General features: G+C 53.0%; 55 protein-coding genes and 2 pseudogenes (1 of these 57 running past the window's edge). 41 read left to right on the forward strand and 16 right to left on the reverse strand.

Annotated elements, in window-relative coordinates:
* The 4 genes from M2108_RS14020 to M2108_RS14035 form a co-directional block, all read left to right on the forward strand.
* Window positions 1-109: the end of an N-acetylmannosamine-6-phosphate 2-epimerase gene (locus M2108_RS14020; RefSeq protein ID WP_277470115.1), read on the forward strand. It extends 599 nt beyond the left edge of the window; the window shows 109 of its 708 coding nt (coding positions 600-708); its start codon lies off the left edge, out of view; the stop codon is at window positions 107-109.
* Window positions 106-1035: an ROK family protein gene (locus tag M2108_RS14025; protein WP_277470114.1), complete on the forward strand. Its 930-nt coding sequence runs from the start codon at window positions 106-108 to the stop codon at window positions 1033-1035. Before M2108_RS14020 ends, M2108_RS14025 begins: the two co-directional genes overlap by 4 nt.
* A gap of 201 nt (window positions 1036-1236) precedes the next feature.
* A complete protein-coding gene (locus M2108_RS14030) occupies window positions 1237-1935 on the forward strand; it encodes a copper homeostasis protein CutC (protein ID WP_277470113.1) in 699 nt (232 codons plus the stop codon).
* Window positions 1932-3446, forward strand: coding sequence for an alpha-L-fucosidase (locus tag M2108_RS14035; protein WP_277470173.1), 1515 nt, complete (start codon window positions 1932-1934; stop codon window positions 3444-3446). The genes M2108_RS14030 and M2108_RS14035 overlap by 4 nt, the downstream gene beginning before the upstream one ends.
* A gap of 233 nt (window positions 3447-3679) precedes the next feature.
* Here M2108_RS14035 and M2108_RS14040 read toward each other — a convergent pair whose 3' ends face one another.
* Window positions 3680-5350: a helix-turn-helix domain-containing protein gene (locus M2108_RS14040; protein ID WP_277470112.1), complete on the reverse strand. Its 1671-nt coding sequence runs from the start codon at window positions 5348-5350 to the stop codon at window positions 3680-3682.
* Window positions 5351-5488: 138 nt separating this feature from the next.
* Window positions 5489-6505, reverse strand: a complete 1017-nt coding sequence (locus tag M2108_RS14045) for an ABC transporter substrate-binding protein (protein ID WP_277470111.1) — start codon at window positions 6503-6505, stop codon at window positions 5489-5491.
* Between the two features lie 347 nt (window positions 6506-6852).
* On the opposite strand from M2108_RS14045, the gene M2108_RS14050 reads away from it, so the two are divergent.
* The 3 genes from M2108_RS14050 (at window position 6853) to M2108_RS14060 (ending at window position 12779) form a co-directional block, all read left to right on the forward strand.
* On the forward strand, window positions 6853-10212 hold the full coding sequence (locus tag M2108_RS14050) for an Ig-like domain-containing protein (protein WP_277470110.1): 3360 nt from the start codon (window positions 6853-6855) through the stop codon (window positions 10210-10212).
* Between the two features lie 188 nt (window positions 10213-10400).
* Entirely contained in the window at window positions 10401-11453 is a 1053-nt protein-coding gene (locus M2108_RS14055) for an SPFH domain-containing protein (protein WP_277470109.1), read from the forward strand.
* Window positions 11454-11672: 219 nt separating this feature from the next.
* Window positions 11673-12779: a diacylglycerol kinase catalytic domain-containing protein gene (locus M2108_RS14060; RefSeq protein ID WP_481857210.1), complete on the forward strand. Its 1107-nt coding sequence runs from the start codon at window positions 11673-11675 to the stop codon at window positions 12777-12779.
* 438 nt (window positions 12780-13217) lie between these two features.
* Here the strand turns inward: M2108_RS14060 and M2108_RS31430 are convergent, their stop codons facing one another.
* The gene (locus tag M2108_RS31430) at window positions 13218-13832 is read right to left on the reverse strand and encodes a hypothetical protein (protein WP_346780563.1); all 615 of its coding nucleotides are present in this window, start codon (window positions 13830-13832) and stop codon (window positions 13218-13220) included.
* 198 nt (window positions 13833-14030) lie between these two features.
* Between M2108_RS31430 and M2108_RS14070 the strand changes: the two genes are divergently transcribed.
* Window positions 14031-14948 (forward strand): L,D-transpeptidase family protein, encoded by a 918-nt coding sequence (locus M2108_RS14070; protein ID WP_277470107.1) that lies wholly within the window; start codon window positions 14031-14033, stop codon window positions 14946-14948.
* A 143-nt stretch (window positions 14949-15091) separates the two neighbouring features.
* On the opposite strand, the gene M2108_RS14075 is transcribed toward M2108_RS14070, so the two are convergent.
* Complete coding sequence (locus tag M2108_RS14075; protein WP_277547275.1) at window positions 15092-16114, reverse strand: BadF/BadG/BcrA/BcrD ATPase family protein; 1023 nt, start codon at window positions 16112-16114, stop codon at window positions 15092-15094.
* 179 nt (window positions 16115-16293) lie between these two features.
* On the opposite strand from M2108_RS14075, the gene M2108_RS14080 reads away from it, so the two are divergent.
* The 10 genes from M2108_RS14080 (at window position 16294) to M2108_RS14125 (ending at window position 23749) form a co-directional block, all read left to right on the forward strand.
* On the forward strand, window positions 16294-17223 hold the full coding sequence (locus M2108_RS14080) for an SMI1/KNR4 family protein (RefSeq protein ID WP_277470105.1): 930 nt from the start codon (window positions 16294-16296) through the stop codon (window positions 17221-17223).
* Between the two features lie 186 nt (window positions 17224-17409).
* Window positions 17410-17895 (forward strand): GNAT family N-acetyltransferase, encoded by a 486-nt coding sequence (locus M2108_RS14085; protein WP_277470104.1) that lies wholly within the window; start codon window positions 17410-17412, stop codon window positions 17893-17895.
* A gap of 12 nt (window positions 17896-17907) precedes the next feature.
* A complete protein-coding gene (locus tag M2108_RS14090; RefSeq protein ID WP_277470103.1) occupies window positions 17908-18687 on the forward strand; it encodes a class I SAM-dependent methyltransferase in 780 nt (259 codons plus the stop codon).
* Window positions 18688-18800: 113 nt separating this feature from the next.
* Window positions 18801-19115, forward strand: coding sequence for an ArsR/SmtB family transcription factor (locus tag M2108_RS14095; RefSeq protein WP_277470102.1), 315 nt, complete (start codon window positions 18801-18803; stop codon window positions 19113-19115).
* 88 nt (window positions 19116-19203) lie between these two features.
* Window positions 19204-19635: a DMT family transporter gene (locus tag M2108_RS14100; RefSeq protein WP_277470100.1), complete on the forward strand. Its 432-nt coding sequence runs from the start codon at window positions 19204-19206 to the stop codon at window positions 19633-19635.
* 11 nt (window positions 19636-19646) lie between these two features.
* A complete protein-coding gene (locus tag M2108_RS14105) occupies window positions 19647-20120 on the forward strand; it encodes a DMT family transporter (RefSeq protein WP_277470099.1) in 474 nt (157 codons plus the stop codon).
* A 472-nt stretch (window positions 20121-20592) separates the two neighbouring features.
* Window positions 20593-22437: a ribosomal protection-like ABC-F family protein gene (gene abc-f / locus M2108_RS14110; protein WP_277470098.1), complete on the forward strand. Its 1845-nt coding sequence runs from the start codon at window positions 20593-20595 to the stop codon at window positions 22435-22437.
* Window positions 22438-22497: 60 nt separating this feature from the next.
* Window positions 22498-22926, forward strand: coding sequence for a hypothetical protein (locus tag M2108_RS14115; RefSeq protein ID WP_277470097.1), 429 nt, complete (start codon window positions 22498-22500; stop codon window positions 22924-22926).
* Window positions 22927-22997: 71 nt separating this feature from the next.
* Entirely contained in the window at window positions 22998-23123 is a 126-nt protein-coding gene (locus M2108_RS14120; protein ID WP_277470096.1) for a hypothetical protein, read from the forward strand.
* Between the two features lie 65 nt (window positions 23124-23188).
* Window positions 23189-23749, forward strand: a complete 561-nt coding sequence (locus M2108_RS14125) for an RDD family protein (protein WP_277470095.1) — start codon at window positions 23189-23191, stop codon at window positions 23747-23749.
* 164 nt (window positions 23750-23913) lie between these two features.
* Here the strand turns inward: M2108_RS14125 and M2108_RS14130 are convergent, their stop codons facing one another.
* The 3 genes from M2108_RS14130 to M2108_RS14140 are packed head-to-tail and all read right to left on the reverse strand — an operon-like array spanning window position 23914 to window position 27266.
* On the reverse strand, window positions 23914-26313 hold the full coding sequence (locus tag M2108_RS14130) for a hypothetical protein (protein ID WP_277470094.1): 2400 nt from the start codon (window positions 26311-26313) through the stop codon (window positions 23914-23916).
* Window positions 26303-26641 carry a hypothetical protein gene (locus M2108_RS14135; protein WP_277470093.1) on the reverse strand — a complete coding sequence of 113 codons (339 nt, stop codon included), beginning with the start codon at window positions 26639-26641 and terminating at the stop codon, window positions 26303-26305. Before M2108_RS14135 ends, M2108_RS14130 begins: the two co-directional genes overlap by 11 nt.
* Window positions 26634-27266, reverse strand: coding sequence for an RNA polymerase sigma factor (locus M2108_RS14140; protein ID WP_277470092.1), 633 nt, complete (start codon window positions 27264-27266; stop codon window positions 26634-26636). Before M2108_RS14140 ends, M2108_RS14135 begins: the two co-directional genes overlap by 8 nt.
* Window positions 27267-27489: 223 nt before the next feature.
* Here M2108_RS14140 and M2108_RS14145 point away from each other — a divergent pair, with 223 nt between their 5' ends.
* From M2108_RS14145 to M2108_RS14155, 3 genes are all read left to right on the forward strand, one after another.
* Window positions 27490-28173, forward strand: coding sequence for a YjgB family protein (locus M2108_RS14145; RefSeq protein WP_277470091.1), 684 nt, complete (start codon window positions 27490-27492; stop codon window positions 28171-28173).
* Between the two features lie 162 nt (window positions 28174-28335).
* Window positions 28336-29487: a winged helix-turn-helix domain-containing protein gene (locus M2108_RS14150; RefSeq protein ID WP_277470090.1), complete on the forward strand. Its 1152-nt coding sequence runs from the start codon at window positions 28336-28338 to the stop codon at window positions 29485-29487.
* A gap of 109 nt (window positions 29488-29596) precedes the next feature.
* Window positions 29597-30868 (forward strand): MFS transporter, encoded by a 1272-nt coding sequence (locus tag M2108_RS14155; RefSeq protein ID WP_277470089.1) that lies wholly within the window; start codon window positions 29597-29599, stop codon window positions 30866-30868.
* Between the two features lie 548 nt (window positions 30869-31416).
* Here the strand turns inward: M2108_RS14155 and M2108_RS14160 are convergent.
* From M2108_RS14160 to M2108_RS14170, 3 genes are all read right to left on the reverse strand, one after another.
* The gene (locus tag M2108_RS14160; RefSeq protein ID WP_277470088.1) at window positions 31417-32220 is read right to left on the reverse strand and encodes a TatD family hydrolase; all 804 of its coding nucleotides are present in this window, start codon (window positions 32218-32220) and stop codon (window positions 31417-31419) included.
* Window positions 32213-33331 (reverse strand): copper amine oxidase N-terminal domain-containing protein, encoded by a 1119-nt coding sequence (locus M2108_RS14165; protein ID WP_277470087.1) that lies wholly within the window; start codon window positions 33329-33331, stop codon window positions 32213-32215. Before M2108_RS14165 ends, M2108_RS14160 begins: the two co-directional genes overlap by 8 nt.
* A 247-nt stretch (window positions 33332-33578) precedes the next feature.
* Window positions 33579-34115: a DoxX family protein gene (locus tag M2108_RS14170; protein ID WP_277470086.1), complete on the reverse strand. Its 537-nt coding sequence runs from the start codon at window positions 34113-34115 to the stop codon at window positions 33579-33581.
* 268 nt (window positions 34116-34383) lie between these two features.
* Here M2108_RS14170 and M2108_RS14175 point away from each other — a divergent pair, with 268 nt between their 5' ends.
* From M2108_RS14175 to M2108_RS14190, 4 genes are all read left to right on the forward strand, one after another.
* The gene (locus M2108_RS14175) at window positions 34384-34800 is read left to right on the forward strand and encodes a MarR family winged helix-turn-helix transcriptional regulator (protein ID WP_277470085.1); all 417 of its coding nucleotides are present in this window, start codon (window positions 34384-34386) and stop codon (window positions 34798-34800) included.
* Between the two features lie 135 nt (window positions 34801-34935).
* Entirely contained in the window at window positions 34936-35520 is a 585-nt protein-coding gene (locus M2108_RS14180; RefSeq protein WP_277470084.1) for a sigma-70 family RNA polymerase sigma factor, read from the forward strand.
* A complete protein-coding gene (locus M2108_RS14185; protein WP_277470083.1) occupies window positions 35510-36274 on the forward strand; it encodes a DUF3600 domain-containing protein in 765 nt (254 codons plus the stop codon). Before M2108_RS14180 ends, M2108_RS14185 begins: the two co-directional genes overlap by 11 nt.
* 168 nt (window positions 36275-36442) lie before the next feature.
* A complete protein-coding gene (locus tag M2108_RS14190; protein ID WP_090715444.1) occupies window positions 36443-36610 on the forward strand; it encodes an aspartyl-phosphate phosphatase Spo0E family protein in 168 nt (55 codons plus the stop codon).
* Between the two features lie 31 nt (window positions 36611-36641).
* Here the strand turns inward: M2108_RS14190 and M2108_RS14195 are convergent, their stop codons facing one another.
* On the reverse strand, window positions 36642-37217 hold the full coding sequence (locus M2108_RS14195; protein WP_277470082.1) for a TetR/AcrR family transcriptional regulator: 576 nt from the start codon (window positions 37215-37217) through the stop codon (window positions 36642-36644).
* Window positions 37218-37456: 239 nt separating this feature from the next.
* Here M2108_RS14195 and M2108_RS14200 point away from each other — a divergent pair, with 239 nt between their 5' ends.
* The 3 genes from M2108_RS14200 (at window position 37457) to M2108_RS14210 (ending at window position 40494) form a co-directional block, all read left to right on the forward strand.
* Window positions 37457-38680, forward strand: a complete 1224-nt coding sequence (locus M2108_RS14200; protein WP_481856910.1) for an MFS transporter — start codon at window positions 37457-37459, stop codon at window positions 38678-38680.
* A gap of 267 nt (window positions 38681-38947) precedes the next feature.
* The gene (locus M2108_RS14205) at window positions 38948-39538 is read left to right on the forward strand and encodes a sigma-70 family RNA polymerase sigma factor (protein WP_277470081.1); all 591 of its coding nucleotides are present in this window, start codon (window positions 38948-38950) and stop codon (window positions 39536-39538) included.
* On the forward strand, window positions 39535-40494 hold the full coding sequence (locus M2108_RS14210; RefSeq protein ID WP_277470080.1) for a DUF4367 domain-containing protein: 960 nt from the start codon (window positions 39535-39537) through the stop codon (window positions 40492-40494). Before M2108_RS14205 ends, M2108_RS14210 begins: the two co-directional genes overlap by 4 nt.
* Window positions 40495-40505: 11 nt before the next feature.
* Here M2108_RS14210 and M2108_RS14215 read toward each other — a convergent pair whose 3' ends face one another.
* The 4 genes from M2108_RS14215 to M2108_RS14230 form a co-directional block, all read right to left on the reverse strand.
* Window positions 40506-40814 (reverse strand): hypothetical protein, encoded by a 309-nt coding sequence (locus tag M2108_RS14215; protein WP_277470079.1) that lies wholly within the window; start codon window positions 40812-40814, stop codon window positions 40506-40508.
* The gene (locus M2108_RS14220; RefSeq protein ID WP_277470078.1) at window positions 40807-41466 is read right to left on the reverse strand and encodes a hypothetical protein; all 660 of its coding nucleotides are present in this window, start codon (window positions 41464-41466) and stop codon (window positions 40807-40809) included. The genes M2108_RS14215 and M2108_RS14220 overlap by 8 nt, the downstream gene beginning before the upstream one ends.
* A 139-nt stretch (window positions 41467-41605) precedes the next feature.
* A complete protein-coding gene (locus tag M2108_RS14225; protein ID WP_277470077.1) occupies window positions 41606-42025 on the reverse strand; it encodes a MarR family transcriptional regulator in 420 nt (139 codons plus the stop codon).
* A 183-nt stretch (window positions 42026-42208) separates the two neighbouring features.
* Entirely contained in the window at window positions 42209-44272 is a 2064-nt protein-coding gene (locus tag M2108_RS14230; RefSeq protein ID WP_277470076.1) for a methyl-accepting chemotaxis protein, read from the reverse strand.
* 271 nt (window positions 44273-44543) lie between these two features.
* On the opposite strand from M2108_RS14230, the gene M2108_RS14235 reads away from it, so the two are divergent.
* The 10 genes and pseudogenes from M2108_RS14235 to M2108_RS14280 all read left to right on the forward strand — a co-directional run bounded on the left by M2108_RS14235 (window position 44544) and on the right by M2108_RS14280 (window position 55226).
* Window positions 44544-45626 (forward strand): outer membrane lipoprotein-sorting protein, encoded by a 1083-nt coding sequence (locus tag M2108_RS14235; RefSeq protein ID WP_277470075.1) that lies wholly within the window; start codon window positions 44544-44546, stop codon window positions 45624-45626.
* A gap of 226 nt (window positions 45627-45852) precedes the next feature.
* A complete protein-coding gene (gene alr, locus M2108_RS14240; protein ID WP_277470074.1) occupies window positions 45853-47034 on the forward strand; it encodes an alanine racemase in 1182 nt (393 codons plus the stop codon).
* Window positions 47035-47245: 211 nt separating this feature from the next.
* Entirely contained in the window at window positions 47246-47527 is a 282-nt protein-coding gene (locus M2108_RS14245; protein ID WP_039878289.1) for a CopG family ribbon-helix-helix protein, read from the forward strand.
* A 3-nt stretch (window positions 47528-47530) separates the two neighbouring features.
* Window positions 47531-47881: a type II toxin-antitoxin system PemK/MazF family toxin gene (locus M2108_RS14250; protein ID WP_039870351.1), complete on the forward strand. Its 351-nt coding sequence runs from the start codon at window positions 47531-47533 to the stop codon at window positions 47879-47881.
* A 204-nt stretch (window positions 47882-48085) separates the two neighbouring features.
* Window positions 48086-48640 (forward strand): TetR/AcrR family transcriptional regulator, encoded by a 555-nt coding sequence (locus M2108_RS14255; RefSeq protein WP_277470073.1) that lies wholly within the window; start codon window positions 48086-48088, stop codon window positions 48638-48640.
* A 193-nt stretch (window positions 48641-48833) separates the two neighbouring features.
* Window positions 48834-50042 (forward strand): MFS transporter, encoded by a 1209-nt coding sequence (locus tag M2108_RS14260; protein ID WP_346780564.1) that lies wholly within the window; start codon window positions 48834-48836, stop codon window positions 50040-50042.
* 149 nt (window positions 50043-50191) lie between these two features.
* Window positions 50192-52390, forward strand: coding sequence for a Tex family protein (locus tag M2108_RS14265; protein ID WP_277470171.1), 2199 nt, complete (start codon window positions 50192-50194; stop codon window positions 52388-52390).
* Between the two features lie 257 nt (window positions 52391-52647).
* A complete protein-coding gene (locus M2108_RS14270) occupies window positions 52648-53265 on the forward strand; it encodes a hypothetical protein (protein ID WP_277470071.1) in 618 nt (205 codons plus the stop codon).
* 576 nt (window positions 53266-53841) lie between these two features.
* A pseudogene (locus M2108_RS14275) lies at window positions 53842-54063 on the forward strand (GntP family permease); the annotation flags it as partial.
* Window positions 54064-54083: 20 nt separating this feature from the next.
* Window positions 54084-55226: a glycerate kinase gene (locus tag M2108_RS14280; protein WP_277470070.1), complete on the forward strand. Its 1143-nt coding sequence runs from the start codon at window positions 54084-54086 to the stop codon at window positions 55224-55226.
* 170 nt (window positions 55227-55396) lie between these two features.
* On the opposite strand, the pseudogene M2108_RS14285 reads toward M2108_RS14280, so the two are convergent.
* Window positions 55397-55651 (reverse strand): annotated as a pseudogene (locus M2108_RS14285) (PucR family transcriptional regulator); the annotation flags it as partial.
* A gap of 165 nt (window positions 55652-55816) precedes the next feature.
* Between M2108_RS14285 and M2108_RS14290 the strand changes: the two are divergent.
* From M2108_RS14290 to M2108_RS14295, 3 genes are all read left to right on the forward strand, one after another.
* Window positions 55817-56545 carry a hypothetical protein gene (locus tag M2108_RS14290; RefSeq protein WP_277470069.1) on the forward strand — a complete coding sequence of 243 codons (729 nt, stop codon included), beginning with the start codon at window positions 55817-55819 and terminating at the stop codon, window positions 56543-56545.
* 137 nt (window positions 56546-56682) lie between these two features.
* Window positions 56683-56829, forward strand: a complete 147-nt coding sequence (locus M2108_RS31615; RefSeq protein ID WP_481856909.1) for a glycine zipper domain-containing protein — start codon at window positions 56683-56685, stop codon at window positions 56827-56829.
* Window positions 56830-57184: 355 nt separating this feature from the next.
* Window positions 57185-57433, forward strand: coding sequence for a DUF3951 domain-containing protein (locus M2108_RS14295; protein WP_277470068.1), 249 nt, complete (start codon window positions 57185-57187; stop codon window positions 57431-57433).
* The last annotated feature ends 238 nt before the right edge of the window (window positions 57434-57671 follow it).

A 57671-nucleotide genomic window follows, 5' to 3' on the forward strand; every position in this document is an offset into this window, starting at 1 on the left:
CGGGGCGGCCTTCGTCGTGGTCGGCTCGGCCATTACCCGCCCGCAGTGGATCGCCGGGCGGTATGTGGAGGCGCTGCGCGGCGCTTCGCCTTCCGGTGGCGAGCCGTGAGCCGGTATTACATCGGCGCCGACCTCGGGGGCACGGGCATCAAGGCTGCGCTGATTGATGCCCAGGGCGTCATTGCCGCCCGAAGCAAGGCGGCAACTCCGGTCACTGAAGGCGCGGCAGGCATTCTGCGCGCGCTGAAGGACGTGATCCGCGCCCTCCTGAGCGAAGGCGCGGAGGTGGGGGGCATCGGCGTCGGCAGCGCAGGGCGGATCGACGCCGCGGAAGGGATTGTCCGCTATGCGACGGACAATCTGCCGGGCTGGACCGGCATGCGGCTGGCGGAGGCGCTGACAGCCGAATTTGCCCTGCCGGCCGCGGTGGAGAACGATGCCAACGCCGCGGCCGTCGGCGAGGGCTGGCTCGGCGCAGCCGCCGGGCTCGGCAGCTTCGCGATGCTGACGCTGGGCACCGGCGTCGGCGGAGCGTTCCTGCACCGCGGCGCGCCGGTGTCCGGCAGCCAGGGGGCCGCCGGGGAGTTCGGCCACGCCGTACTCTACCCCGGCGGGTTGCCCTGCAACTGCGGGCAGCGCGGCTGCGCCGAGCAGTATCTGTCCGGCACGGCGCTGAGCCGCCGGGCGGGGGAGGCCGATGCCCGCTGGGATGGGCGGCTGCTGCTGGAGGCTTTTGCTGCCGGGCATCCGCTGGCGGCGGACGTGGTGGAGAGGTATCTGGATGATCTTAGCTATGCGGTGCATAACATCCAGTCCTATTTGGATCCCGCCGCCGTTATTATCGGCGGCGGGGTTGCTGAATCCCACTCTATCTGGTGGGAGGCGTGGCTAAGCAGGCTGGCGGTGTTATCCCCGCTGTCCATCAAGGTGCTGCCGGCCAAGCTTGGGAATGAGGCCGGGCTGCTCGGGGCGGCCAGGCTGATTATGGATAGGGAGCAGGGCCTGGAGTGCCGTTTTGCCGGAGTGCCGGATTAATTTTGGCAGAAGAGGAAATGAGATGGGGATGCTGCGGATAGCCGGGCTGGTCTGCGAATGACAATGACGGGAGGCTGTACCGGGTGTAGTATGGAAGGAAAACGGGGATTTTGCCGCCAGCCGGATAGAACAGGTAAGGAGAGAGAATGGACATACCTGACTGGCCCGCCGGACTGCCTCTGAATAAGGAGCGGACTTAAAATGCTGTTAGAGGTTATTGCTACCACGGTGAATGATGCGGTTACCGCCGAACGACACGGTGCTGACCGGATTGAGCTGATTACGGGGATTCTTGAGGGAGGCCTGACGCCAAGCCTGGGGCTGATTGAAGCTGTGAGAGAGGCGGTTACTATCCCTGTCCGGGTGATGGTGCGGCCGCATGCTCGTTCCTTTTGCTATGACGGGGAGGATGTTGCCGTGATGCTGCGGGACATCCGCCATATCCGGGCTGCCGGCGGCCTTTCGCTGGTCACAGGTGTGCTCCGGGCAGACCACTCGGTGGATGTGGAGCTGCTTGAGCGGCTGCTAGAAGCTGCAGACGGAATGGATGTGACGTTTCACCGGGCGTTTGATGAAATTCCGGATCAGTTGGCGGCGTTGAACGTGTTGTGCCGCTATAAGCAGATTACGGATTTGCTGACCTCGGGCGGCAAGGCGACTGCTCCGGAGGGGGCGGAGCGGATTGCTGTCCTTCAGCGGCTGTCCTCCACCCGGCAGCAGCCCTCGATTCTGGCCGGAAGCGGGCTGACCGCGGAGGGGCTTAAAGATTTTCTGGAAAAAACGGCAGTAAGGAGCGTGCATTTCGGCTCTGCAGTAAGAGTGGACGGGAACCCGCTTGGACCGGTTGATCCCGGGCGGCTTAAGGCTGTCCGGCAGATTTTGAATACATGGAAGAGGTGAGCTGCTTGTCAAAGTCAACGCTACACGAACTGCGCAAAGCCAAAAAGCTGGAGATTAACGCCACCGTTGAGGCCGGCCCTTTTCAGGCAGACTGGTCCTCCCTTGATGCCTATTCGGTTCCGCGCTGGTATGAGGATGCGAAGTTCGGCATTTTCATACACTGGGGGGTGTATGCTGTGCCGGCTTTCGGGACGGAATGGTATGCCCGCAACATGTACAGGGAAGGGACCGAGGTGTATGAGCATCACCTTGCTACATACGGTCCACCTGATACTTTTGGCTATAAGGATTTCATTCCGCAGTTCACAGCAGAGAAATTTAATGCCGAGGAATGGGCAGCCTTGTTCAAGCGGGCAGGTGCCGCGTTTGTTGTTCCGGTGGCTGAGCATCATGACGGCTTCGCGATGTATGACTGTCCTTACTCCGGGTGGACCGCCGCCAAAATGGGCCCGAAACGCGATATCATCGGAGAACTTGCGGCGGCGGTACGCCGGCATTATATGACCTTTGGCGTATCCAGCCACCGGGCAGAGAACTGGTGGTATTACAACGGCGGACGCGATATTCCTTCCGATGTACAGGACCCGGCCTATGCGGAGCTCTACGGTCCGGCGCAGCCTACCTACGGCGATCCGGCTTATCCGCTGCCGATTCTGCCGCCGAATGAGGAGTTTCTCGACGACTGGCTGGTGCGCACCTGTGATCTGATTGACCGCTACGGCCCGCAGCTGCTCTACTTTGACTGGTGGATTGAGCAGCCTGTCTTTAAGCCCTATTTGCAAAAGATGGCTGCCTACTATTACAACAAAGCTGCCGAGTGGGGACAGGGAACGGTCATCAATTATAAATTTGATGCTTTTGCCGAAGGGACAGCCGTTTATGATATGGAGCGCGGCCAGCTGGCTGATATTAATCCGGATGTGTGGCAGACTTGTACCTCAGTTGGGGAGACGGCCTGGTGCCATATTGCCGACCATAAGTACAAAACCTCGGGGGCCATCCTTGGTGACCTGGTCGATATCGTCAGCAAAAACGGTGTCATGCTGCTCAATGTCGGCCCCCGCGCGGACGGCACGATTCCGGAGGAGGAGCAGGCGCTGCTGTGCGAAGTGGGCGACTGGCTGGCCGTTAACGGCGAGGCCATTTACGGCACCCGGCCATGGAAGGTGTACGGCGAGGGGCCGACGCAAATCGTCAGCGGCACCTTCAACGATACGAAGCGCAGCCCGTTCACCGCGCAGGATGTGCGCTTCACAGCAAGAGGTGATAAGCTGCTGTATGCTTCCGTCATGGGCTGGCCCGAAGACGGAATAGCTGTCGTCGAGACTCTGGGCAGCGGTTGCAAGCTGCTGGCCGGTGAGATCGGCAAGGTGGATCTGCTTGGCTGGAAGGAGCCGCTGGAGTGGAGCCGCGAAGTGAAGGGGCTGACAGTGCAGCTGCCTGATGCTGTCCGCGTGCAGGGGATTGTTGTGCTGAGGATCGAGTATACCTCTGCAGAGATGGCTAGATAGTTAAACGACCATGGACAGGGGGCTGCGCGTGGGGCAGGGACAGGTGCGGGGTGGGAGTCAGAGGGGAAATGCCTCTGAAATCGCCGCAAGCTGGCCTGTGGCGTAAATGAGAGGCAAAAATGCCTCTGAAATCGCCGCAAGCTGAGCCCAACAAACGGTAAAACTCCGTTTGTTGTCGGACCCTCGCGCAGCTGCAACAAGCCCCCGCCATCCAAGTGGCGGGGGCTTACGCATTACTGGGCGGCTCCATGCCCGCCCAGCATCTTCGGCAGCAGCGTAAGCAGCCGCTCGCGTGTGAGCGCGTCGCTGAAGTTCCATTTGCTGCTGTCCAGCAAATAGGCATGGCCCTGCTGCACAGCCGGCAGGCTGCGCCAGGCCGGGCTTTCGAGCAGCGCATCCATCGCTGCGCGGGAGTCTTCACGCTCCGGAACGAGCATGAAGACGCGGTCTCCCGCGTAGGCATGCAGCCGCTGCGGATCGAGCTCGGCGAAGCCGAGCTCGGCGTCCAGCACCGCCTGGATCTCCGCAGCCGGCCGCAGGCCGCCCGGAGCATACAGCGCGCTGGACAGTCCGCTAAGCCCCATGGCATACAGATGATTGCCATGGTCAAAGATCAGCGCCGAGGCGGTTTCGCCGGGTGAGAGCACGCCGCTGCCGTACAGCCGTTGCCACATGGCGGCGTTCCTGTCCGCGAAGCCGGCAAGCCAGGCCTCGGCCTCGCGCTGCTTGCCGAGCCAGCCGCCCAGCGTCCGCATGCGGTGCTCCAGCGGAGCGAACGAATCGAAGGTGAGGGCGGGGGCGATGCCCGCGACCCGCTTGTACACCTTCTCATCGGAGTTGGCGATGATGATCAGGTCCGGGCGGAGTGAGGCCGTAAGCTGGGGATTCAGCGGGAATCCGACATTGGCCAGACTTTTCAGCCGGTGCTTATAGACGCTGTTCCGGGCAAATTCCTCGCCGCCGCCGACCGGCTTCACGCCGAGCGCCAGCAGGTCACCGAGCGTCTCGCCGTGGTAGATGACCCGTCTGGGCCGCTCTGGAATGTCCACGGTATGGCCGGTCCAATCCTGGACGGAGACCTTCCCGCGCTGCGTCATAGCATATTGGCCGGGTGTAACTCCGGTCATCTGGCGGAAGCGGCGGCTGAAATAATATTCATCGGAGAAGCCGGTCAGCCGGGCGATTTCACGCAGCGGCTCTGCCGACTCCAGCAGCAACTGCTGCGAGCGGCCGATGCGCAGCCCGGTCAGATATTCGAGCGGCTTTTGGCCGGTAAGCTTTTGAAAGAGCGGTGTGTACTGCCATAGCGATACTCCGGCCTGTTCAGCCAGCTGTTTGACTGTGATGCTCTCCATATAGTGCTCCTGCATATACCGGATGGTTCCTTCCACGGACTCGGCCGGACTCGGCGCCTCACCGGAAGGATAGTTATGCTCAAGCAGCAGGAGCAGCAACTCCTGGAATTTCAGCTGTTGCCTGTACAGCTGGACTTCACTGCTGTCATCCGGGCTGGCGGTCAATTCTTCAGCCAGCCTGATGACCCGTGTGAACGGATGAACAAGCAGCTCCTGCCTGCCGGGCAGCAGATCCTCCGTATAAATCCCCGGCCGGCCGGCAGTCTGGTAGATATTGAATGAGAGCTGATAATAATACAGCGTCGTTTCCGGGTTAGCTGCCGTATATGTAGTTCCGGGAGACAGGAGAAAGCATCGGTCTGCACTCAGAGGAGCGGTCCCGTCCGGGATCGTGAGCATGCCGCTGCCTCCAGTACAGATGAGCAGCAGATGGGAATGTGTTGTCTGCGGCTCCGCAGGGGACCAGGCAGGTTGAACGGCCAGCGCGGCACCTGTCAGCTGAAACAGCAGGGAATGCAGCGGGGCGGGCGGCGTAGATGATGGCAGCATGAGCGGACCTCCCTTTATGAGTGAGAATGATTATCAAATAAACTCATTGTAGCCAAAACAAAGGAGCTTATCAACGGTTGTTGATAAGCTCCTTGCATTTAGAAGGCCAGGGCGTAGCCCGGCCTGATTAATATATGCTTAGTTTCCGCCCATCAGGCGCGGCAATTCTGTAAGCAGCCACTCCCTGGTCGAGGCGTCGGCAGAGGTTTTCATAATGTCCTGCGTGTAGACGTAGCCGTTTTTGACGGCCGGGAGGCTCTTCCAGATCTCACTCCGTATCATGGCATCGGTGGATTGCTTGGCTTCATCAGCTACAGGAGTCAGGATAAAAATCCGGTCGCCCGCATACTGGCTGATGACCTCCATCGAGATTTCCAGGAAGCCGGTGCCTTCATCCAGCAGAGTCTGTATAGGTGCCGGAGCCTTGAAGCCGCCCTCGCCGTAGAGTACCTGCGACAGCCCGGTCGCAGCCATTACGAACAGCCGGTCACCCGGATAATAGGTGAAGACGGAGGCAGTCTCGCCTTCCTTCATGCCGGCAGCCTTGAGCTGCTCCCACATGGCGGTTTCACTGGTTTTGTACTGCGCCAGCCAGCTTTCCGCCTCCTGCTTTTTGCCCAGCAGCACGCCGAGCTCGGTCATCCGTTCCTCCAGCGGGGCGAAAGTGTTGAAAATAACCGTCGGTGCGATTTTGAACAAGGCTTCAAAGTCTGCCTCATCCGTTCCGGCGTAGATAATCAGATCAGGCTGCAGCTCAAGTGTCTTTTCCAGATTGATCGGGAAGCCGACCTCCTCCACACCGGCAAGCTGATCCTCAAAAATCTGCCCTTCCCCCATGGACAGCGGATAACCGACTGCCTTCACACCAAGTGCAGCCAGGTCACCGTAAGTTTCTCCCGAATAGATAATGCGCTCCGGCGTTACCGGAATTTCTACCGTATGGCCCTTGTAGTCTGTATACGTTTGTGTCTCTGCTGTAGCGGCGGTACCCGAAGCTTCCGGAGATGGCGCAGCACTTGCAGCGGTATTGCTTGCTGTATTTGCGGCATTTCCGGTCTCTGTCTGTCCGTTGTTATTTCCGCAGGCAAGCAGAAGTGCGCTCATCAGGAAGATGACGCAGAGAACGGCTAAGGGTTGTTTTGCTTTTTTTAACATAAATGTACCTCCCAAATGAATTACGATCTTGTTAACTGAGAATCATTCTCGCTTGCACCATCATAAAGTAAAGTTTTCTGCGGCTCAATGGACAAACTCCGGCAGCGGAATTGGTTTTGTACAAAACAGGCATGTACCGGGAGTGAAATAAAGTTTCAGCTTTTCAGAATAAATTCAGATTAGGCTGTTATGATGCATGCAGTGTGTCCGCCGGTAGCTGATCATACTAATAATGTTATTAACTTATATCGTTGTTATAAGAAAAGATGAGTCTTTAGTACCCTTTATTCAGATCGGAAAATGTCGATAAATAATAAAACTTATTATTCATTCAGGAGGGTACAAGATTGAGAAGAAATAGCTTTAACCGTTTTTTGCTGATGGCATTGTCGTTACTTCTGGTATTTGGGAACGGGGGCTTGGCACTGGCTGCCACGACAGTCACTGTCTCCAAAATCGTGCTGAACACAAGCGAGCTGTCCCTATCCATTGAAGATACCTATGTGCTCACGGCTACGGCGGTATACTCCGACACAACCTCAGGCGATGTTACTGTGAATGCAGACTGGTCGAGCGATAAGCCGGCCGTTGCTTCGGTCTATAACGGGATTGTAACCGCCAAGGCGGAAGGAACGGCGACAATTGTTGCTGTCTATACATACTCTGACGGGACGAAGTATTCGCAGGCGGCTACCGTTACCGTAACCAAAAAGGTTAAAGCGCTGACCCAGAATGTACAGTCGTTCGATCTGCGCAAAGGCGAAACGGACAGCATTATTTTGACAGCAACCTACTCGGATAATACTACCGATGCTACTGTGGCCGACAGTGCGGTGTGGAGTACTAGCGTTGCCGCAGTTGCTACTGTTGTTAATGGTAAAGTGAAGGGAATCGCTTCCGGCACAGCCACCATTACAGGCGTATACGGCAAAAAAACAATCACCGTTACCGTAAACGTCGAGGTGGCCAAGCGGATAACGGTTGACCAGCCGGAGCTTACCCTGCTTTTGAACGACAGTGCTACGGTTGTACTGACCGCGACTTTTGCGGATGGGACGACTGAGAATGTAAGCTCGCTCGCCACCTGGACAACCAGCGACGAATCGGTTGCAGATGCGCTGAAAGGTGTCATTACCGGTTACAAGCAGGGATCGGCGGTGATTACAGCCCAATACGGCACCAAAACGGTTACCATTCAGGTAACGGTTGATCAGACCAGCAAGCTTATAGTGGATGATCAGAGCGTCTTCCTCAAGCCGGAAGCAGCACAGCAGCTTAAACTGACCGCTGTTTACCCTGACGAGACGACCAAAGATGTGACCAGCACGGCAATCTGGAGCTCCAGTGACTCCGGGGTTGCTTATGTATATAAAGGCAAGGTGTACGGCTACACAGCCGGAACGGCAACCATCACCGGTACGTATGGCGATAAATCGGTGCAGGTGGATGTGGATGTTGCAGTAGCGCGTTATCTGGATTTGAGCGAGGAGCAGCTTAGTCTGAAGACCAGTGCCAGCCATACGCTTACGCTTACGGCAACTTACGCTGATGGAAGTACGGAGGATGTAACGGCTAAGGCGGTCTGGAGCTCCAGCAATGAGCTGTTAGCTTATGTCAAAAATGGCGCTATAACCACTTACAAATTAGCAGGAACAGCTACCATCAGCGCAACTTACGGCACTCTGGAAACTACACTTGAGGTAGAGGTCGGTTCGGTAAGCAAGCTGGTGGCAAGCAGTGAAAATGTATTCCTGCAGGTAAGCGGGACGAAGCAGCTCAGCCTGACTGCTGTTGCCGGGGACGGTTCCTCATCCGACGTGACAGCAAATGCTACCTGGACCTCCAGTGACAAAAGCGTTGCCATCGTCAGCAAAGGCCTAATTACCGGATATACGGTAGGCTCTGCTACCATAACAGGTACTTATAATGGAACAACAACCACCATTACGGTGGATGTCGGTACAGCCAGACATCTCGCGCTCAGCGAGACAGCGGTGAATCTGGCGGTGAATGCGACCAAGCAGATCGTGCTAACGGCGACTTTTGCCGATGGAACAACTGCCGATGTGACGGACAAGGCGACCTGGAGCTCCAGCGATGAAGCTGTTGCCTATGCCGACAAGGGGACGATTACGACTTACGCGGAAGGCAATGTGACAATCACTGCAAGCTACGGCTCGAAAACAGTGACATTAACCGCCGCTGTAGGCAAAAAAAATAAACTTAACGTGGACGATGACAGTGTGTTTTTGCGGCTCAATAAGACGCAGCAGCTGGTGCTGACCGCGATTGATGCGAATGGTGCTTCGAGTGTGGTAACGGACAGCGCAGTCTGGACTACCGCTGATGATAATATCGCGACCGTGACTAAGGGATTGATTACCGGCTATAAATCCGGTACGACTACGGTAACAGCGGTATACGGCGGCAAAACCGTTACGGTTACCGTTAATGTGGAGACTGCCTCACGGCTGAATCTGACCATCAGTAAGCTGAACCTTGGCATTGACCAGAGCAAAGATGTGACGGTGATGGCCAGCTATGAAGACGGCACTACGCAGGATGTAACGGAAGATGCGGTCTGGAGCACGGATAATGAAGACGTTGCTGATGTGAATAACGGTACGGTTACCGCGTATTCCACTGGAAGTGCAGTAATTACGGCATCCTATGGCGGTAAGAAGGCTACGATCAAGGTAACCGCAGGAACCCCAAGCAAGCTGACACTGCAAGCCAAAACGGTGGAGCTTGAGGAGGATGAAACCTATCAGGTCGTTGCTACGGGGAAATACAGCGACGGCAGTGATCTGGTTTTGACAGATGATGTGGAATGGAGCACAAGTGACGAGCAGGTGGCTGAGGTGGAAGGCGGGCTGATCACAGCTGTCGATACCGGAACGGCAGTCATTACGGCCAAAATAGGCGATGTATCAGTAGCAATCACTGTAAATGTTGGCTTGGTTGACGAGCTGGCTCCAAATGTAACCCTGGTTACATTATCCCCTGCTGACAAAGAGCAGATTACTTTGACAGCGACCGGTTCGGATGGCACAGAGATAGACGTTACGGAGGATGCCGACTGGACATCTGCCAAGACAACCATTGCCACGGTCAAAAAAGGCCTTGTTACCGGCGTAGCCAAAGGCAAGACGACAGTAACAGCTTCCTATGGCGGGCAAAAAGTAACGGTCAATATCGAGGTCGATCAGATCTCATCGATTAAAGCATCGGTCAGCAATCTGGCGCTGAAATCCGGAGAGTCGGCCAAGGTGACTGCAACCATTACCTTCAGCGACGGTAAAACGAAGGATGTTACCGCTAAAGCGGAATGGCAGAGCGGGAGCTATAAAATTGTGGCGGTCACCGGCGGAACCGTGAAAGCAGTAGCCTACGGCAAGTCCTATGTCACTGCCAAATACGGCGGCAAAGCAGTCAAGGTGCCGGTAACCGTAGATGTACTGAAATACCTGGAGGTCAGCCAGATGAACCTCAGCCTGAGCGTGGGTCAGTCGGTGCAGCTGGTTGCTACAGCTACTTTTGAAGACGGCAGCGAAGCGGATGTTTCAAAGACTGCAGTCTGGGCCTCGACCAAAGAGCTGACTGCCACAGGCAAAAACGGGCTCGTAAAGGCCAACAGTAAAGGCACAGCCTATATTTCGGTAAAATACGGCGGCAAAACGGTCAAAGTTAAGGTTGTCGTAAAATAACGGAACTCACCCTAATTACTCGTACATTATAATAGCAGCAGGTTGCAGATGGCCCGCATTCTCCGGTTTGGAGGGTGCGGTATTTTTTTGAGAGAAATAGTTATTAACACATTGATAATATCAAATGAGTGTGATAAAGTATTGTTAATAACAAAATGTTAATAACATTAATTCGGGAGGTAATGACCATGTTCGGATTCAAATTCGTGAAATTTCAGCCTAGCGAGTACGTGCTCAAGGTGAAGAACGGTAAAGTGGTGCGTGAGGGAGTGGGGCTTTCTTTTTACTATTATGTGCCTACGACTTCCGTCATTGTGGTCCCTGTTTCCTCGATTGATGTCCCGTTCATGTTCGAAGAGATCACAGCTGATTATCAGACGGTAACGGTGCAGGGGCAGCTGACCTACCGGATTGTCGACTACAGCAAAACAACACAGATCCTTAACTACACCTATAATCTGAAAAAAAACACCTACCTGTCCGATGATCCCGGCAAGCTGGCCCAGCGTGTGATTAATATTGCCAAGGTTTTGACTAAAAAACAGCTGGAGCAGCTTCCGCTGCGCCAGGCGATTCAGTCGAGCGAACGGCTGGCCAAGACGATCACCCAGGAGATCGAGCGGAACGCGGAGATTGAGAAGCTGGGCATTGAGCTGATGGGACTGTCCATTCTGGCCATTGTGCCGAACAAAGAAACGCTCCGCGCGCTGGAGGCACAGGCCCGGGAGGAGATTCTCCGCAGTGCAGACAACGCGCTTTATGAACGCCGCAATGCGTCGATCGAACAGGAGCGCCGAGTGAAGGAGAACGAGCTGAACACAGAGATCGCAGTGGAGACGAAAAAGAAGCAGATCCGCCAGACCCAGCTGGATTCCGAGCGCTTCGTGAAGCAGAAGCAGAATGAGATGAAGGAGGAGCAGCTCAGCTTCGATACGGCGCTGGAAGAGAAGAAGCAGGAGCTCATTGGTTTGACAGTCGCGAACCAGAAGGCAGAGGCAGATGCCAAAGCCTACGAGCTGTCGGCGGTGATGAATTCGCTGCAGGGCGTATCGCCGAATGTGCTGCAGGCACTCACCAATGTCGGCATGAAGCCGGATAAGCTGATTGCCATCGCCTTCCAGGAGCTGGCGGAGAATGCCGGCAAGATCGGGCAGCTGAACATTACACCGGATCTGCTGCAGGGAATTATGGCCGGATCGTCAGGCGGTGCAGGTGCGGCTAGAGGCGCGGGTGGACGATAAGCGGCAGGGCAGAAGAGGGGGTAGAGCAGGAAGGCAGTTTCTGTGAGCGGGTAAAGTCGGAGAAGCGGATGGGCGATGGGTGATAGCATGTGCGGTGATGCTGGTGGACAATAAGTGACGGCCGGAGTGGTGATGCTGGCGGATGATGAATGACGGGCAGGTGCGGTGGTGTTACCAGCTAATGAGTGCCGGTTCAGATGTGCAGAGAGGGGTTGGACGATGATGAGCAGCGGGGGACGGATGTCGGAGAACAAAATCGTGCTGGTCAAACGCAAGACGCGGCTTGAGGAGCTGGTCGTCCGCTATAACACGGTCCAGCAGGCCCAGTTCTATATTGAGCGGCTGGGCGCAGACTTCAGTGATTATATAAGCGAGGATCTTACGTACCGCAAGGCGGTGGAGACGGCGGTTATCGAGCTGAGTGCACTGGGCCGCGTGCAGGTGCTGGAACGGCAGCATGTGCCGAATTTTATTTTTGGCGATGAGGACACGGTAGTCGTTCTGGGACAGGACGGTCTTGTGGCCAATACGCTGAAATATTTGCAGGAGCAGCCGCTGATCGGCGTGAACCCCGATCCGCAGCGCTGGGACGGCGTGCTGCTGCCGTTCACCGTCAAGGATCTGCGGCTGCTGCTGCCGGAGGTCTTCCGCAGCCGCCGGCAGGTGCGTGAAGTAACACTGGCCAAGGCCGAGCTGAATGACGGCCAGAGCCTGTACGGCGTGAACGACCTGTTCATCGGCCGCAGGACGCATGTATCGGCACGCTATCTGCTGCAGCACGGCGGCACCGCCGAGCAGCAATCCTCCAGCGGCATCATCGTGTCCACCGGCCTGGGCTCTACCGGCTGGCTGCGCAGCGTACTCGCCGGGGCGGCGGGCATTACCCGCAGCGCCGCCGGGCTGGGGCTGGCCGGCCGGGAAGCTGCGGGCCGTGTTACTGCAGCGGCTGGTATATCTGGCGGCGCAGCCGGACGGGGTCTGGCAGCAGGAGCGAAAGCCGGTGAGGTTACCGCAGCGGCGGGAAGGTCCCAGGATACCGGCAGGCAGGGTGAAGCCGCTGGAACAGGAGCCGGCATGGCGAGCCGGCTGGCCTGGGATGACCCTAACCTGTATTTTACGGTTAGGGAGCCCTTTCCGAGCCGGACCACTTCCGCCGGCTTGGTATTCGGCCGGGTCGGCAGGGATGAGCCGCTGCGGATCACCTCACAGATGCCGGAGGATGGCGTTATCTTCAGCGATGGCGTGGAGAGCGACTTCCTGGAGTTCAACTCCGGCGTGGAAGCGGTAATTAGCATGGCGGAGAAACGGGGGCGGCTGGTGGTCTGAGCGCACAGCGGGACCTGCTTAAGGTGTCGCGTAGATACATGGTCAGATTGCTTAATACACAATGCTTAATGCACAATGCACCTAGCATATTGTGCTCAATTCACATTGCAAAGGCTGTTTCCGACGCAAAATCTGCGGGAGGCAGTCTTTTTTGAGTATAAATAGTCCGCTTCTTAATGATGGCAGGGAATTTTGCTTGAATGCGCGGTATCAGAGGCACAAATGCCCTTGATTCCGGCTCCCATGGCCAAATCCGCGGAATGAGAGGCACAAATGCCCTTGATTCCGGCCCATTAGACAATATTCGGTCTACAGAACATATTGGCGGACCGTAAGTAGTCCAGTGGCAGCGGCAAAGCTGCTCCGGCGTATGGTCTGCATACAAAGAAAGAAGGCTCCGGGACGCAATGCCCGGAAGCCTTCTTTTCATAATGCTGCTTACTGGAAGCTGCGGCCCTGGTTCATTGATGAACCGTAGCTCTGGTTCTGGCTGCCCATGGAGCCGATTGCTCCAAGGGTGCCGATCCGGCTGATCGACCCTGATGGGCTCATTGTGCTGCCTGAGCCGATGTTGTGCGACGGAATAGAATGCATTGAGGCATCAGCCGGAGTATGCTGCATGTGCATAGGCTGCTGATTCATAGATGAGCTGTAGGACGGAGTATATCCTTGAGCTCCTGTATGGTAGCTGGCAGCTCCGGTATTAAAATGCGGGAGCCCGGTATTGTAGCTCGGGTTTGTATTATATCCCGGGTTTGTGTTATAGCCCGGATTTGTATTATAGCTGAGAGCCTGCGAGCTCTGCTCCAGTTGTCTCAAGGTTTGAGTAACCTGCTGCAGCTGCTGGACAGCGGTACTGTGACCCTGCAGCGCCTGCTGGATCACCTGGCTTGCTTTGTGCTCGCGCTGAGCCAGTTCCTCCAGTTTGGCCGCGTTTTGCTGCTCCTGCTGGAGAAGCTGCTGGTAGTTCTGGCTGGCCTGCTGAGTCTGGGCGACAAGCTGCTGAATAATGGATTCACACTGGTTGATCTGGCTGGAAAGATTTGAATTCAAAGTCGTTGCCTCCTTGGCAGTTTCGGTTTGGTAATGCAGGCTTATTATCTCTGGAGGGTGCGCTGAATATTCAAGAACATGATTGTGCGGACAAGCCGGATTAAATAGGTACGGGCTGCTCTGCAACTTATCGGGGGTAATATCGTCTATGTATAAAAGAGTTTTCCAGAATAACCCATAACGTGGAGGTGGGGCAACATGAAAGGGCAAGAAACCGCCCGATTTAACAGAAGCAGAAGGCTGCCGGGTATCAAGCTGACGCTGGTTTTTTTACTGTTGTTTACGGCTTGTTTTCCCGGATTGGCATCAGCAGCAGCGGCAGGTTCGGCAGCGTCCTCAGAGCTGATCGTCGTCAACAAAAAAACGAACACTCTGGGCTTTTTTAGCGGCGGAAAGCTGGAAAAGGTATTTCCAGTCGCAACAGGTAAAACGAAGAATCTGACCCCGGAGGGAACGTTCCGGATTGTGCTAAAAGCCAAGAACAGGCCTTATTATAAAGAGAATATCCCCGGCGGCGATCCGGCTAATCCGCTCGGCGACCGCTGGCTGGGGCTCGAAGTGAACGGTACGTATGGTACCACCTATGCCATTCACGGGAATAACAATGAATCTTCGATCGGCAAATATGTCAGCGCAGGCTGCATCCGGATGCATAACGACGATATCCACTGGTTATATCCGAAGGTGGCCAAGAACACAACGGTCATCATTACAACCTCCAGCCTCGATCTCAAAAGCATTGCCGCAAAACATGGATATTCCGTCGGCCCCACTAAACTGGCAGGCGCTTTTATCGTGGATGGAGAGACGGTTAAGGTAAAGGAATCCTTCGTACTGGAGAATTCGCGGGTCTACATTCCTCTGCGGGAGTCGGTCGCACTTCTTGGGGGGAGTCTGAAGCAGGAGCCGGGTACCGGCTCGCTGATTATTACAATAGGCAGTTATACAGCAGTCCATAAGCCGCTAAGCAGCACGGCTAAGGTGAACGGCAAGGAGGTAGACATCCTGGCCTCCCAAAATGTAAACGGCCGTCTCTATATTCCGCTAAGCAGCCTGACCCCGCTGTTCGGTTTAACCTTCGCGTGGAACGCCAAGGAGGGGACAGTGAAGCTGTAAGAGCAGTGCTCACAAGCCTTAGCTGGACTTAGAATGTCTGATATTTAGTTGTTTAATAAAAACGCCGCGTCTTTCGGAATCTTATTACCCTTCTACGGGCAATTGAGCGAATTCGGAAAGGAAGCGGCGTTTTTCAATTCGCTTTATAATTCCGCTGGATCAGACGGAGCTTCGTGTTCAAGCGCTTGCCGGAGCAGCAGGCCGCTGGGCTGCAGACGGCGGATGACCTCGGCTGTAACCGGCAGTCCCGCTTGCTCCAGCGCATACAGCACTGCTCCCGCCGAGGGAGGTAGCTGCGGCGTTACAACCCTATATTGTTTATTGGACGGCTTCATCAGCTCTTCCCGCAGCCTTACCTGAAAATAGCTGCTGCCTGCTACACTTCCGATAAAAGCAACCGGTACATTGTCCTGCTTGAAGGAAGCGCCCAGCAGTTCAATGCCGGTTTTCATCTGCCGGATCGCGCTGCTGCAGACCCGGATCGAGGCAGCGCTCCCGAGCGCTGCCTCTTCGGTGACTGCCGGCGCGAACCGGCCGAAGCAGCGGTCCCGGGCTTTGCGGTCAGCATCAAAGCCGCCGGAAGCCAGGTTATAGAGCTCGGTGACGGTGGTCACCTTCCAATGCTCCAGCATTCTTGCAATAAGCCGCTCATCGCTGGCGTCCCTACGGCCGGCCAGCACCTCAAAAACCGCCTCATAGCCAAGCAGCCGGGCAGCACTGGCTGCATAATGATGAAAATCATAATTGCGCAGATACCGTCCTTCCTCATTGATTGCGATCAGAATCGAGCCGGTGCCAGCGATGGCAACAATGCCGGGCCGGGCAAGATGTGCCCCGTAGTGGGCAATGACCGCATCATTCACATGCCATCTGGGACAGGCTAAGCCCGGGACCGCTGTCAGCGGAGTAATCCATTCCAGATCCTCCGGCGAATCATAGCCGGCAATGCCGGCGGCAAGTCCGGCAACCCGGCCGGCCTCAATCTTGCCACGGTTCATTACGTCCTCTATAGCGGATTGTACATTCATTTGAACAGAAGAGTCCCTGTAAATTGAAGCGCTTCCTTTAATGCTGTGGGCAAGTATGTTTCCTTGAATATCTGCGGCAATGACCCGGGTATGTGTCCCTCCGCCATCTATTCCGATTACAACATCCTTCTGCTGCACTGCGGACATCCTCTCATTCATTTTAGAACAGCATACTATATTTAGCTGCAAAATAAATGTGCCAAGCTGTGCAAATTATGCCTGTATCACTCCTGTGATGCCCTTGGTGGAGAAGAGCCCCGCAGAAATGGTATAATTTTCACCAGTATATGCGTTATGAAACTGGGAGGCCTGAAACAATGAGCGAGCAGCTTGTGGAACAGCTGGAATTATGGCACGAAGAAGACGAATTTGAGGAAATTGTGGATGCGGTGCTGGAAATACCCGGGGAAGACCGGGATTATACGCTGGTCAGCCATTTAGGCAGAGCGCTGCTTAACCTTGAGCGTTACGAAGAGGCGCTGGAGCAGTTGATGTCCGTTGAGGAGGAAGGCGAAGATGATCCGCTCTGGCATTACCGTGTCGGGTTTTCTTATTATTATCTGAAGCAGTATGACAAAGCTGTAAGCGCATTTGAAACGGCCGACCGGCTCGATCCTGAAGACGAGGATACACTGGAGTTTCTGGCACTCAGCCGGCGCAAAGCTGCTAAGAAAGCAGCCAAAGCAGCCGCAGCAGAAGCATCCGCCAAAAAAACGACCGGCTTGCGTCCCCTGCCGAAGTTCGATGGCGCTAATTTCTGGGCGGACAGCACAGAAGAGCAGGAGGACTATGTGTCTGAGCCGCTTACGGACGGGCTGCTTGAATCGGTGGAAGAACAGCTGGTCTTCAAGCTGCCGGCCTTCTACATTGCCATGATGAAACAGCAGAACGGCGGTATTCCCCGTAATACCCAATATCCGCTGGGCAACCAGGCTGCTGAAGCAGGCAAGGATCACATTGAGATCTCCGGCATCCGTGGCATCGGCCGGACCAAGAAATACTCCCTTTGCGGTGAGCAGGGCAGCCTGGCTGTCATGGATAAATGGAACTATCCTGAATTCGGCGTGGTCATCTGCGATGCGCCGTCGGCCGATCAAGGGGTTGTCATGCTCGACTATCGGCCTGCCGGCAATGACGGGGAGCCGGAAGTGGTCTATGTTGATCTGGCGAATAACCGTAAGGTTACTTTTTTGGCCAAGAATGTGGAGACCTTTATCCGCGGCTTAGTGAGTGCAGAGCTTGCTTAGCCTCCAGAGGTATGGGAGCATAGTATGCTGCCGGAGTATTATAGTTTAGAGACGGTTCCCGGGGTCCATCCGGGAGCCGTTTTTTTTATATTACTCAGAAGGATCAATGACTGCAATATAGAAATATATGTAAACCAATCTCAATGAACGGTCACCGAATTAATCAGTTTAAGAAAGGAGCCTGACATGCTAACATACCGCCGTCTTGAAGCTGAAGATTTAAACACCATTTGTACATTTCCCCGGGATGAAGAAGAACTTTACTGTGTCAGCCCAAAATTCAGCTATCCGCTGACACCGGAGCAGATTATGAAGGTACTGGAGGGGCGGTTTAACCCGACGGTAATTGTGGCTGAAGACCGGCGGCAGCCGCTGGCCTACGCGAATCTATACGATAAGGATGAGGAGCAGCATACCTGCTGGCTGGGGAATGTCGTTGTCAGACCCGGATACAGGGGATCGGGAGTGGCCTCCTTTTTGCTGGAATCGATGATGCAACAGGCCAGCAATGAGCATGACATTCAAACGTTAAAACTATACTGCCATAACATTAATACCAGAGCGCTCCTTTTTTACTGTAAACACGGCTTCACTCCCTGCGGGTCCAAGGTAATGACATATTTCAACCGGGGGAAGATTGTAGGGATTGAGATGTTTAAAAAGCTTGATTAAGGAGCGGTTGCTATGCCTATCAACTTTCACGACAGCAGCAATAAGCGGACCTATACTGCCAGGAATGCCGAAGCCGGATGGCTGGAACGGATCAGCCCATATATCGCTCCCGCTGGAAAGCGGATTCTGGATCTTGGCTGCGGCGGGGGAATTTATTCGAAGGTGCTGGCGCAGGCTGGAGCAGAGCATGTAACGGGGATGGACTTTTCTGCGGAGATGCTTGAAGGTGCGGCTGAATATTGCGCTGGAATGCCCAATCTTACTTTTATGCAAGGCAGTGCCTGGAACACGGGTCTACCCGGCCAATTCTGCGATCTGCTGCTGGAGCGGGCCCTGATTCATCATATTGCTGAACTGGCACCCTGCTTTAAGGAAGCGCATCGTGTACTTAAGCCGGGAGGGCGCTTTATTATCCAGGACCGTACGCCGGAGGATTGTCTGCTGGCGGGGAGTCCGGAGCATATCCGGGGCTATTTTTTTGAAAAGTTTCCGCGGCTGAGAGAGTTAGAGAGCAGGAGGAGGCATTCCGGTGAGGAAGTAGCTTTGCAACTGCGAGAGACAGGGTTTCAGCGGGTTGCAAGCTTCGGCTTTTGGGAGACCCGAAAGATTTTTGGAAGCTTCCCCGAGCTGCAGCAGGATTTGCTGAACCGGACGGGCCGTTCGATTCTGCATGAGCTCTCTGATCCTGAACTCCATGCTTTAGTTGAATACATACATGAACAGCTGGCTGAAGGCAGCGGCAGGATTCAGGAGAAGGACAGATGGACCGTCTGGATTGCTCAAAAAATGTAGACATTTTCCTATTATTGATATGATTTTTGTGATCAAACCGAGCATCTGCGGTGTTCTGTCAGGGAGCTGTGATTGTGTTGACATATCGAGATTTTTCGATCTATAATACCCTCATGAAACCAATTGATGTCTTCAAAGCTCTATCGAACGAAACCCGGCTAAACATATTGCAGTGGTTGAAGGAACCTGAGAAGCATTTTCCGAAACAAGGTGCTCACTTGCCGAAGGAGGTAAGTTATAAAGGCGGAGTATGTGTAGGGGATATCCAGGAAAAAGCGAATGCTTCCCAATCCACGGTTTCACACTACCTGAATATGATGCAGAAAGCGGGTCTACTCGAATCTGTCCGTCACGGTCAATGGACGTATTACCGGCGCAACGAAGAAGTCATTCGCCAGATTGCTGATTATTTTGAAACAGAGATATAAGGGCGTGAACCATTTCTGTTTCTTCAGCCTAATATATCGATATTTCTAGATATATAATTATAAAGATATAAAGGGGAGAAACACCACAATGTTACGTTATTTTGCGTATGTATTGGCTTTATTAGCAGGAGCGGCACTCAGTTTTGAAGGAGCCATATACGGTGAGTTAGGAAAGCACATCGGTGAGCTGGAGACCAGTTTTTATAATTTCTTTATGGGCTCCATCATTATGGCGTTACTCTGGATTTTCTTCGGTAAAGGTAAAATTTCATATGTAGTTCAAGCGCCCAAATGGACGATGCTCGGAGGGGTTTTAGGGGTTGTCTATTTAACTTCAATTGTAATCAGTGTTCCGTTTGCAGGTGTTGGCCTTACGATGGCAGCTATCATAATCGGGCAAATGGTCATGAGTATGGTTATTGAACATTTTGGCTGGCTGGGCAGCATGAAGACCAAAATCAATAAAGAAAAAATATTTGCCCTGATCTCAATGGTGATTTCACTCATTCTAATTAACTAGGAGGCCCTAACTTGATCATTCTCATCATTTTATTTACTTTATTAGGCGGAATCACATTAAGCGCCCAATCTTCCATCAATGGTACGTTGAGCCGGAATGCCGGAACCCTTGAAACCACACTGTTAACCTTTGTAACCGGAACGCTGTTCCTTGCAGTCGTTATTGTCTTTTTTGGACAAGGGAATCTGTCGGCGATATTTGAAGCACCTAAGTGGCAGCTAAGCGCTGCATTTTTGGGCACAATGTATTTATTGTTGACTGTAATGGCTGTGCCGCGGATAGGGGTTATCGCAACAAACATTGCCGGGATTATCGGCCAGCTTGTCACTGGCATTTTTATTGACAACTTCGGGTGGTTTAATAGTTTAGTCCTGCCCCTAGATTGGAGGCGTTTAGCAGCGATGCTCTTTATGCTGATTGCCCTTTATTTTGTTTATAAAGGTAATAAACGCTCAGGTGATGAAGCTCAGATGAAAACAGTGTAGTATAGCGGGTTTTAACATTGAATCTGCTACTGCTCCGGCTTACCCGGCAAAAACAATTATAATCGTTCTTAACCTTATCTTTGCCGCGCAGATTGTTTATATTATAAGTATTACTGATTTCGGACAATACGGAGGACACCGGCTGATGAATAACTAACACGTTTCCTATACAATGACCCATTTACTTGTGATGTGCATAAGCATGCCACGGGACACCTGCTACTCAGGGTGGACGGTCAGGGATACGTGTGTCTGCCGGGACTCATGCGATACAGAAATTTGGCTGGCAAAAGATTGACGATGCGCCTTGAGCTATTTACAGGGGGATGTCTGTCCTGCCGCTTCATTCCTGTACGCTGCTCCCTTCATACGTTTCCTGTACCGCAGCCTGCTGGCTGCGGTTTTTTGCTGCTGTTTCTGTAACGGATGCGGCAGCCAGCCTTGGAGCTAATAAGGAAGCGGAGGAATTTATATGACTGCAATGACTATATTGAAAGCGAAGAATTTAAAAAAAGAATGGGATGGCATCCCCTTATTTGAAGGGGTATCGTTTGAAATCGCTGAAGGCGAGCGGATCCTGCTGTTCGGCCGCAACGGCACCGGCAAAACAACACTGCTGCAGGGCCTGCTGGGCAGGCTTGCTTTTGAAGAGGGCAGTGTCTTCAACGGACTGGAGCGCGGGGAATGGGGAGTGCTGGATCAGCAGCTGGAGGCGGATTCCAGCGCTAGTGTGCTTGAGTTTGTGCTGGCGGCATCGGAGCAGCTGGCGGGCCTTAAGCACCGAATGGAGCAGCTGGCCATAAGGCTGGAGGAGACAGGAGGAACGGATAAGGCTGCTGTAGACGAATACGGAGAAGCTTGCGACAGCTACATGCTGCTGGACGGATACAGCTGGGAAGCCAAGGCGGAAAAATGTCTCCGGCAGCTGAAGCTGGAGCCGGCCCTGTGGAGCCAGCCTTACCACCAGCTGAGCGGAGGACAGAAGACCCGGGTTCAGCTGGCTGCGCTGCTCGCCCGGCAGCCCAAGCTGCTGGTGCTGGATGAGCCGACCAACCATCTCGATGAGGAGACAATGGCCTGGCTGGAGGAGTGGGTGCGGACCTATCCCGGCACGGTGCTGTATGTGTCCCATGACCGCGTTTTTATCGACCGGACTGCAACAAGTGTGCTGGAGCTGAGCCCGGCAGGCTGCCGCCGGTATCCCGGAGCTTATACGCAGTACCGGGAACAGAAGGAGCTGGAGCTCAAAACGCTGGAGAGCCAGCACAAAAAGCAGGAGCTGGAAAAAGAAAAGCTGCTGGAGAGCATCCGCCGCTATGCCCTCTGGTTCCAGCAGGCCCATACTGCCGCCGGGCAGAATGATTTCCTGCGGTCCAAATCGAAGAAGAACGTCTCGCGTCTTCATGCCAAGGAAGCCAGCCTGCAGCGGCTGGAGAAGAACCGGGTAGAGCTGCCGAAGGCAGCGCCCAAGCTGAATATGAAGCTGGAAGGTGAGGGTTTTCAGGGGGACGCGCTGGTGACGCTGGACGACATTAGCCTTGCTTATGATGGCGGTCCGCAGCTGCTGGAGCATTTTAATCTTACTTTGCGCCGGGGAGACCGGCTGTCCGTACTCGGTCCGAACGGTGCGGGCAAATCCTCGCTGCTGAAGCTGATTGCGGGTGCCGCACAGCCTACAGGCGGCAGGCTGCGGCTGCATCCCCGTACGAAGATTGCCTATTTCGCCCAGGAGCTGGAGCATTTGAATCCGGAGCTGACCATCCTGGACAGCCTGCTGGAGCTGCCGGGCATGACACAGACGGAGGCGCGGACGATTCTCGGCTGCTTTCTGTTCCCGCGGGAGGATGTTTTTAAACGAATCGGCGATCTCAGCCTGGGCGAGAAATGCCGGGTCGCTTTTCTCCGGCTGTATTTCGGCAAGGCCAATCTGCTGGTACTCGATGAACCGACCAACTATCTGGATATCGACACCCGGGAGCGGGTGGAAGAGGCGCTTGCCGCCTATCCCGGCGGACTGGTCATCGTCTCGCATGACCGTTATCTGCATAGCAGAGTCGCTAACCGCCTGCTGAAGCTGGGACGGGGGGAGAGACCGCAGTTCTTTTCCGGCACTTTTGAGGAATATTATGCTAAGGAACGCAGCCGGGTGCTGACCCCGGAGGAGCAGGCGCGTGAGGGTGAAATGCAGTTGCTGCAGCTCCGGCTGGCCGGACTGATGAGCAGAGAGGCTGCAGGAACAGAGGCGGAGGACCGTGAGCTGCTGGAGGAGATTTTGGCGGTACAGCAGGCGATCCAGAGCAAGATAAAGGAAATCTGACAGCTGCGGAGAAGTAAATATTAGGTAAATACATGAAGGGATTGGGGGAAGCACTCTCACATGTGGAATAAAGGAACAAAGCTGGCGGCTGCACTGCTGCTTTTGTCCAGTCTGGCGGTACCGTCAGCGTACACTTCAGCGGCGGCCAAAAACGTAAAAGTAAAGGTCACACTGGTCAGTATGGAACTGACCGAAAACAATCATGTCGGCAATGAATGGTACACGGCAGGCTATGTTAACGACAAGGAAATAAGCGAAGGCTCACAGGTTGTCCTGGATTTGAAGGCAACCGGGAGCATTGGGCTGAAGGGCTATGTGGAGGAACAGGATAAAATACCGGATAAAGGTGAGACTGTCAGCTCAATCAAAGTATCCGAAGTAACCAAGCCGATAACCAAAGCGGTGAAGGTGACCGTGACGGAAAACCGCGGACGCTACTCCGGCAATACAGCAACCTGGACATTCACGTTTAAGGTGCAGAAGCAGTAAATATAAGCTAATCAGTCTGCAGGAGGAATAATGAACACACAACGTCTTGCAGCAGTTATGGTAGTTGTGCAATGTCACTGGATCAGATATGGGTCATGCTGAGCGATGTAAACGAGCAGGATGGATACATTGCCGGTCCGGCGGATACGCTGGAGGAGGCGAAGCAGGTGGAGAAGGAGATTATCGGCACTGAGTAGCGGTTAAGCGTGACTGGCAATACCAATGGTGAAGGGTGAGCCAGCAGACTGCAAGGAGGTTCTTCATGGAGCACAGTATAACGGAACGTTTGGCGGAGAGTGACTACGCAGGCTTTTGGAAAAGAGTGCTGATCAACATTGTGGATTTTCTGATTCTGGCGCTACCCGTCTATTTTATTAACGGCTGGGCGGTTTCGGCGGCTGAGCGGTACCACTCGGGAATTCCACTGTGGATACAGTGGGTCCTGATTTCACTGTTTAACATCGTGCTGGTTGCCAAATACGGCGGAACTCCGGGCAGGCTGATTCTGCGGACGAGAATTGTAAATGAACAGGGAAAGTACCCTAGCTTGAAGCAGGCGGTCATCCGGTACAGTTTCCTTCTGGTCAACACCCTGCTGGCCGTCATTGTTGCTGCCGGGGACGGTACTCTGTCCAAGCTGCCTGAAGCTTATGCCAATTGGGCACCGCTCGCCAGCGACCTGACAGGATTTCTGGCTCTGATCATCATCATTGACTGTCTGTTTATTGTATTTAGCATGCGTAACCGGGCGCTCCACGATATGATGGCCGGAACCTATGTGGTGAATCAGAGTGCGCTGCTGGATGAGGGGTATGGTGCTTGAAAAGATTACGTATGAAGCGGGCAAGTGTACGCTAGAGTGAGAATGAAGGGCAAAAATGCCCTTGAAATATCTAAAAAAGACGGTCAACAGACAGCATACTGCCGATGTTGATCGTCTTTTTTATGTTGCCATGCTATGCTGCCGTTCTTCCCGGCTGCGTACGTTTAGCCAACCCCCAGTACAGCCTTGATAAATCTTTTCAGCGCCGTCGGCGTGGCTTCGCCGGCCCACTGCTCAAGGGCTTCATCTTGCCGGCTCATATAGGCATCCAGCTTTTCGGCCAGCAGCTTGTCAAAGGCAGCAGGCGCTCCGGCACGTTCTGCCTGAAGCTCCATAATCAGCAGCGGCCAGCTGTAGCCGCCCTGACCGAAGCTGTGCTGGGGATAACGTTTGGCCAGCTCCAGCACGGACTCCAGCGGCTGGCCCGCAGCCAACTCGGCAGCGAGATAACTGCCGATAAAGCGGTGACCCGGGTCTGCCTCCATCGCCAGAGCCAGCTGCTGCCGGGCTTCGTCCAGCCGGCCCTGGTACATCAGGGCAACGCCGTTCTGGAAACGGTCATAGCTGTCCGACTCGTGACCGCTCAGCTCCAGGTACAGCGCGTGGTACTTGTTAAAGCTGCTCCAGTCGGAGCGGTCCAGATAATAATCCGCCAGATTGAAGGCAAAATTGGCATCCGGACGCAGCTCTACCAGCTTGACTAATAAGGTCATCGCTTCATCCATGGTTCCGGCATCCCGGGAATAGGAATGCTTGGCGAACAGCAGATGAATTAGCATTTTGAGCGCATGGTCATCCTGCGGATTCCCGGCATAATCCTTATGGTAGGCTTCCAGCGCTTCCTCCAGCTTCCCGTCTGCAACGAGCTTATCCGCAGCGGTCATCGTCCGCGATTTCAAATAGAAGAACGGCAGATTGCCTACCGTCTCCTCATTGAGCCGGTAGCCATTGCTGCGGGTAATAACATGACCTTGCGCATCGTAAGCATCAATGCTCCAGGAGAACCGACTGTCCGGATTGGCAAAGCCGAGCAGGGAGGCGGGGGAAACCGACTGCCAGCCTTCCCCGCCTTCTACGGTAGAGAAGCCGCTCGTAGAGAAGCCTCCGCTGTTGTATAGCTCAGTGACCGGTATTTCAACCTGGTTATACGTAATACGCTGGCGGGTGACATTGCTGAAGAAGCTGCCTTTGTCATCGACTGTTGTTGAGAGATTGTAATAGGCAGCTCCGGGAACGGCCTCCCATTTGAACTGTACTGCATCACCGGTCAGCACCTGTGAGTTAACAGGTGATTGCAGCTCCAGCAGCGGCTGGAGCGTGATGTCATGTGTGACCGCACTCCCCGGCTTCAGCTCGATCCAGTCGTCCGACTGCACAGGCCAGGTCCAGCCGTCGATCTGCTCAAAACTGAAGCCGAGCTGGATCTGATAGAACCCGGGAATCACGCCGGAGAACTGGAAACGCCCTTCGGCATCCGTAACGATCTGATACGGCTCAATGTCAGACTGCACACTATGATACAGCTCGCTTTCCGCGCGGAGGAATATACCTGCCCGGGCTACCGGGGTTCCGTCACTTTTTGTAAGTATGCCGGATAAGGTTGCAGGGGCATTAAAGCCCATCTTCACAGCTTCCCGCAGCGCTGTCTGAAGCGCGACAAGCTGCTCCTCTGTGGAGGAGGATGTGCTATACACCTGTTTAGCCGCATTGTTGCCAGTATCTTTGCTTCCGCCATCTGAGCCACCGCCGTCTACGCCACCACTGTCCACGCCGCCGGAGCCGGCAGAAGAGGAGGCGTTCTGCGGAGAACTACTGCCAGCGGGGGTAAGCTCGGCATCCCGTTCAGCCCAGATCTTACGGTACTCCTCTAGGGCGCTGTTCACCAGTGTAAGCGCCTCGCGGCCTTTGCCTTGTGTGAACAGCAGCCGCCCCTGCAGCCAGGCTGCTCTGGCGTCCAGCTCTGATTCGTTATACTGGACAGAGAACTCTGCCTGCTCCAGCAGCTGCCCGGCCTGAATGAACCGCCCGGCATTCAGCGCGCGCTCCGCCCGAAGCAGGGTCAGCTCGCGGGCAGTTGAAGATTTGCTGCTGACTCTTTGTGTAGCAGCAGCAATAGCCTGGTCTGCCTGATCGCCGGCGTTTCCTGCCGCATCATACTCGTAGACCAGTTGTTTAACCGCATTCCGCAGCGAATAATCGGCTGGCCCTTCCTGAATATACTCCTTCAGCAGCTTTATCCTGTCTGCAGGAAGAAGCAGAGAGGTTTCCTCCTCTTCCCCGATCTGGTTGACCTGACTCATGGACCCGCCTGCATATACGTTGAACCAGTAAGCCGGGTAAACATTGGCAGGCTCGATGACCGTCTCACGGATAAGCTGCATCCGCGCACTGCCGCTGCTGGCGGCAAGCTTCTGCAGCAGCACGGTCCGGGCGTCTGCGGAAGCCTGCTGTACCGGACTTAAATCAGTCCCGGTCGTAGGCCGGGTAAACATTAAGACCGCCAGCAGCGTGAGGGGGAGTAGCAGAAAAAGCACCAGATGCTTAACCTTGATTCTAATTTTCATACTGCTTCACCGCCTGCTCGTAGAGATCTTTCCAATAGGTGTTACCCCCGGTTTCGATTAATTCCCGCCGTTCCTGCGACTGGATCGATTGCTGCTGCTTTGTTGTGATTTGCGGGGCATAGAACAGCAGAACTCCTGTCGTGAGTACTGCTGCCACAGCACCGAGCGTCCCCAGCGGGATTTCCAGCTCCTTATTCCACAGAGCGGCAAGACGTGCCCGGAAGGTGGGCGGATGGGTCTGTTTCAGCACCCGGCCATGGCCGGAGAAGGTGACATGAGCAAGCTCTTCTTCCAGCCGTTGCCTGATTGTTTCGCGTCCGTTATCCATTATCAATGTCCTCCTTCTCCAAAATCAGCCTGAGCAGCTGCCGCCCGCGGGCAAGCCGCGATTTTACCGTGTTCTCCCTGGTCTTCAGCTGGGAGGCAATTTCCCGTACACTCATTTCATGAAAATAATATAGGGTTAGGCTTTCACGGTAGATATAGTCCAGGCTCCCGATAGCATCCGTCAGCTTTACATTGTGCCACTCCGCCATAAAAAGCTCTTCCGCACCTGCAGCCGCTTCGCCTGCAGCCTCTGCCCACTGCCCGCTCTCTGCCGCCGGAAAAATACTCCGCCAGCTCCAGGTCCGCTGCTTCATCCGGCACCGGTTGACCGCAATCGCAATCAGCCAGGAACGGAGCCGGGAGGACTCCTTAAGCTGGCTGATTTTGGCGTAAGCCTGGATGAATGTATCCTGTACGGCTTCCTCGGCAGACTGCCGGTCCCTAAGCAGCAGACAAGCCGTCCTGAGCAGCATATCCCCGTACTCATCCATTAGCTGGCGGAGAGCTGACTCATCCCTGGCCTTGATTCTCTCTATAATATCCAGACGAAGCTCCCCTCCCTTTACTAATAAGATGCGGGCTGCAGCAATATGGTTGCATAGATGAACGGAAAAATATATACTCAACTGCTAAATAGTTCAACGCCGATAGGGTTGTCTAAAATAAGATGAAGCTTTCCAGGCAGGCATTGCAGGGCGATGGGCCAGATCAGGTACTGGCGTATAAGTCCTGCTGGCGGATAAGCTGTGAGGTTCTGCGAACCGCAGACTGCAACCTTTAATACGGCCCGTGCGTCAGAACTATTACCTATGGCATTAAGACAGCTCAACTAACCAAGGAGATGACAGCATGACAACAACGTTTAAAACCATAACAGGAATCATGATACTGGCCAGCGCACTCGGGCTTACGGCCTGTAGTTCTTCCGGGAACACCGGAAACAGCGCGGAGGCCACAAACGCCCCTGTAGCTGAGGCGTCCGCTTCTGCCCAGCCGGCTGCGACTGCCAGCCCTTCGCCGGCGGCAGCTGAGCAATCCGCTCCGCCGGAAGCCACGGCAGCGCCGGATACAGCAGCCGGAAACGGAGCTGCTGCAGAGGACAGTGCGGCCCGGCTGAAGGAGCTGCTGGAACTGGCCAAGCAGGGTAAGGTTCCCGGTGTGGAATATGCTGCGCACAGCGGGATGATCGATGAAGTCGAGGCGGCATGGGGCGAGCCGGACACCAAGGAGTCCGCCGGCAAAGGGATGTATTCCACCTACGGAGCCAAACATGTTGTCTTTGGCTGGAACAAGGGCAGCAAGATTTTTGATGTACGGTCCAGTGCCGCTGACCTGCAGCAGCTGACGCTGAAGGAGATTGAGCAAACACTCGGCAAACCGGACGATACGGCAGTGAACGGCAGTGACAAGATTTATATTTATCAGGCCGGTAAGGAGTACCAGCTGAAATTTATTATTCCGGAAGCAACAGGCACCGTGGATCATATCTCGGTCTTTTCCGAGCAGGACACCTTTAACAATATGGCGGGCTAAAAGCAAGGAAAGAGTGAATCTGCAGGCTGAATGCGGATTTGCTCTTTTTTTTGACCCGTTAGACGGGATTCTGCTTATTGTATGACGTTAGGGCTGGAGCGGGCGGAAGTCCGGCTGATATAATACATCCATGGATTCATCCGTGGAAAAGAGGAACTTGCGATGCAACTGAAATTAGATGGCAGCAATTTTACTGTGGCGGCCGGAGAAACGGCGATCCAGCTGCTGCCCAAGGAATTTGCGCTGCTGGAATTTATGTACAGGAATAAGGGGCGTACCTTTACACGCGGACAGCTGCTGGATAAGGTCTGGCCGCTGGAGTATCCGGTGGAGCGGACCGTAGATGATCATATATACCGTCTGCGCAAAAAATTACGCCCATTCAGCGGACTGGCGCTCCAAACCGTACGCGGCTCCGGTTATAGCTTGTCTCTCCCGGAACAGGTATCTGTCCCGCTGGTGAATCCGACAACCTATGATCCTGAACTGCGTGATGCGATGCGCGAGGTTTTCAGTAAATTCCATGTTTACGGACAGGGCAAATCTATGCTCAGCCTGGCTGGCCAGAAAGACACACTCGGTTACGCGCTGGATCCGCAGGTTGCCGTAACCATCCATTTTGTGCAGGGGGATCTGGACTGGCTTATCCATACAGAGGAGGTTCCGCTGAAGGATCGGCTGTTTCATTTGTTTGTATTCTATATGTTCACCGGAGATCCCCAAAAGAAGCTTGCCGTATGTGAGCGGGTGATTGATGCTCAGGTGATGCATGAGCGGGACCAGCTGGAGCTGAATATTCTGACGATTCTCGATTTGTTCATCCTGTCGGGTGTACCGGAGCGGGCCTTAGCGTGCCTTCCCCGGTCCTATCAGGCAATCTCGGAGCGGGGCTATGAAAACTTTATGCCGGTAACCATGATTACCGAGCTGTTTGCGCACCTGGCTGCAGGGTCAGGAAATGATGTGCTTAGGCGGCTGGATGAAGCTATAGTGCAGATTTTGCAGGAGAAGCCCTTTTTAAGAGAAACCGGCGGCTACAAAATTGTAAAAGGGCTCTGGCAGCTGCGGGAAAATCAAATGGCTGAAGCCGAGCAGCTGCTGGATGAAGGAATTGAGGTGCTGGAGCGCTCGGGGTTCGTTCCGCTTAGCCTGTACGGCTTTTACCGGATTTATCATTACTGCCGTCTGTATTTGCCGCCACATCCGCTGCACCGTAAATATGAACGCAGGTTTATTGAAGTGATGGAGAATAGCAGACTTAGCGGCTTTGAGCAGCTTTTGGAGGATCTGCTGATGCGGGTGCTGAAGGCCTGATCCCTGATCTCTGAAATCCCTCTGATAATGCTCTGACAATTCTCAGCTACATTTAGGTCATAAGATGACTGGTTCATCGAGACCATATATGTACCTGGAGGAATGTCTGATGGAAGCTACATCCAAGCAGGGAACGAGCCTGCTGCATAACAAAGTCTACGTGCGCGTATACAGCGCCTTTGCCACCGCCAGCTTTGGCGACTGGTTCGATTCTCTGGCGATTCAGGTGCTGGTCGGGTACCGCTGGCAGGTCAGTCCGCTGATGCTCGCTATGATTCCGGTAGCTATTGCGCTGCCCAGTATTCTGCTCGGCTCCGTGGCCGGGGTTGCCGCCGACCGGCTGAATAAGCTGAAGCTGATGCGGGTCTGCGACCTGCTTACCGCTGTGCTGACGCTGGTGCTGTTACTTGCCCCGAATATGTTCTGGCTGCTGCCGCTGCTGTCCCTGCGGTCTGCCATTTCAACGGTCAATGTGCCTGCCCAGCAGTCGCTGACCCGCAGCATTGTCAGAGAAGATCAGCTGCTGCAGGCCTCCTCGTTGAACGGGCTGGTGAACCAGGGCTCCAAAATCGCCGGCCCGCTGCTCGGCGGCCTCGCGCTCACCTTCCTTACACCACAGTGGTGTATCGTGCTAAACGGGATACTGCGCGGCTGCTCTTATCTGCTGCTGCTGTCAGTGCGTAATATTGATGCACAGGCAGAGCCTGCACAGGAAGCAACGGAAGAGAAGGTTCCGCTGCGGACGATGTGGAAGGAGGGCTGGGGCTTCCTGCTAAACAGCCGCATCCTGCTAAATGTGATGCTGTACGGGCTGGCCGGAGCTTTGGCTATCCAGGTTATTGATTTTCAGTTCACCAGCCTGTTCCGGGTATATTCTCCGACAGGTGAAGCGGTGCTGGGCTGGATGGTCGCGGCTTCCGGTGTGGGTGCGGTGCTGACCATCCTTCTATTGGGCAAATTGAGCAGCGCAGTCAGCTATACATGGCGGCTGGGTATGGGCTATATGCTGATCGGTGTGTCGGTTGCCGGCCTCGGGCTGCTGCAGCCCGGAGCTCCGGTTATCTGGGTGCTGCTGCTCGGTTTTATCCTGGGAGCCGGGAACGGGGCGTTCGCAGTAGCCTTCAACTATATGCTGCAAAAAGAAACCCCGCCGCATATGACCGGCCGCATCTTTGGCATCCAGAACACCGTGCTCAGCGCCGTGCTGATTATCGCCCCGCTGATCGGCGGCCTGCTGGTGCAGGTCGCCGGCCCGGGCCGGATCTTCCTGATCTTCGGCCTTATCCAGGCCGCTCTTGGATTGGCCGGCCTGCTCTTCGGCCGGGTGCTCTGGCGGGAGAAGCGGGAGACCGGGGCTGAGCGGATGGAGCAGGCGGGGTAGAGGGATACAGAGTTAAATAGGGACGGAGTTAAGCTGCGCACTGCTCCTCACGCCGGCTGCTGTTGGCACATTAAGGAGGCCAACACATGGTATAGAGGAGCAAACACAACATCTGACACAGGGCTCAACCTCGCCGATGCTCCGGCCGGTACAGCAATGCTGCTGCTTTAACTGCACTTTGTACACCTAAAAGTAGATTATTGAGCGGATTCAGACATATAAATGTATTCCGTACAGCTATATTCTCCATTTCCCGCCGTTTTGCGTGGATGGAGCTTTTTTAGTTGTATGAACTATACTTAAACCGCTTCAATGGGCAAATCCAGCTGTTTTAGCTGCACGAAGTACAGCTATTCGCCGCCCCCTCCGGCACATTGGATTACTCCCACGTACATATAGCGACGCTGCCACTCTAAATTTCCTTTGCGGATCATTAGTGTGACTGCCAGCTGACACCGGGGAACAGAGCTGCCGTCCAGCATTTCGCCTGAGTAGGAACAGGAAACAGCCCTTCGCAATGTGCGGAAAAATCCGCAGAATACGACGAACTATTCTAAGCTTCCCGTACCCTCATGCAGCCGGTAAAAGCGCGCCGTATTTGCACTCAGCAGCGCTTCTGCCTGTGCAGGCGAATAACCGTGCAGCGCGCCCCAGGCTGCAGCAACATCGCGGATCATGGCCGGATGCGTAGGCTGGCCGGCAAAAGGCCCCTCAAACGGCCAAGGGCCGTCGGTTTCCGCCATCACCAGCTCCGGCGGGTAGCGTCTGGCCAGGGCCTGAATCTCCGGCTCGTAGACGATATCCGGAGTGAAGGAGATATAATAGCCGCGCTGAATCATCCGGGCGATGGCTTCCTCCGGCCCTTTGAACCAGTGAAAATGGGCATTGCGGATGCCATGCTTGTCCAGCAGATCACAGGCGGCCAGTGCATCCTCATAGACGGCATGCAGCACCACCGGCTTGCCGAGCCTCGCGGCAAGGCCAAGCAGGGTGTCCAGAAGCCGGACATAAGGCTCCACTGCAAAAGACTCGCCGCGCTCCAGCGCTTCGGCCCGGCTGTAATAAGGCAGGCCGATTTCACCTACGGCCGCCAAGTCTGCGGCGTGTTCTTCCATAAAGCGGAGCAGCGCCGCCAGCTCTGCTTCATCGGGCAGCGGCTGCTCGGGATGATAGCCGTAGGCCGGCTGAATCAGCCCGGGAGCCTTCCGGGCCAGCTCCATGGTGCGCATACAAGAATCCAGGTTCATCGAGACGGCGATTAAGCCGTCAACCCCTTGCCCTGGAAGGGCGGGCAGCATGTGCTCCAGCACAGCAGGGTCATATTGCTCCAGATGAATATGGGCATCAATCATTGGCGGCCTGCTTTTTCACCGTTGCCGGATATTCATCGTATGCCTGGAAGGTGACGGATTCCGGCTCCAGTGCTTTCCCCGAAGCAGCCGGTTTATAAATCAGCTCCAGACTGCCGATGCTCTCCAGAAAGCCGGTTGTCACGTTCACTTCAGCCTTGAGCCGTCCTTTATCCACTCTGTAGTAGGTAACTGTACCGATACCTGCTGCTCCGCCGATATTCGGATCATCGCTGCGGTCCGGCAGCCGCAGTTCCACCTGCGCAGGAAGTGCGCCGCCAAGCTTCAGTGAAACTAGCATATCCTTCCCGTCTGCAGTAATGCTGGAGGATACAAGCTGACTGGCAGCCTCCCAGGCTTCAGGTACAGCAAGCTCCTGCCAGGTCTGAGGATTAATGACGTGGATTTCCTGCTCCACAATTCCCGTTCCTGTGCCCAGTGTCAGAATAACCACGGCTTCGGGCAGCCCGTCCTGATTGACATCAGCATAATAGAGCTCGGGCGGATGACTCAGATCCCGGTAGGTCTGCCAGTCATATTTGTGTTTCCGTCCGTTTACCTCAAGCACATAGCCTTTATAAGCCGTTTTGTCCTTCAAGGCAGCATAAATTTTGAATTCGGGGTGATCCTCCGCGGCAGCAAGCGCTTCAGTAGGGGTACGCACCGTTGTACTTACACTGCCGGATATAATGGATACCGAATTCTTCTCCTGATCCAGCCGGAAGTCGGCTCCGGATATAAGATTCAGCGCAGATGCGGGAATATACATACGCCCGTTCCGCAGAATAGCCTTGCCTTCAAGCGCAGTCGAGCTGCCATAGTAGAGCACCAGCTGGCTGCCAGGTTTGACCATCGTGCTGGTGCTTTCTGTGGTAATCGTCAACAGCTTTTGGCGGTTATCCCATTGCAGTCTGGCAGGATAAAATTCAGTAAGTACCCGGACTGGAACATATACGATATTCTGGTTAATAAACGGATGCAAGGGGGTAAGTGCGGCTTCCCCGTCAACAATCAGTTTAAGCGGTGCAGCGGCAAACGTTTTATCTATATCAAGAGCCGACGGGCATGCGGCAATCAGCATTGCGGCAGCTACGCTGGCGATCCATCTTTTCATGAGTAAATCCTCCATTTGTATAGGCTATTCATTTATCTAGTAAAAGTAACTCTTACTAGTATAAAGCAAATTGAACGTATGAAGGTCACTTTCTGTTAACATTGATAAGACAAGGTTGTTACGCTTTGGCGGCGCAGGCAAAGAATGGAACATCTGATCGGGATAATAATAAAAAAGCAATGCCCCGCAGAAGGACGCCGGAGCGTTGTCCTTGTCTGCGGGGCATTGCAGCATGAAGAATATTCATTTATATGGAGCGCTTCATTCCGGGAGCAGCAGCTGCAGGCCGTAAAGCGGCGGAGTTGTCTTTTTTGTGGAACAGGCTGCGCAGGTAGCCCAGTACCCAGCGGTCGAGGCCGATTGCACCGGCATTCGCAGCCGATACGATGATAATGACCTCCATCAGCAGCAGCTGAACATTCGTGCTTACAGTGCCCGAGAGCAGGTAGGCGGCATTCATAACGAGCCCCATCAGGGCAGCGAAGGTAGTGAAGGTACCCAGAATCAGTCCGAGACCGACCAGGAATTCACCGGCAGGAACCAGCAGATTGAAAAAATCCACATTCGGCAGAGCGGCATGCTGGAGGAAGCTTCCCCACCAGGCTTGTACGGTAGCATCTTCCCCGACGCTTTTGGCAATGGCACCCTTCAGGAAGCCCGAAGCATCGAAGCCCCCGGTCAGCTTGTGCCAGCCGGCCTCAAGCCATTGATAACCAACATATATACGAACGACAGTCAGCAGCAGCATAGCGATTTTATTAGTACGGAACCAGTTGTTAAACATGATATCCACTCCTTAATGTTTTGTTTTTTGCCGGTACAGTATGATTGTTTTCTCTGTGTGGTATCGGATGATCATCTTCGATGGCTTTATAATAAGTGATTTTTTTCACATATAGTGTGATATAAATCACAATTATCGAAATAATTTTTATATCAAACTAAAATTTGAATATATTTAAAACAAAACATCAAAGGCTTGCGCAAACCTCCTTAAATGATGTATTGAGCAGGGGCTTGACACAGTATTTGGCTAAAATTAACATGTAATTATGGACGAGAACAAAATATTGGCGGTCATTGGCCGTATTCACCGGAGCGGCAACAGGTTTATTGAACGGGAGCTCAAAAAGCATAATATTCACGGCATTGCCCCCTCACATGGAGATATTCTGTATCAGCTGTTCATCCGGGAAGAACTTACGATGAATCAGTTATCCAGCTCGATTGATAAAGATAAGTCTACCATTACAGCGCTGGTGGACAAGCTGGTGCGGCTGGAATATGTGAAGCGGGAGCAGGATCAGACGGACGGACGGATCTTCCGCCTGTCCCTCACAGCTAAGGGCAGAGAATTGCGGCCGGTATTTGAGAAAGTGTCGGCAGCAATGCTGGCGGCGGTATATGAAGGGTTTGACCCGGAAGAGAAGCAGCAGCTGCTCGGTTTACTGGAACGAATCAAGCTGTAATACAGCGCTGCAGCGGAACAGGTCTACAAGAGGAATCTTCTTGTAGACCTGTTTTTTATAGCTGCTCCAAAATAAACCGAACGAAATCTGCCCGGCCTGCCAATACATAGTGTAAGCCTGAAGGGGGAATGACGGATGGAGCATCCAATAGAATACTCGCAGCTCATTGAGCGGACGCTGGCCGGCAGCGCCCAAGCCTACGGTGAGCTGTATGAAGCGACGGTACGGGATGTGTACAGAACCGTGCGTTTCCTTGTTTCCGAGCAGGTAAATGCTGAGGATATCGTGCAGGAAATTTATATGGAGCTGCATCGCTCGCTGGGCCGTTATGATCATTCCCGCGAATTCAGACCATGGCTGATGGGACTGGTGATGCGGCAGATCCTTGCTTACCGCCGCAGGGGGTGGAGGTATTTCCGCCTGATCCGGCGGGCGGAGCAGGCATCCGAGCGGATGGAGCATGATTTTGCAGGAGAGGTAGTGGATATGATCTCGAACCGCGAGCTGCTTATGGCGGTGAATCAATTGCCGTTCAAGCTGAAGCAGGTTGTTATCCTCCACTATCTGCAGGAGTATTCCCAGGAGGAAATCGCTGCGATTCTGGAAATACCGCTGGGCACTGTTAAGTCGCGAATCCATGCTGCACTGCAGAAGCTGCGCCGGAAGCATCAGGCCGACATAATCCAGATCAGAAGGGTGGAGGATGTACATGAGTCTTGAACAGCAGCTGCGGCAGGCACTCCGGGAGGAGGCCGGGGACTGGAGCGCTCCACCTGAGCTGAAGGACAGAATCCTTAGCAGGATTACTCCGGAACAAGGGGGAAGACGCATGAAAAAATGGCTTGTAGCCACAGTAATGGCAGCCGCTTTACTGATTCCAACCGGGGCTTATGCCGGATATACGTATTTGACGGATTCCGTGTACGGCTCGCAGGAACATTTTATGGAGAATGGCGGAACACTCGAAGGCTATGACAGGCTTGAGGCCAAGCTGCAGCAGGCCAAAAACAGTCTGAGCACAGAAGATTTTGCAGCCTTAACGGCACTGCTGCATGATATCGGGAGCTATAATCTGAGGATTGCCGACGACAAAGGGAACCTTCATCCGGAGCAGCTGAGCCCTGCGGAGCAGGAGATGTATCAGGAATTAACTGTAAAGCTTGAGCCGTATTTCGGGAAAATAGAAAAGGAGGCACAGCCGTCTGCTTCCGGCAAATTACCTCCCCTCGACAACGGTACCTTCTGGGAGGAACAGCTGGCCCGGGGAGAGCAGGTTTTCAGCGGCACGGAGCTGACAGCTTTCAGACAGCTGATAAGCGAGCTGCAAGCGTATAATGCGGAAATTACCGACTCCGACGGAAGTATTCATCCGGACCGGCTGGGCGAAGAGGAAACAGCCCGGTTTAGCCGGCTGTATGAGGAGCTCGGACCCTACTTGAAGCAGCTTGGAATCGTGATTAAACCAAGATCCTGAATAGGTGAAAAGGCCTCCGGTGTTCTCCCCGGCAGGCCTTTTCCTTGTACAGCTCAAACGGACAGGATAGCACATATACGGAATTTTGAATATCTATACATGATGCATTGAGCTAGCAGTCCTATAATTTGACATATACCTCTAAAATATGTACGGGAGGTAGTGCAGATGGACAAGCTCAAAATCCTGCGCAAGCAAATAGAGTACGAAAGAACCAGGCTAAATCAGATGGAACAGACCTACGGACTACTTCATCCGCGGGTAATCAGACAGTCCATGAAGCTGGATGAATTGATCAATACATATACAAGAATGGATTCCGGGGGGAAGGAATAGCCCGGTATGTCTTCTGACAGGTGTGCTGCAGCTACTGTCTGATTCCCTCAAAGGCAGCGGCGGTTATCGTTTTGATATAAGCTTCGTCCAGCACATCGCCTGTAATCAGCAGCCTGTAAAAAATCGGCCCATACAACAGATCAATACTGCAGCTGATATCCAGACCCGGCTTCAGCTCACCCCGCATTACTCCGCGTTCCAGCAGCTCGCGGGCTTCCTGCCGCCGCGGGGCAAAAAAGCGGGTCCGGTAAGCTTCGGCCAGTCCGGCATCGGATTGCCCTTCGCCGATCAGCCCGGTAATGACCATGCCCTCCCGGCTGCGCAAAAAGACTGCCAGGTTTGTGGCATGGATCTCAATATCCTCTCTTACGGATCCCGTGTCAGGCACCGGAAGGCGTGCCGTGGCTGCAGAGAGATAGCCGTCCATTACTACCGCTGCTTTGTTAGGCCACCATTTATAAATGGTGGCCTTGCTTACTTTGGCCCGCTCGGCAATTTTATCCACCGTCACTGCTTCAAAGCCTGTTTCCAGCAGCAGCTCGTAGGATGCAGCCAGAATCGCAGCCTCTGCTTCGTTATTGCGCGGGCGTCCTCTTTTTTTATCCATCAAATTGACCTCCTGATACATAATCAGCCCAAGTACAGCATTCGGCACAAAACTAAACTATACGTTCATTATACAAAACATCCGGAGAAAATAGCCAATCCCAAAGGTGAAGCAGCAGATTTATGGCGGAGGCGAAAATATTGCATTTACCTATTTACAAAACTGTACGTTCAGTATATTATATAGCCATAATTAATAAACTAAACGTTCAGTATTTAAAGGCGAAGGGTTGAGTTCATATGAATCAGGTAAGTCAAATCAACGGGGTAACCGGAGCGAAGAAGGCTGCGGAGAGCGCAGCAATGCCCGGCTGGATTACATTTCTGCTGGCAGCTTCCTGCGGACTTATTGTTGCCAATCTGTATTATGCCCAGACGCTGGTCGGACCGATCGCCGCAGCAACACACCTGTCCTCCGGAGCAGCGGGGCTGATTGTCACTCTGACACAGATCGGTTATGTAATCGGACTGTTGTTCGTCGTTCCGCTCAGTGATATTATCGAGAACCGCCGCCTGACCGTGATCTCGCTCCTTGTTGTCGTCGCGGCCCTTGTTGCGGCCACACTGGCTCCGAATGCGGGGCTGTTCCTGGGCGCTTCCCTGTTCATCGGCCTTGGTTCTGTAGCCGCTCAGATTCTGGTACCCTACGCTTCGTTCCTCGCTGCTGAAGAACACCGGGGCCGGGTAGTAGGTAATGTTATGAGCGGGCTGCTGCTCGGCATCATGTTCGCCCGTCCGCTGGCCAGCTTCGTCTCGGGACTCTGGGGCTGGCACGCCATTTATGCCATTTCAGCTGTTATTATTGCCCTGCTTACTCTTCTGCTGTCCAGAGTGCTGCCGCAGCGCCAGCCGGTTCCGGCTATGAACTACGGCGGGCTGATCCGCTCCCTGGGAACGCTGCTGATGAACACACCTGTGCTGCGCCGCCGGGCAATCTATCAGGCCAGCCTGTTCGGAACGTTCAGCCTGTTCTGGACGACCGTTTCACTGCGGCTGGCTGATACGTATCACCTGTCCCAGCAGGGTATTGCCTTGTTTGCCCTGGCCGGTGTTGCCGGAGCTGTCGCTTCACCGATTGCCGGAAGACTGGCTGACAAGGGGTGGACCCGTCCGCTGACCGGATTCGCTTTTCTGCTTGCCGGCGGTGCCTTTCTGATCGCTTACCTGTTCCGCAGTGATTCGGCAGTCGCGCTCGGTCTGCTCGTTGCCGCTGCCATCCTGCTCGATATGGGCGTGTCGGGGAATCTGGTGCTGGGCCAGCGGGCGATTTATTCCCTGGGCAATGAAGCCAGGGGGCGCCTGAACGGACTGTTCATGGCTATCTTCTTCATTGGCGGAGCGATTGGCTCATCCCTGGGAGGCTGGGCATATGCCTGCGTAGGCTGGGAATTGACCTCGCTGATCGGGATAGCGGTGCCTGCACTGGCTTTTGTGTATTACCTGACCGAGAAGAAACAGGCGTAAGACGATTTTTTTACGAACCTTGCACAGACATGGAGAGCTGCTCATCAGGCCGGATTTTGCCGGCCCGGCGGGCGGCTTTTTGCTGTACCGGTAACAGTGCAACATAATCCGCATACAAACGGTCCGGCAGTAAGGGATACTGGAGATGAATGGCTCATCCGGACGGAATTTTTGCAGGGCTTGTAATGAAATCCCATTGTCCGCGTATTAGCTGGGGTAAATCACTTGGCCCGGTGAATTTGCGTAAGAAAGGAGAGCTTGAGAGAGATGCAAGAGCGCGCATTGCTGCAATCGTTTTGGCACAGGAAAGTGAAGGATGAAGACCCCGCTGCTGCAGCTGTTAGTGCAGATACGGACAGGGTGTTCACTTCCATTTTTGAAGACTATTATTCGAGGATATTCAACTATACCGCTTACCGCGTCAGCTGCCGTTATACGGCGGAGGACCTGACCAGTCAGGTTTTTGAAAAAACATGGTCCAAGCTGCACAGCTACTCCCCGGAAAAAGCACCCTTTGAGGTGTGGCTGTTCGCCATCGCCAGAAATGTCGTGAACGATTATTACCGCAGCCGGAAGAGAAATCTGTTGTTTCCGCTGGAGGCGGTCCGTGAGCTGGTATCAGGCAAAAAAACACCGGACGAGCAGCTGCTGGAAGGGGAACGCAACAACCGGCTGGGCATGGCACTGGATACTCTGACGGCCAAGGAACGGAATATTGTGGCGCTTAAATTCGGGGCGGATCTGAAAAACACAGAGATCGCCAGCCTCACCGGCATATCCGAGAGCAACGTCGGCGTGATCCTGTACCGGAGCATGAAAAAGCTGAAAGCTGAAATAGGGAGCGTGGAGCAGCTGTGAAAAAAGACAATATGCAGGAGTTTGCAAAGGCTGTTGATGACGGCGTGTATCTGAAAAATACTGCAAACTGGAGTGGAACGGCGGAATCACTTGAGCTGCTTGAGCTGGGCCGGGCGCTGGCCGGACAGGATTACAGCAAGGCTCATAAGGCGGCAGTGCTTGCCAAGATACAGAATCGTATCTATCTTAAACAGGAGGCAAAACCTATGAAAATAAAAAAAACAGGGTGGAAACGCCCGGCCATGATTATGGCATCCCTGCTGGTAGCCGGTGCGCTGAGCGTCAGCTTCGTCAAGCCGTCCTTTGCCCAGGACTTAGTGGGCAGAGTACTTCAGAGCATCAACCTCGGCAACATTATTGCCCATGAAATGGATACTGCGCAGATCCCGGATTTTCCAAAAGAATGGGAGGGAAAGCTGTTCGATAAGGACGGGAATGTTATCACTTCTGATTCCAAAAAGGTTAACGAAATTTATAACGCCGCCGGAGAACAGATCGTTAATTTTGACGGGGACAAGCTGATTACCAAAAGTGAACAGGAGCAGCGTGATAAGGAAGCTGCTGAGCGTATAGTGGCCGTGAAGAGCCGGGCGGAGCTGGACAAATACGCGATGTTCAAGGTTAAGCTGCCGGAGTATCTGCCGGAGGGATTTGCTTTTGACCGTGGGGAATTCTACAAGTCGGAGGAAGGCGTTAACGGCAAGTATCTGGATCTGTTCTTTAGCAGTGAGCATGAAGGGCAGGACCTCAAAATGCATTTCCGTTATTCCGACAAGGAAACGGCCTACGAAATTTCATTCAGCGGTAAAGTGGAACCGGTAAAGATTAACGGTGTTGACGCTGTAATGATGGATGACCGAAATCTGGATTGGGAAGCCGATGGCGTGTTGTACAATATTGTAACTCACGGGCTGGACCGGGACGAGGTGCTGAAGATCGCCGAATCACTCCGTTAACCGGAGGCTGTTCAGGCTTTGATAAAGTGCAGGCAGCGCCGGAGGAAACGTCTTGTGTATACGAATGAAGCATACAGCAGCAGAGCGAGCCCAAGCCCTAACGGAAAACTGAGGATCTGCGGCAGATCATAACCGGGATAGAGGGTCAGTGAAATCCCCTTCCAGCCGAATAATCCGAGTACAGCCGCTATTAACGCGATGATTGAACAAACGGCGCTGCCAGCCGTCCATACACCAAGGATTGGAATCATAAACAGGCTGGCAAAGATTTTACCGGCAAGGGACGCAGCATTTTTGCGGAATACAGTGGTGTTATTCATTCCGGTGTTCCTCCTGGACGTTAATTTTTGTTATTTTGTTTACCGTGGAAGCTTTGTCGATATGCAGGCTTTCCGTATAACGGACTTCCTCAATCTGGCAGCCTGGACCAATGATAATCCTGTTACCGCAGACCCTTTCAGCTGTCGTATGCTCAATGTGAAGTGAATGGCCTTCAAGCAGGCGGCAGTTCAATCTGTAAAAAGGTTTTGTGAAAAAGGAGAGGCCAGGCAAAATGCTGCTTACAGTCAAGGAACCCTCAGTTTTAAGCTGATTTATTCTGCTGCGGGCGCTCAGGCGGATGATAACCGACTCTGAGGCGGTGAGCCGGTTAAGCTCTACCGCTCCTTTTGCCAGAAAGGTTACGGCTGTAACCTCTTCTGCCGACAGGTATCCGCTGGAACGGACATGCTCTGCCTCCAGGCTATGTACCCTCAGGCTTCCGAAGCTGTCGACCTGTTCCGCCAGACAATGCCCGGCAATCCGGCATTCTCCCGACACCTTAAGCCGGCCTGCAGTCACTGTTCCTGACACTTTAAGCTGGCCGAACACATCAACCGAGGACGCAATCAAATCTTCGGGCCGGGTGAGGGCACCTCTTACCTTAAAAGGAGGCATATCTGGTGCGGCCTGTTTGGTGGCTGGACTAAGCATGTAGTGATCACCTTTATCCAAATTTATTTTAATAATTAAAATATATACTCGTTATAATATATAGTCAATAAAATAAAATCTGCTTCTGGATACAAAAAAACACCGCCTCATTGACAGAGGCAGTGCGGGGCGGAGCTTTTTAGCTGGTAATTTCATTCATCAGGCTGTTGATCTGGTGCAAAGTATCTGTAAACTTGTGCAGCTCGGCAGTCTCAAACCTGTCGAACAGCTGCAGAATCCGCCGGGTTCCTTCACCGGTAATTTCGATGTTGACCACCCTGCGGTCTTCATTCGTGCGGACCCGCTGAATCAGGCCAGCCTCTTCCAGCTTGTCGCACATGGAGGAGGCGGCGCCCGGTGTGACAACGAATCTTTCGGCAATTTCCGTTATCTTCAGGCTTCCGGCAAGCTGCAGCTGAAACAGCAGCATGAGCTGATTCTGGCTCAAGGTTTCATTTTTATTGATGCGTTCAATGAATACCTGTGATTTATGCTGAACGGCAGCCATTGTATCCATAAGGCTAAGAATAGCCTGTGATTTTTGTTGCTCCGTGCTCATCGGCAGACACACTCCATAACGATTTCAATCTCTAAAATATATAGAGATTATAACTTTATTGTCCTGAAGCAGCAAGAAATGTCCTGCGGTAAGAATGATGCCTAATGATAACAGCCCATTCAGCATAGAACGCAGAAGAAACCCAAGTTCTAATAATGACCTGGGTTTCAGAGAATGGGACACTTACCCGACGCGGAATTTAGAGGCTGATTCTGCCAGATTTTTAGTGAGCTGATCAATGGTTTCTACCATCTCAGCCAGTTGTTCAATGGTGGAGGATTGTTCCACCATGGTAGCGGTAACTTCCTCCACCGAAGCAGAAACCTCTTCACCGGTTACCGAGAGGCTTTGAGCCGAATCGAGAACGTCGTCCTTGTCTTTTTGCATATGAGCAATATCGTCGGCCATCGATTTAATTTGATCCGTGATGTCCGTGATTTTGTCCAGAATGGTCTGGAATGCTTCCTGGGTTCTTCCAACGAGCTCATCCTGCTGGGCGGTGATGTTATTAATTACTACTACGCTATCATTATTTTCTGCGACAAAGTCAAGATTTTGTTGAATGATTTCATAGATTTCATTCGATTGCTTCGTGCTCTGTTCAGCGAGCTTCCGGATCTCGGAGGCCACTACTGCAAAACCTCTGCCGTGTTCCCCGGCTCTCGCGGCTTCGATCGATGCGTTCAGTGCAAGCAGATTCGTTTGAGCGGCGATTTGATTGATTGCTCCGGTTATATTGCTTATGCTGTTGGAGCTTTCCTGAAGCTTTACTGTGATCGCCGAGATTTTCTGGACCTCTTGTTCATTCTTGTCACTGATCTGAATTAAACCATCAACGACCTGATTGCTTGTATGGAAGACCTCAATGATTTCCTCAGCTCTTTGTCTGACGGATTGTGCATTATCGTTGATCGCAGCAAACTTCTCACTGAATCCATAGAACTTATCGACGATATGCTCAGTATCATTGGACTGCAGTTCCATCGCCTGGGCAATACCCGTGGAGGTTACCGAGGTTTCATTGATGGAGCGGGCAGTCTGTTTAGAAGTCTTCTCCAGTTCATTGGTGCTTGTGTTAAGCACGGAGATCGAATGATTCATATTGGTGATGAGCTCCTTATTTTGCCGGACCATGGTATTAAAGCTGTCAGCCAAATCCTTGAACTCACTTTTATAGCGCCCATCGGCACTTATAGTCAAATCTCCGTTAGCCAATGTTTGGAACAGTGAGGTCAGCTTGGTAACAGGCTTGGTAATAGAGCGGGACAACAGCATACCGAAACCAATGGCGACAAGCAGGGCGACAACCGTAACAATGAGGATTTTCATCAACATATCCTGAATCGGACGTTTAATATCGGCGTAGGAATCGATAACGGAAACGGTAAGATCGGCCTTTGGAATTTTGTTGATTCTCAGGTATTCGCTCGCCAATTCGACGGACTGCGTAATCAGCTTATCCGTTGCCCTGATCGCCAGCAAATTATCCATCTCTGGGGTGCCTCCAAGACTTTGTCCGATCCGGGTAGGGTCGGTTGAGTTGTATAGGATAATGCCACTCCGGCTCAAAATTTCTATTGTACCTTGGCCATTAATTTGTATGTTGCCCAGTTTATCCAGGAAGAAGCTGCTGTCTACGGTCATGGCCAAGACGCCAATAACCTTGTCTTCCAAATCTTTGATCGGCTGGGAGAATGCAAGTAATAATTTATCACTGCTTTTGGATTGGATGGCATCGCTGATAAAAGATTGACCCTTGAAGGCTTCTATGAAATATTCACGGTCTGCACGGGACTGCCCTATGTTGTCTGTGTTTGTTCCTGCAAGAATAGTTCCTTTAGAATCCAAAACAAGTAAGGAGCTAATGCTGCTGCTGTCGTTCATGCTTTCCTGAAGAATACCATTTGCTTTTTCATAGTAGGGATTTTTTGAAGAAAAAAACTCTTGCTCCGATAGAGTTCCTTGTGTCCTAAGATCCAATAGCTGTTTGAAGGTATCGTGCACTGAAATTACATAAGAGGTCTGCTCCTGCAGCTGCATTGAAGTCCACAGCCCTTCACCTATGCGGTCCCCGTTTGCGTGTATCTCATCTTTGCTCTTCCGGAGCAACAGATCCGAGGAGACAAAATAAACGGTTACGGATGTTGCCAAGAGGACTACAGCAACTAGCAGGCTTAATAAAATAGGAAGCTTAACCTTCAGAGAGATATTGCTTATTGTATTAGATATTTTTTTGATTTTCCCCATAATGTTCATTCTCCTTTAGCTTCTTGTACCCTGTAAATAGGTACGTTACATTATCGGCTGTAAATAGCTAAATTTTTAATGAAAAAACTTTCCATTTCAATCAAAGTGAATCAGACCCGAAAGCCCTACACCTGCATGGGCTTTTTGGTGCGGCCGCGGGCCGCCCGCGATTATCCTTCCGGCTTGTCATGCCCGTCTGCATATTGAGGTGGGGTCCCTCATAGACATGTACTAATCAATGCTTTTCAAAACAGGTTAAGGGGATGATGTCATGCGCCGGATAACATGGGTACTCGCGATCATTATGAGCGTGGCCCTGGTGCTCGCGGGTTGCGGGAAGAAGGATGCCGCTTCCGTGGTGAAGGATTTGAATGCTGTGTCTGACAAGCTGGAGAGCAAGCAGGGGGCCTATCAGGGGTCGGGCACGATGACCCTCTATACCGGCGAGCAGCCGCAGGAGTATAAGGTGGAGGTATGGTATAAGAACCCTTCTTATTACCGGATCAGCCTCTCCAATGTTCAGAAGGATGTAACGCAGATCGTGCTGCGTAACGATGAAGGAGTATTCGTGCTCACCCCAAGCCTCGGCAAGAGCTTCCGCTTCCAGAGCGACTGGCCGGACAATCAGGGTCAGGTGTATCTGTACCAGACACTGCTGCGCGGCATTACTGCCGACAACAACCGCCAGCTGACCGAAGAAGGTGACAACTACGTATTCGAGGTGGCGGCGAACTACCAGAGCAGCGCACTCGTGCGGCAGAAGATCTGGCTGGCCAAAAAAACCTACGAGCCCAAGCAGGTGCAGGTCTCCGATTCCGAAGCCAAGGTCGTGGTGGACGTGAAGTTCGACAGCTTCAAGTTTGATCCGGAATTCACCAAGGATTCTTTTGATATGCAAAAGAATATGGCAACCGGCACCCCTTCCCAAAGCACAGTGGCCGAGGTTGACGAAAACGGCGATCCGGTAGCAGCGCCGGCCGGGGAAGAAAACGCGGAGCAGGTAACAGCTGAGCCGGGAGATTTCGGGGTTATTGAGCCGGAATACATACCGGCAGGTGTAACCTTCAAGGACTACCACAAAATCGAAGGAAATAAAGACCATGCGGTGCTCATCCGTTATGAAGGGGATTACCAGTATACGATTATGGAAGCCCGTCCGCTGGACCGCGCCGTATCGCTGGCTCCGGCAACGCTGGTCGATCTCGGATTCACTGCAGGAGCGCTTACGGGCGATGAGCAGCAGACGCTCACCTGGATGGATGACGGCGTGGAATTCCGGATTACCAGCGCGAATCTGCCGCTTGACGAAATGATGCAGATTGCCGCTTCTATGCAGGGACAATCGGGTAAGTAATATTCAGTAGGCGGATACAGTGCATTGTGGGAGCCAATCCTCTACAAGCCGTATCCGCTTTTTTGTACTTTGGACTGATGATGACGGGACCTCTGGACAATCAGCAAAAAGATAGCCATGCTCACATTGACAGCATCCTTCGCTAAGATTACCATTGGCAGTAAGACTACAAACGCTGCGGTTATCCGTGACGGTGTTTTACTACAATTAAGAAGGTGACCTTGAAGTGCAAGCAAGCTATCGACCTACAGTTGCCGAGATAAATCTGGATGATCTGCGTGCCAATTATGATGCTTTCCGGGCGACTCTGCCGGCGGAAACAAAATTTATGGGATGCGTCAAAGGAAATGCGTATGGCCATGGGGCAGTGGAAGTATCGCGGGAGCTTGAACGGCTTGGAGCGGACTATGTTAGTGTGGCTTTTTTGGATGAGGCATTGGAGCTGCGTCAGGCGGGAATACTACTTCCTATCCTGGTGCTGGGCTATACCTCACCGGAAGGCATAGCCGTTGCCTGGGAGAACAAGGTGACCGTAACATTATTCACGCCGGAGGTACTGGAGGCGATAAGACAGCTTCCTGAAGATCCGGAGCACCGGCTGAAGGTACACATCAAGATTGACAGCGGGATGGGAAGGCTGGGGCTTCTGCCGGCCGATGCGCCCGCATTCATCGAAGAAGTGCACCGGACAGCGCAGGCGGAGCTGGAGGGCATGTTTACTCATTTTGCCAAAGCAGACGAAGAAGACAAAAGCTATACACTGTTGCAGTACCGGCGGTTCATGAGCGTGGCGGAAACGCTTCGGGACAAGGAAATACAAATCCCGATCATACATACGGGCAATAGCGCTACGGCCATTGATACACCTTTCCTATCCAGTAACATGGTGCGTGTGGGCATAAGCTTGTACGGATTTTATCCCTCAACAGAGGTGAACCACGAGCGCGTGGCTTTACACCCGGTAATGACGCTGAAGACACAGGCGGTATATATCAAGACATTGCCGCCAGGCTATGGCATCAGCTACGGCACCCGCTACTTCACGGACAGCGAAGAGGTTATTGCAACGCTCCCGGTGGGGTACGCAGACGGATATTCCCGCATGCTGACAGGCAAGGCGGAGGTGCTAATACGCGGACGCCGCGCTCCGGTCGTCGGAACAATCTGCATGGACCAGTGTATGGTAACGCTCAAATCTTTCGCTGGAGAAGCGGAACAAATCCAAGCTGGCGAAGAGGTTGTACTCATCGGCCGCCAGGGCAACGCCTCTATTACGGCGGATGAACTGGCGCTCCATTTAGGCACCATTAACTACGAAGTCATCTGTATGCTGGCTCACCGTGTACCGCGCGTATATATACGTGAAGGTGCGGCCCCCAACCTGGTGAATCCACTGCTGAAGTCCTAATTTTGTGACAGGTTATCTTATACAGGAAAAGAATACAAAGGATTATCGTATAGGCGAGTGTGACATATAGTCTATACGTACCGCCATTTCTAGTTTATAATGGGATGCAGCATACTTGATATACTATCTGCATATATTCCTTGTATAAAATTCCTTGTATATTGTAACACTGGAACACAAGGGCAGAAGGCTTGTGGGGGTGGAAGAGAAGTTGGCCAATTTGCAGAACACCAAAAGAATTATGATCAGTTTGCCTGATCATCTTTTGCAGGAAGTGGATGGGATAGCCCAATTGGAGAACTCTAACCGGAGTGAATTGATCAGGCAGGCCATGAAGCTGTATCTAACGGAACGCAGAAAGCGTACAATCCGGGAGTCCATGCAGCGGGGATACATGGAGATGGCTAAGATTAATTTGACAATGGCAAGCGAGGCGTTTCTCGCAGAGGAAGATGCAGACAGTACTCTTGGCCGCTTAGTAAGCGGGGTGTAGATATTGATCGTTAAACGCGGCGACGTTTTTTTTGCCGACCTTTCGCCGGTTGTAGGTTCTGAACAAGGCGGAGTAAGGCCGGTACTGGTCATACAGAACGATATTGGCAACCGTTTCAGCCCGACGGTTATTGTGGCGGCTATCACCGCCCAGATCCAGAAGGCCAAGCTGCCGACGCATGTGGAGATTGATGCGGCTGCTCACGGCTTTGACCGGGATTCCGTCATTTTGCTGGAGCAGGTTCGAACGATTGACAAACAACGCTTAACCGATAAGATCACCCATCTTGATGATGATACAATGAAAAAGGTGGATGATTCGCTGCAAATCAGTCTGGGCCTGATCGATTTCTAGACCGGGACAGGAACCAATATTCGTGTAAACAGGGAAGACGTATTGCGTAGGCAGTACGTCTTTTTAGTATATACGGCTGGGATTCCGACAACAATTTTGAAGTCATCATAACTCATGTGCTATAATTAGACCGGTTGGTCGGTTTAAAAGGAGGTTACGGGTATAAAAGGACGTTCGGATGGAGAAGAGACGAAGAAACGCATTGTGCAGCGGGCAGCCAGCCTGTTCGTGCAAAAGGGATACGCAGCGGTTACGATGAATGAAGTCTGCATAGCTGCAAAAGTGAGCAAAGGCAGCCTGTATCATCATTTTCCAAGTAAGGATGAGCTGTTTCTGTCCATCGTCGAAGAGGATACGGAGCAGTGGCTTGCGGAATGGGATGTGATCCGGGGCAGAATCACAGGAATTGAGGAGCGTTTTTATGCGCTTGGAGAGCACTACGCGGGTGATTTTCAGAATCCGCTGATTGGTGGACTTGAGGAATACGCAAGATCCCGTACCCATTCGGAGGAGATTTACCAGCGGCTGTCACGGCTGTATGAAGCCGGGGCTATGGCCTGCCGTAATCTGCTGCAGGAGGGAATGGACTCCGGCTATCTGGTCAGCGGCAACCTTGAGCATTATGTGGTGATTGTCTGTGGTATGCTGGAGGGAATCGGCAGAGTCAGAGAAATTACGGCACCCTCAGAGGGGCCGGCGGAGGTAATGAAATATTACCGGGACGGCATACGGCTGCTGTTGCAGGGGATGCGGGCCTGAAGGATTGCCGGATGAGCGACAAGTCCCAACCTGCCGGATTAACGGACAGTTTGCATAAGCTTTTCTATGCCATTAATTAGACCGGATGGTCGGTCTTATGGTAGTTATAAAACTTTTTATAAATACGAATGGTATATACAAAATAGGCAGATATTTAATAAACATAACGGTTGTCAATACGGAGGGAAACACAATGTCTTTGCTGTTAAGAAACCGCGGCGCAATGCTGATGCTGATGATCAGTATCTTTTTAACATTTACGGGGATCGGGCTCGTGGTACCGATTCTGCCGACTTATATGAATGAGCTGCATATCGGGGGCAGTGTCGTCGGGCTGCTGGTAGCCGCATTTTCACTGACCCAGCTGATCGTATCGCCGCTTGCCGGCAGATTGTCTGACCGGATGGGCCGCAAAAGAATTATCGTGCTAGGGCTGGTTGTCTTTTCCCTGTCTGAGGTAGTGTTCGGTGTAGCTGAGCTGCCGTGGATGCTGTTCGTAGCCCGGATGCTGGGCGGGATCGGAGCGGCGATGATTATGCCTGCGGTTATGGCATATGTGGCCGACACCACTTCGATGGACGAACGGGCTAAAGGGATGGGGATGATTAATGCGGCCATCACAACCGGGTTCATTATCGGACCGGGGATCGGCGGCTATCTGGCGGAGTTCGGTATCCGTGTTCCGTTCTTCGCAGCGGCAATTGCGGCGGCTTTTGTAGCTATTATCACGTTTATTTTATTGCCGGAATCGCGGGTTACCGCGGCTGTCAATGATAAGGCGGCGGCTCAGCAAAAGAATGAAAGTCTGGTCGCGCAGCTGGTGCGTTCTTACCAGGAGCCTTATTTTGTCGGACTGGTCATAGTATTCGTCATGTCCTTTGGCCTGGCCAACTATGAGACAGTGTTCGGACTGTTCGTCGATCATAAATTCGCCTTCACGCCTAAGGATATCGCTTTTGTGCTGACCTTCGGCTCGATTGCCGGGGCAGTGGTGCAGCTGACTGCCTTTAGCTGGATTTTGAACCGTTTTGGCGAAAATAGAGTCATTTCCATCAGTCTGCTGGCTTCGGGCGTATTCATCCTGCTTACGCTGTTCGTTCATGGCTACTTCCTGATAATGGCCGTGACGTTTATCGTGTTCCTGGCGATGGATATTCTGCGTCCGGCGGTCGGCACCCAATTATCCAAAATGGCCGGAGAGACGCAGCAGGGCTTCGTAATGGGGATGAACTCTGCGTACACCAGCCTTGGTAATATTGCCGGACCGATTGTTGCCGGTGTCCTGTTCGATCTGGACATTAATTTCCCTTATGCGGCAGCTGCGTTTGTGCTGGTTCTCTGCTTCCTGCTGTCCCTGAGCTCGGCCAAACGGATGGCCCGGCGCAGTGTGCAGGCGAAGTAAGCTTTTGGCGTGCAGTGTGGTGATGCAGTATCCCGGTAACTTTGGCGCAGCGGCAATCTGTGATACTATTTTAGTTAGGCAATTATGAGATCAGCACGTGTGCGGAAAGAGGGATACTATTGGCAGCAGAGAATACGAATGCCGGCAATCTGCAGGATGATGCAGCACTCCGGCAGGAACAGGAACTGATCCTTGCGGCAATCGCCAAGGAGCTTGGCATCAGCCTGAAGCAGGTGCGGACCACTGTGGGTCTTCTGGACGAAGGGAACACCATTCCGTTTATCGCGCGCTACCGTAAGGAAATGACGGGCGAGCTGGACGAGAATGCGCTGCGCGACATTGAGGAGCGTCTGGGCTATCTGCGTAATTTAGGTGAACGCAAGAAGGACGTTATCCGCAGCATTGAGGAGCAGGGCAAGCTGACCCCTGAGCTGCAGGCGCAGATTATGAAGGCGGTCAAGCTGCAGGAAGTTGAAGATTTGTACCGCCCTTACAAGCAGAAGCGTAAGACAAGAGCAAGCGTGGCCAAGGAAAGAGGGCTGGAGCCGCTGGCGGACTGGGTTATGGAGCAGCGCCGCCAGGGCCATCCGCTTGAAGAGGCTGCTAAATATATAGATGCGGACAAGGGTGTGGACAGTGCCGAGTCCGCGCTGCAGGGTGCGATGGATATTATCGCCGAGAACATCGCCGATGATCCGGTGATCCGGGCCTGGGTCCGCCAGTATACGGCGAGCCAGGGAATTCTCGTCTCGGAAGCGAAGGATGCGGAGCAGGAGAGTGTCTACGAGAACTACTACAGCTACCGTGAGCCGGTACATAAAATGCCGCCGCACCGCATTCTCGCCATCAACCGCGGAGAGCGGGAGAATGTGCTGAAGGTCGGGATTGAGATCGTTCCCGACAAGATTCATGCCTTTATCACACGCAAGCTGATTAAGGGTCCATCTCCGGTTAAGGAGCTGCTGGAAGCTGTGACCGAGGATGCCTACAAGCGGCTGATCGCGCCGTCGGTTGAGCGCGAGGTGCGCGGGGAGATGACGGAGAAGGGCGAGACGCAGGCGATCTCGATTTTCTCGGGCAATCTGCGCAGCCTGCTGCTGCAGCCGCCGGTCAGAGGACGCAACGTGCTCGGCGTTGACCCGGCCTACCGTACCGGCTGCAAGCTGGCCGTCGTTGACGACACCGGCAAGCTGCTGGAGGTGGCGGTAACGTATCCGACGCCGCCGAACAACAAGAAGAAGGAGGCGGCGGTGAAGTTCAAGGAGCTGATTGCCAAATACGGCATCAAGCTGATTGTCATCGGCAACGGCACCGGCTCGCGGGAGACGGAGCAGTTCACCGCCGAGGTCATTGCCGAGGTCGGTGATCCGGAGCTGGCGTACCTGATCGTGAACGAGGCAGGAGCCAGTGTCTATTCCGCCTCCAAGCTGGCGGCGGAGGAGTTCCCGGATCTGGATGTGGCCGAGCGCAGCGCGGCATCGATTGCCCGCCGCGTGCAGGACCCGCTCGCGGAGCTGGTCAAGATCGACCCGAAGGCGATCGGGGTCGGGCAGTACCAGCACGATGTCTCGCAGAAGCATCTGGAGGAGAGCCTCAAGGCCGTCGTGGAATCGGCCGTTAACCATGTCGGCGTTGACGTGAACACGGCGTCGCCGTCGCTGCTCTCGTATGTGGCGGGAGTGAACTCGACGATCGCCAAGAATATCGTCAAGTTCCGCGAGGAGAACGGCAAGTTCACCACGCGCAAACAGCTGCAAAAGGTGCCGCGCCTCGGCGCGAAGTCCTATGAGCAGTGCATCGGGTTCCTGCGTATTCCCGAAGGGGAGAATACGCTGGACCGTACGCCGATTCACCCGGAATCGTATCCGGTGGTCGACCGCCTGTTCCGCGAGCTCGGGCTGGATGTAGCGAAGCTCGGCAGCCGCGAGGTTGCGGCTGAGCTCGCAGCGCAGGATGCCGAAGGGCTCGCCGTGAAGCTGGATGTCGGCGTGCCAACGCTGCGCGACATCCTGGAGAGCCTGCAGCGTCCGGGCCGCGATCCGCGCGAGGAGCTGCCGCTGCCGATCTTCCGCACGGATGTGCTGAAGATCGAGGACCTGGTTCCCGGCATGGAGATGCAGGGAACCGTCCGCAATGTCATCGATTTCGGCGCCTTCGTCGATATCGGCATCAAAAACGACGGGCTGGTTCACATCTCCCAGCTCAGCGGCAGCTTTGTCAAGCATCCGATGGACGTTGTCTCCGTTGGCGACAACGTGACCGTCTGGGTGCTCGGCGTCGATCTGAAGAAAGGCCGCGTCAGCCTGACCATGCGCCAGCCGCGTGAGGCTGCTGGAAGTGTGAAGTAGGCTGCAGCTGGAGTTATGTTATATGCACATTAATGTGCGTTTTGAAAACTAACGGATAAAGATGTCCCCAAGCCGGAAACGGCAGAGGGGACATTTTTTGGTTTCAGGGTTGGTTCCGGCTGACAAGGTACAACCTGTGCATTTTTCCTATATGTGGTATTCTTAATGCAGAACTTGGACTGCGCCCGCAGCGGCAGTTAATCTGGATGAGATTATGAATATTATTTTTGACATACCTTTATACGGGAGTGTGAAAGATGGAAAAAATGTTATTGGTTTGTATTATGATCATGGTGATGCTGGCTTCGGCTTATGGAAATATGGAAATGACATTAAATCCAAATGTTTCTGATGAGCCTAAATCTGCATTGGATGAGTCTGTTATTCCAAACAACAGATCCGAATATTGTGAAATGGAAAGTATAAATTTGGATAGTGAAGCTGAAAAATATGTCTATGGAACCTGGAAAGTGGAGAAGCATTTAGGATTTGCAAATTCGTATAATGATGCTTCTGAATATCCGACAGGGCAAAAATTTATTGGGGATGAAATGATCATCAATAAAGCCTTTTTTTCATCAAAAGGACTTAAAAACTATAGTGTTTATCAATATGAACTAAAAAATCCCGTATATGAGATTACAGCGACATGCTATAACTCTGATTCTTTTTACAGATTATATAAAATAGATCTCCCCGGCTTAAATATAAATGATGCAGTAAAAGTAATAAATATAAGTGACCCTTCTACAAAACTTAGCATACCTTTGAGTTTTTTTGTTGTTAATAACGATAGGCTTATCTTGTTAGCAGAGGCGACTATTTTTGAGCTTAACAAGCTTACTGATGAAACGAAACCGCAACCGGACAACTAACTATACGCCTACCCGCTGGCTGATATAGAACCACTGCCGGAACAGAAGCACTACCGGACCAACTGACCACGCCAACCCGTCGAGTACGATTGATCTACCATTTTCTAACGGACCGAGACGACGTTATTTTCACACTTCTAAGCTACGAGCCTATGTTTGCGGACTCCAGTGACGTTATCCGTGAACAAAATGTGAGAAGGACAGCGCATTTGTACAAATAAGTGCAACTGTGTCCGTTAGCGGGACAAACTGCTTGACAACAGGCAAATAACGCTTCCTGTGTCCGTTAGAATTTTGCGGGTATTTGAGACAGGTTTATAATCAAAAGGTTGCGGTTATTGCTCTGGGCACCAAGAGTAGTAGCCGCTTTTATATGTCTTCATCGGCAGAATAATTGTTGGTCAACTGCACAACGGATTTCGTCTGTTCATCAATATTTTTTCTCTCTGTGAGCCATTATACTGAAAGCGTGTTCAACATGAGTGTTAGGGGGATTAACGATGGAAGGATTAACAATTGGCTGGTATGGGGCATGGGCGGGACTGGCGTTAGCCATTATTCTGATACTGAGAAAGCCAGGCCATTCTGGATATGGGTACCGCTCCGCTGGCGGCAGCTGTCATGGTGCACACCGGAGCCACGGTTATCGACTCGCTGCCGCAGGGGAACTACTTCCACGTGACTGCAGACAGTATGAAAATGAGCATCAAGCAGCGTATGGGCGTTGTGCCCTACGAGGCGATTGTCGGCGGAACGATGGCGGTTGTGGCTACAGTGATCTACGGATTTTTGTTCTAAACTAAACATGGGGTGAGGAAATGAGAGAGAAAACCTTTGTACTGGCGCCGGATTCGTTTAAAGAGAGTATGAGCGCGAAGGAAGTCTGTATGGCAATGGAAAAAGGGCTGCGGAAGGTTTATCCCGATGCTGAATATATACATGTTCCGATGGCGGACGGCGGAGAGGGCACAGTCCAATCCCTGGTTGATGCCTCGGGCGGGCAAATGTACACAAAAGAAGTAACAGGGCCGCTGGGCCAGCCAGTTACTGCGCAGTACGGCATCATGGGCGACGGCCATACGGCAGCCATCGAAATGGCTTCGGCCAGCGGCATCCAGCTGGTGAATAAGGCAGACCGCAACCCGCTGATCACCACAACCTATGGTACCGGCGAGCTGATCCGGGAATGTCTGGACCGCGGCATCCGCAGCATCATTATCGGCATCGGCGGCAGTGCGACGAATGACGGGGGCACCGGAATGGCTGAGGCGCTTGGCGCAAAGTTCCTGGACGCAGACGGCGGGGTACTGCCGCGCGGCGGCGGCAGTCTGGACCGTCTGGCCAGCATCGATGTGTCGGGACTGGATGAGCGGCTGCAGCAGGTGCAGCTGATCGTGGCCTGCGATGTGACCAACCCGCTGTGCGGCGATCGGGGCGCATCCGTTGTGTTCGGGCCGCAAAAGGGCGCAACACCTGAGCTGGTTCAGCAGCTCGATGCCAATCTGGCCCATTATGCAGAGGTCGTCAAGCAGCAGCTTGGCAAGGACGTCCGCGACCTGCCGGGTGCCGGCGCCGCCGGAGGGCTTGGGGCGGGACTGATGATCTTTACTCGGGCCACTCTGCAGCGGGGCATTGAGATCGTGATCGAATATACTGGACTTAAAGAGAAAATGGCGGATGCCGATCTGGTGTTCACCGGTGAAGGCGGCATCGACTTCCAGACCAAATTCGGCAAAACCCCTTACGGCGTTGCCGCGACCGCCAAGGCCGGCGGCAAAAAAGTCATCGCCCTGGCCGGTTACATCGGCGAAGGCATCGACACCCTGTATGCAGAGGGCATCGACGCAATCTTCGGTATCGTTCCAGGCGCCTCCGAGCTGGACAAGCTGCTGAAGGACGGCCCGGCCAACGTCGAACGGACCTGTGAGAACATCGCCAGAGTGCTGAAGCTGGCCGAGTAAAACGGAGCAGAGCATATCACAGAGTAGAGGAACAACCCAAAAAGAGGCCATCTCCAGAGCATGTAAATGTGCTGGAGACGGCCTCTTTTTTTTGACTTGTACTATGGAATCATTTACAGACTGGAGGAGCGGTTTCACCGAGGGCTGGTTAATTATAATTAGTCACATTGTCACTTATACAATACCAGCAGGCCATAAGTAAGCTCCAGCAGCTGGAGCAGATTCCGTGGATCTTTGCCGGTCAGGCTCTCAATCCGCTTCAGCCGGTATTGCAGGGTATTGCGGTGGATGTTCAGCGCCTCCGAGGTCTGGGAGACACTGCAGTTATGGTTAATGAAGCTGCGCAGCGTCTCCAGCAGATCGGCGGTATCCTCCAGCTTGACTACTGTGCCGGCACTTGCGGTGAGATTGGCGTGGCTCAGCTTATAACGTTTTCATCAGCTTGATTAAAGCGGGAGATGTGTATTTTTAGAGAAGCCGGTAATTAAGCCGATAGGTACGTTTAGGCCTGGCAAAGCCAGCTGATCCAGCAACAAAAGCTGTCGCTGGGCCGTCTAACCTATATCAGCAACAAGCTAAGGAGGGATTTTATGCATACTGTAAAAAAGACGGGTAAGCTGACCCTGGCTGCCGCGGCGTTCGTACTTCTTGCTGCCTGCAGCAATACACCGGCAGCGGAGCCGGAGGCTACAGCAACACCGGTACAGACAGAACAGCCTGCTGCGGAGACGCCGGCACCAAGCCAGTCACCGGAACCTTCAGCAGCGCCATCTGCTTCTGCATCCCCGTCCGCAGTACCGGACGAAGGGACACCTCCGACAGCACTCGAAGCAGCCTCGACAGTAATGAGCGCATTGGAGAACGGCAACATGGACACCCTGTCCGCCTGGGTATCGAGGGATCACGGTGTACGCTTTTCACCCTATGGATATGTGGACACTGAGAACGACCTTGTGTTCACGCAAGAGGAGATCAGCGGTTTGATGGAGGACACCGAACAACGCACCTGGGGAAGCTTCGCCGGAAGCGGAGAGCCGATCAAGCTGACTTTTGCCGAGTATTTCAAACGGTTTGTGTATGATGCCGATTTCGCAAAGGATGCGAAGATTTCCTTGAACAAGGCAGAGAATAAAGGGACGATGATCAACAACATTAATGAAGTGTACCCCGCAGACAAATATGACTATGTAGATTACCACATCAGCAGTATTGATCCGCAGTATCAGGGGATGGACTGGCGCAGTCTGCGGCTGGTGTTTGAGAAGATAGGGGAGGACCGAATTCTGGCGGGGATTGTGCATGATGAGTGGACGCCTTAACTAAATAGAACTGTTTAAAGGAGACGCAATCCCGTCACGGTGGGAATCTGCGTTTTCTTTTGTTTTTTGAAATTGTAAAATTTTAGAAACTTTTATGTCATCAAATCGTAGTAAATAAAAAAAGTGAGGTGTTCACCATGAATAATAAATCGCTTACGACTGGCGTCTCTTTAGGCCTTTGCTTCGGAGTTATATTTTGGGTAGCACTTGATAGCATTTTGTTTGGCCTTATTTTCGGGATCATTTTTGGAGTCATCTTCTCCCAGGTTAATACTAATGAGTAATTTTCATACTTACCACACATGGATTTATATAGAGAAGAAAAGACAGTAGGACTAGCATTTGATGGGATACAACTCCACATTAGCAGCATAGATCTGCAATATCAGTGGATGGACTGGCGGAGTCTGCGGCTTGTAACTGAACAGGACTGTATTAGAAGACGCAATCCCGTCATGGTGGGAATCTGCGTTTTCTGTTTGTTTCATGATTTTTACGGCTGGCATGCCACCTGAAAGCATGGTGTAATGTATCGTCGTACTGCGCAACAAAGGTCGATTGAATTAACAGCGTTCAGCAAACCGCCAACTTGAAAATATTGACATTTGATTATAAAATCAAACAAAGGCGGTGTTAACAATGAACTTAGTACAATTCTTGTTGTTTGGAGCATTTAGTTTTTTTATTCTCTTGTTAGGTTTCATCCTCGTCAAGGCATTACTTACAAGAAAATTACCAAGTAATAATTACACTCCATTTGACTACATCACAGCTCAATCTCCTATTGAGTTTCATGTTGAGAAAAAAGAGATAGAAGAAAATGCTGACCATGGTGATGATAAGGACAAAAACATCATTCTGTTATCAAAACGCCCCTCTCTTCCCTAGACGCAATATGCGTCACATCAGCACTCGAACTGCAATCATTCATTTAAAGCCTAATGTGTCTAAAACTAATTAGCAGTAAGTAAGGAGATAGTGAAATTGGTGCATAAAAAGAAATACTTCACCCTTTTACCACCGTTCCTCATTCTAGGGATCATCTTAGCTTACAATCTTCCATACAATAAAAGATCTTATGCACTATTACTAACCACACTGGCTTTTTGGATTACTTACTATACTT

The organism is Paenibacillus sp. PastM-3, assembly GCF_029893965.1.
Taxonomy (GTDB): domain Bacteria; phylum Bacillota; class Bacilli; order Paenibacillales; family Paenibacillaceae; genus Paenibacillus_AQ.

Coding starts and splice junctions, on each gene's coding strand:
- M2108_RS14125 (WP_277470095.1), top strand. CDS start 23,189: ATGGAGCACAGTATAACGGAACGTTTGGCGGAGAGTGACTACGCAGGC.
- abc-f (WP_277470098.1), top strand. CDS start 20,593: ATGACTGCAATGACTATATTGAAAGCGAAGAATTTAAAAAAAGAATGG.
- M2108_RS14185 (WP_277470083.1), top strand. CDS start 35,510: ATGAGTCTTGAACAGCAGCTGCGGCAGGCACTCCGGGAGGAGGCCGGG.
- M2108_RS14270 (WP_277470071.1), top strand. CDS start 52,648: ATGGAAAAAATGTTATTGGTTTGTATTATGATCATGGTGATGCTGGCT.
- M2108_RS14080 (WP_277470105.1), top strand. CDS start 16,294: ATGAGCGAGCAGCTTGTGGAACAGCTGGAATTATGGCACGAAGAAGAC.
- M2108_RS14055 (WP_277470109.1), top strand. CDS start 10,401: ATGTTCGGATTCAAATTCGTGAAATTTCAGCCTAGCGAGTACGTGCTC.
- M2108_RS14195 (WP_277470082.1), bottom strand. CDS start 37,217: ATGGATAAAAAAAGAGGACGCCCGCGCAATAACGAAGCAGAGGCTGCG.
- M2108_RS14200 (WP_481856910.1), top strand. CDS start 37,457: ATGAATCAGGTAAGTCAAATCAACGGGGTAACCGGAGCGAAGAAGGCT.
- M2108_RS14235 (WP_277470075.1), top strand. CDS start 44,544: ATGCGCCGGATAACATGGGTACTCGCGATCATTATGAGCGTGGCCCTG.
- M2108_RS14190 (WP_090715444.1), top strand. CDS start 36,443: ATGGACAAGCTCAAAATCCTGCGCAAGCAAATAGAGTACGAAAGAACC.
- M2108_RS14130 (WP_277470094.1), bottom strand. CDS start 26,313: ATGAAAATTAGAATCAAGGTTAAGCATCTGGTGCTTTTTCTGCTACTC.
- M2108_RS14090 (WP_277470103.1), top strand. CDS start 17,908: ATGCCTATCAACTTTCACGACAGCAGCAATAAGCGGACCTATACTGCC.
- M2108_RS14095 (WP_277470102.1), top strand. CDS start 18,801: ATGAAACCAATTGATGTCTTCAAAGCTCTATCGAACGAAACCCGGCTA.
- M2108_RS14115 (WP_277470097.1), top strand. CDS start 22,498: ATGTGGAATAAAGGAACAAAGCTGGCGGCTGCACTGCTGCTTTTGTCC.
- M2108_RS14295 (WP_277470068.1), top strand. CDS start 57,185: ATGAACTTAGTACAATTCTTGTTGTTTGGAGCATTTAGTTTTTTTATT.
- M2108_RS14060 (WP_481857210.1), top strand. CDS start 11,673: ATGATGAGCAGCGGGGGACGGATGTCGGAGAACAAAATCGTGCTGGTC.
- M2108_RS14070 (WP_277470107.1), top strand. CDS start 14,031: ATGAAAGGGCAAGAAACCGCCCGATTTAACAGAAGCAGAAGGCTGCCG.
- M2108_RS14160 (WP_277470088.1), bottom strand. CDS start 32,220: ATGATTGATGCCCATATTCATCTGGAGCAATATGACCCTGCTGTGCTG.
- M2108_RS14045 (WP_277470111.1), bottom strand. CDS start 6,505: ATGTTAAAAAAAGCAAAACAACCCTTAGCCGTTCTCTGCGTCATCTTC.
- M2108_RS14150 (WP_277470090.1), top strand. CDS start 28,336: ATGCAACTGAAATTAGATGGCAGCAATTTTACTGTGGCGGCCGGAGAA.
- M2108_RS31615 (WP_481856909.1), top strand. CDS start 56,683: ATGAATAATAAATCGCTTACGACTGGCGTCTCTTTAGGCCTTTGCTTC.
- M2108_RS14205 (WP_277470081.1), top strand. CDS start 38,948: ATGCAAGAGCGCGCATTGCTGCAATCGTTTTGGCACAGGAAAGTGAAG.
- M2108_RS14175 (WP_277470085.1), top strand. CDS start 34,384: ATGGACGAGAACAAAATATTGGCGGTCATTGGCCGTATTCACCGGAGC.
- M2108_RS14215 (WP_277470079.1), bottom strand. CDS start 40,814: ATGAATAACACCACTGTATTCCGCAAAAATGCTGCGTCCCTTGCCGGT.
- M2108_RS14085 (WP_277470104.1), top strand. CDS start 17,410: ATGCTAACATACCGCCGTCTTGAAGCTGAAGATTTAAACACCATTTGT.
- M2108_RS14225 (WP_277470077.1), bottom strand. CDS start 42,025: ATGAGCACGGAGCAACAAAAATCACAGGCTATTCTTAGCCTTATGGAT.
- M2108_RS14290 (WP_277470069.1), top strand. CDS start 55,817: ATGCATACTGTAAAAAAGACGGGTAAGCTGACCCTGGCTGCCGCGGCG.
- M2108_RS14155 (WP_277470089.1), top strand. CDS start 29,597: ATGGAAGCTACATCCAAGCAGGGAACGAGCCTGCTGCATAACAAAGTC.
- M2108_RS14040 (WP_277470112.1), bottom strand. CDS start 5,350: ATGCTGCCATCATCTACGCCGCCCGCCCCGCTGCATTCCCTGCTGTTT.
- M2108_RS14135 (WP_277470093.1), bottom strand. CDS start 26,641: ATGGATAACGGACGCGAAACAATCAGGCAACGGCTGGAAGAAGAGCTT.
- M2108_RS14145 (WP_277470091.1), top strand. CDS start 27,490: ATGACAACAACGTTTAAAACCATAACAGGAATCATGATACTGGCCAGC.
- M2108_RS14220 (WP_277470078.1), bottom strand. CDS start 41,466: ATGCTTAGTCCAGCCACCAAACAGGCCGCACCAGATATGCCTCCTTTT.
- M2108_RS14170 (WP_277470086.1), bottom strand. CDS start 34,115: ATGTTTAACAACTGGTTCCGTACTAATAAAATCGCTATGCTGCTGCTG.
- M2108_RS14165 (WP_277470087.1), bottom strand. CDS start 33,331: ATGAAAAGATGGATCGCCAGCGTAGCTGCCGCAATGCTGATTGCCGCA.
- M2108_RS14030 (WP_277470113.1), top strand. CDS start 1,237: ATGCTGTTAGAGGTTATTGCTACCACGGTGAATGATGCGGTTACCGCC.
- M2108_RS14180 (WP_277470084.1), top strand. CDS start 34,936: ATGGAGCATCCAATAGAATACTCGCAGCTCATTGAGCGGACGCTGGCC.
- M2108_RS14260 (WP_346780564.1), top strand. CDS start 48,834: ATGTCTTTGCTGTTAAGAAACCGCGGCGCAATGCTGATGCTGATGATC.
- M2108_RS14100 (WP_277470100.1), top strand. CDS start 19,204: ATGTTACGTTATTTTGCGTATGTATTGGCTTTATTAGCAGGAGCGGCA.
- M2108_RS14120 (WP_277470096.1), top strand. CDS start 22,998: ATGTCACTGGATCAGATATGGGTCATGCTGAGCGATGTAAACGAGCAG.
- M2108_RS14230 (WP_277470076.1), bottom strand. CDS start 44,272: ATGGGGAAAATCAAAAAAATATCTAATACAATAAGCAATATCTCTCTG.
- M2108_RS14280 (WP_277470070.1), top strand. CDS start 54,084: ATGAGAGAGAAAACCTTTGTACTGGCGCCGGATTCGTTTAAAGAGAGT.